This window comes from Caballeronia sp. 11_S32 (assembly GCF_056930355.1).
Map to the genome: position 1 here is coordinate 170,197 of NZ_JBXOWH010000004.1, position 57,671 is coordinate 227,867.

General features: G+C 57.2%; 47 protein-coding genes (1 of these 47 running past the window's edge). 26 read left to right on the forward strand and 21 right to left on the reverse strand.

From position 1 onward, the window contains the following. Window positions 1-226: 226 nt before the first annotated feature. Window positions 227-1,120: a LysR family transcriptional regulator gene (locus AC1Z32_RS26875; RefSeq protein WP_483481885.1), complete on the reverse strand. Its 894-nt coding sequence runs from the start codon at window positions 1,118-1,120 to the stop codon at window positions 227-229. Window positions 1,121-1,287: 167 nt separating this feature from the next. Here AC1Z32_RS26875 and AC1Z32_RS26880 point away from each other — a divergent pair, with 167 nt between their 5' ends. After that, on the forward strand, window positions 1,288-1,800 hold the full coding sequence (locus tag AC1Z32_RS26880) for an SRPBCC family protein (RefSeq protein ID WP_483481886.1): 513 nt from the start codon (window positions 1,288-1,290) through the stop codon (window positions 1,798-1,800). A gap of 131 nt (window positions 1,801-1,931) precedes the next feature. Here the strand turns inward: AC1Z32_RS26880 and AC1Z32_RS26885 are convergent, their stop codons facing one another. The 10 genes from AC1Z32_RS26885 to AC1Z32_RS26930 all read right to left on the reverse strand — a co-directional run bounded on the left by AC1Z32_RS26885 (window position 1,932) and on the right by AC1Z32_RS26930 (window position 11,940). Continuing rightward, window positions 1,932-2,630, reverse strand: coding sequence for an SDR family oxidoreductase (locus AC1Z32_RS26885; RefSeq protein WP_483481887.1), 699 nt, complete (start codon window positions 2,628-2,630; stop codon window positions 1,932-1,934). After that, window positions 2,627-3,088, reverse strand: a complete 462-nt coding sequence (locus tag AC1Z32_RS26890) for a PaaI family thioesterase (RefSeq protein ID WP_483481888.1) — start codon at window positions 3,086-3,088, stop codon at window positions 2,627-2,629. The genes AC1Z32_RS26885 and AC1Z32_RS26890 overlap by 4 nt, the downstream gene beginning before the upstream one ends. 39 nt (window positions 3,089-3,127) lie before the next feature. After that, a complete protein-coding gene (locus AC1Z32_RS26895) occupies window positions 3,128-4,309 on the reverse strand; it encodes an acetyl-CoA C-acyltransferase (protein ID WP_483481889.1) in 1,182 nt (393 codons plus the stop codon). 65 nt (window positions 4,310-4,374) lie between these two features. Continuing rightward, window positions 4,375-5,646 (reverse strand): MFS transporter, encoded by a 1,272-nt coding sequence (locus AC1Z32_RS26900; protein ID WP_483481890.1) that lies wholly within the window; start codon window positions 5,644-5,646, stop codon window positions 4,375-4,377. A gap of 49 nt (window positions 5,647-5,695) precedes the next feature. Continuing rightward, a complete protein-coding gene (locus AC1Z32_RS26905; RefSeq protein WP_483481891.1) occupies window positions 5,696-6,457 on the reverse strand; it encodes a maleate cis-trans isomerase family protein in 762 nt (253 codons plus the stop codon). Next, on the reverse strand, window positions 6,454-6,933 hold the full coding sequence (locus AC1Z32_RS26910; RefSeq protein WP_483481892.1) for an acyl-CoA thioesterase: 480 nt from the start codon (window positions 6,931-6,933) through the stop codon (window positions 6,454-6,456). The genes AC1Z32_RS26905 and AC1Z32_RS26910 overlap by 4 nt, the downstream gene beginning before the upstream one ends. Further along, entirely contained in the window at window positions 6,930-8,087 is a 1,158-nt protein-coding gene (locus AC1Z32_RS26915) for an FAD-dependent monooxygenase (RefSeq protein WP_483481893.1), read from the reverse strand. The genes AC1Z32_RS26910 and AC1Z32_RS26915 overlap by 4 nt, the downstream gene beginning before the upstream one ends. Further along, complete coding sequence (locus AC1Z32_RS26920; protein WP_483481894.1) at window positions 8,084-8,953, reverse strand: VOC family protein; 870 nt, start codon at window positions 8,951-8,953, stop codon at window positions 8,084-8,086. The genes AC1Z32_RS26915 and AC1Z32_RS26920 overlap by 4 nt, the downstream gene beginning before the upstream one ends. A 3-nt stretch (window positions 8,954-8,956) precedes the next feature. Then, window positions 8,957-10,651: an AMP-binding protein gene (locus AC1Z32_RS26925; RefSeq protein ID WP_483481895.1), complete on the reverse strand. Its 1,695-nt coding sequence runs from the start codon at window positions 10,649-10,651 to the stop codon at window positions 8,957-8,959. Window positions 10,652-10,683: 32 nt separating this feature from the next. Further along, window positions 10,684-11,940, reverse strand: a complete 1,257-nt coding sequence (locus tag AC1Z32_RS26930) for an alpha/beta hydrolase (protein ID WP_483481896.1) — start codon at window positions 11,938-11,940, stop codon at window positions 10,684-10,686. Between the two features lie 113 nt (window positions 11,941-12,053). On the opposite strand from AC1Z32_RS26930, the gene AC1Z32_RS26935 reads away from it, so the two are divergent. After that, window positions 12,054-12,875, forward strand: a complete 822-nt coding sequence (locus AC1Z32_RS26935; RefSeq protein ID WP_483481897.1) for a TetR/AcrR family transcriptional regulator — start codon at window positions 12,054-12,056, stop codon at window positions 12,873-12,875. Window positions 12,876-12,881: 6 nt separating this feature from the next. Here AC1Z32_RS26935 and AC1Z32_RS26940 read toward each other — a convergent pair whose 3' ends face one another. Beyond that, window positions 12,882-14,111: a porin gene (locus tag AC1Z32_RS26940; protein WP_483481898.1), complete on the reverse strand. Its 1,230-nt coding sequence runs from the start codon at window positions 14,109-14,111 to the stop codon at window positions 12,882-12,884. Between the two features lie 563 nt (window positions 14,112-14,674). Between AC1Z32_RS26940 and AC1Z32_RS26945 the strand changes: the two genes are divergently transcribed. Next, the gene (locus AC1Z32_RS26945; RefSeq protein ID WP_483481899.1) at window positions 14,675-15,214 is read left to right on the forward strand and encodes an H-NS family nucleoid-associated regulatory protein; all 540 of its coding nucleotides are present in this window, start codon (window positions 14,675-14,677) and stop codon (window positions 15,212-15,214) included. 468 nt (window positions 15,215-15,682) lie between these two features. Beyond that, complete coding sequence (locus AC1Z32_RS26950) at window positions 15,683-16,333, forward strand: hypothetical protein (RefSeq protein ID WP_483481900.1); 651 nt, start codon at window positions 15,683-15,685, stop codon at window positions 16,331-16,333. A gap of 327 nt (window positions 16,334-16,660) precedes the next feature. Here the strand turns inward: AC1Z32_RS26950 and AC1Z32_RS26955 are convergent, their stop codons facing one another. Further along, on the reverse strand, window positions 16,661-17,182 hold the full coding sequence (locus tag AC1Z32_RS26955; protein ID WP_483481901.1) for a hypothetical protein: 522 nt from the start codon (window positions 17,180-17,182) through the stop codon (window positions 16,661-16,663). Window positions 17,183-17,530: 348 nt separating this feature from the next. Between AC1Z32_RS26955 and AC1Z32_RS26960 the strand changes: the two genes are divergently transcribed. Then, window positions 17,531-19,225 (forward strand): hypothetical protein, encoded by a 1,695-nt coding sequence (locus AC1Z32_RS26960; protein ID WP_483481902.1) that lies wholly within the window; start codon window positions 17,531-17,533, stop codon window positions 19,223-19,225. Window positions 19,226-19,363: 138 nt separating this feature from the next. On the opposite strand, the gene AC1Z32_RS26965 is transcribed toward AC1Z32_RS26960, so the two are convergent. After that, window positions 19,364-19,594, reverse strand: coding sequence for a hypothetical protein (locus AC1Z32_RS26965; RefSeq protein WP_483481903.1), 231 nt, complete (start codon window positions 19,592-19,594; stop codon window positions 19,364-19,366). 143 nt (window positions 19,595-19,737) lie between these two features. Here AC1Z32_RS26965 and AC1Z32_RS26970 point away from each other — a divergent pair, with 143 nt between their 5' ends. Beyond that, complete coding sequence (locus AC1Z32_RS26970; RefSeq protein WP_483481904.1) at window positions 19,738-21,102, forward strand: DNA cytosine methyltransferase; 1,365 nt, start codon at window positions 19,738-19,740, stop codon at window positions 21,100-21,102. Window positions 21,103-21,347: 245 nt separating this feature from the next. Here the strand turns inward: AC1Z32_RS26970 and AC1Z32_RS26975 are convergent, their stop codons facing one another. From AC1Z32_RS26975 to acnA, 3 genes are read right to left on the reverse strand one after another with little or no spacing between them, the layout of a single operon-like run. Next, window positions 21,348-22,082, reverse strand: coding sequence for an ABC transporter substrate-binding protein (locus AC1Z32_RS26975; protein WP_483481905.1), 735 nt, complete (start codon window positions 22,080-22,082; stop codon window positions 21,348-21,350). Beyond that, window positions 22,079-23,014 (reverse strand): GntR family transcriptional regulator, encoded by a 936-nt coding sequence (locus tag AC1Z32_RS26980; protein WP_483483321.1) that lies wholly within the window; start codon window positions 23,012-23,014, stop codon window positions 22,079-22,081. Before AC1Z32_RS26980 ends, AC1Z32_RS26975 begins: the two co-directional genes overlap by 4 nt. A gap of 47 nt (window positions 23,015-23,061) precedes the next feature. Next, window positions 23,062-25,686, reverse strand: a complete 2,625-nt coding sequence (gene acnA / locus AC1Z32_RS26985) for an aconitate hydratase AcnA (RefSeq protein ID WP_483481906.1) — start codon at window positions 25,684-25,686, stop codon at window positions 23,062-23,064. A 382-nt stretch (window positions 25,687-26,068) separates the two neighbouring features. On the opposite strand from acnA, the gene AC1Z32_RS26990 reads away from it, so the two are divergent. The 12 genes from AC1Z32_RS26990 to acs all read left to right on the forward strand — a co-directional run bounded on the left by AC1Z32_RS26990 (window position 26,069) and on the right by acs (window position 42,521). After that, on the forward strand, window positions 26,069-27,130 hold the full coding sequence (locus AC1Z32_RS26990) for a lactonase family protein (protein WP_483483322.1): 1,062 nt from the start codon (window positions 26,069-26,071) through the stop codon (window positions 27,128-27,130). Window positions 27,131-27,186: 56 nt separating this feature from the next. Then, window positions 27,187-28,512 carry an MFS transporter gene (locus AC1Z32_RS26995; protein WP_483481907.1) on the forward strand — a complete coding sequence of 442 codons (1,326 nt, stop codon included), beginning with the start codon at window positions 27,187-27,189 and terminating at the stop codon, window positions 28,510-28,512. A 97-nt stretch (window positions 28,513-28,609) separates the two neighbouring features. Further along, window positions 28,610-29,836 carry a porin gene (locus AC1Z32_RS27000; RefSeq protein WP_483481908.1) on the forward strand — a complete coding sequence of 409 codons (1,227 nt, stop codon included), beginning with the start codon at window positions 28,610-28,612 and terminating at the stop codon, window positions 29,834-29,836. Window positions 29,837-29,940: 104 nt separating this feature from the next. After that, on the forward strand, window positions 29,941-31,605 hold the full coding sequence (locus AC1Z32_RS27005; protein ID WP_483481909.1) for an acetolactate synthase large subunit: 1,665 nt from the start codon (window positions 29,941-29,943) through the stop codon (window positions 31,603-31,605). After that, window positions 31,602-32,729 (forward strand): zinc-dependent alcohol dehydrogenase family protein, encoded by a 1,128-nt coding sequence (locus AC1Z32_RS27010; RefSeq protein ID WP_483481910.1) that lies wholly within the window; start codon window positions 31,602-31,604, stop codon window positions 32,727-32,729. Before AC1Z32_RS27005 ends, AC1Z32_RS27010 begins: the two co-directional genes overlap by 4 nt. Next, entirely contained in the window at window positions 32,726-33,559 is an 834-nt protein-coding gene (locus AC1Z32_RS27015) for a poly(R)-hydroxyalkanoic acid synthase subunit PhaE (protein WP_483481911.1), read from the forward strand. Before AC1Z32_RS27010 ends, AC1Z32_RS27015 begins: the two co-directional genes overlap by 4 nt. 10 nt (window positions 33,560-33,569) lie before the next feature. Continuing rightward, complete coding sequence (gene phaC / locus AC1Z32_RS27020; protein WP_483481912.1) at window positions 33,570-34,685, forward strand: class III poly(R)-hydroxyalkanoic acid synthase subunit PhaC; 1,116 nt, start codon at window positions 33,570-33,572, stop codon at window positions 34,683-34,685. A 15-nt stretch (window positions 34,686-34,700) separates the two neighbouring features. Next, window positions 34,701-35,570 (forward strand): alpha/beta fold hydrolase, encoded by an 870-nt coding sequence (locus AC1Z32_RS27025; protein WP_483481913.1) that lies wholly within the window; start codon window positions 34,701-34,703, stop codon window positions 35,568-35,570. A 32-nt stretch (window positions 35,571-35,602) separates the two neighbouring features. After that, complete coding sequence (locus AC1Z32_RS27030; RefSeq protein ID WP_483481914.1) at window positions 35,603-37,534, forward strand: acyl CoA:acetate/3-ketoacid CoA transferase; 1,932 nt, start codon at window positions 35,603-35,605, stop codon at window positions 37,532-37,534. A 59-nt stretch (window positions 37,535-37,593) separates the two neighbouring features. Beyond that, window positions 37,594-38,988, forward strand: a complete 1,395-nt coding sequence (locus AC1Z32_RS27035; protein WP_483481915.1) for an NAD-dependent succinate-semialdehyde dehydrogenase — start codon at window positions 37,594-37,596, stop codon at window positions 38,986-38,988. A gap of 1,209 nt (window positions 38,989-40,197) precedes the next feature. After that, complete coding sequence (locus tag AC1Z32_RS27040; RefSeq protein ID WP_483481916.1) at window positions 40,198-40,332, forward strand: hypothetical protein; 135 nt, start codon at window positions 40,198-40,200, stop codon at window positions 40,330-40,332. Window positions 40,333-40,538: 206 nt separating this feature from the next. Then, window positions 40,539-42,521 carry an acetate--CoA ligase gene (acs, locus tag AC1Z32_RS27045; protein WP_483481917.1) on the forward strand — a complete coding sequence of 661 codons (1,983 nt, stop codon included), beginning with the start codon at window positions 40,539-40,541 and terminating at the stop codon, window positions 42,519-42,521. Between the two features lie 291 nt (window positions 42,522-42,812). Here acs and AC1Z32_RS27050 read toward each other — a convergent pair whose 3' ends face one another. The 3 genes from AC1Z32_RS27050 to AC1Z32_RS27060 all read right to left on the reverse strand — a co-directional run bounded on the left by AC1Z32_RS27050 (window position 42,813) and on the right by AC1Z32_RS27060 (window position 46,976). Then, window positions 42,813-43,556, reverse strand: a complete 744-nt coding sequence (locus AC1Z32_RS27050) for an alpha/beta fold hydrolase (protein ID WP_483481918.1) — start codon at window positions 43,554-43,556, stop codon at window positions 42,813-42,815. After that, the gene (locus AC1Z32_RS27055) at window positions 43,556-45,004 is read right to left on the reverse strand and encodes a CitMHS family transporter (RefSeq protein WP_483481919.1); all 1,449 of its coding nucleotides are present in this window, start codon (window positions 45,002-45,004) and stop codon (window positions 43,556-43,558) included. The genes AC1Z32_RS27050 and AC1Z32_RS27055 overlap by 1 nt, the downstream gene beginning before the upstream one ends. A 664-nt stretch (window positions 45,005-45,668) precedes the next feature. Then, window positions 45,669-46,976 (reverse strand): MFS transporter, encoded by a 1,308-nt coding sequence (locus tag AC1Z32_RS27060; RefSeq protein ID WP_483481920.1) that lies wholly within the window; start codon window positions 46,974-46,976, stop codon window positions 45,669-45,671. Window positions 46,977-47,457: 481 nt separating this feature from the next. On the opposite strand from AC1Z32_RS27060, the gene AC1Z32_RS27065 reads away from it, so the two are divergent. Beyond that, window positions 47,458-49,170, forward strand: a complete 1,713-nt coding sequence (locus AC1Z32_RS27065; RefSeq protein ID WP_483481921.1) for a dihydroxy-acid dehydratase — start codon at window positions 47,458-47,460, stop codon at window positions 49,168-49,170. 50 nt (window positions 49,171-49,220) lie between these two features. Here AC1Z32_RS27065 and AC1Z32_RS27070 read toward each other — a convergent pair whose 3' ends face one another. Next, complete coding sequence (locus AC1Z32_RS27070; protein WP_483481922.1) at window positions 49,221-50,282, reverse strand: lactonase family protein; 1,062 nt, start codon at window positions 50,280-50,282, stop codon at window positions 49,221-49,223. 324 nt (window positions 50,283-50,606) lie between these two features. Here AC1Z32_RS27070 and AC1Z32_RS27075 point away from each other — a divergent pair, with 324 nt between their 5' ends. The 7 genes from AC1Z32_RS27075 to AC1Z32_RS27105 form a co-directional block, all read left to right on the forward strand. Next, window positions 50,607-51,488: a GntR family transcriptional regulator gene (locus AC1Z32_RS27075; RefSeq protein ID WP_483481923.1), complete on the forward strand. Its 882-nt coding sequence runs from the start codon at window positions 50,607-50,609 to the stop codon at window positions 51,486-51,488. 93 nt (window positions 51,489-51,581) lie between these two features. Beyond that, window positions 51,582-52,868, forward strand: coding sequence for an MFS transporter (locus tag AC1Z32_RS27080; RefSeq protein ID WP_483481924.1), 1,287 nt, complete (start codon window positions 51,582-51,584; stop codon window positions 52,866-52,868). 166 nt (window positions 52,869-53,034) lie between these two features. Continuing rightward, window positions 53,035-53,454: a cupin domain-containing protein gene (locus AC1Z32_RS27085; RefSeq protein ID WP_483481925.1), complete on the forward strand. Its 420-nt coding sequence runs from the start codon at window positions 53,035-53,037 to the stop codon at window positions 53,452-53,454. Between the two features lie 149 nt (window positions 53,455-53,603). After that, a complete protein-coding gene (locus tag AC1Z32_RS27090; protein ID WP_483481926.1) occupies window positions 53,604-54,659 on the forward strand; it encodes an Ldh family oxidoreductase in 1,056 nt (351 codons plus the stop codon). Window positions 54,660-54,673: 14 nt separating this feature from the next. Further along, a complete protein-coding gene (locus AC1Z32_RS27095) occupies window positions 54,674-54,976 on the forward strand; it encodes a putative quinol monooxygenase (protein WP_483481927.1) in 303 nt (100 codons plus the stop codon). A gap of 71 nt (window positions 54,977-55,047) precedes the next feature. Then, a complete protein-coding gene (locus AC1Z32_RS27100; protein ID WP_483481928.1) occupies window positions 55,048-56,442 on the forward strand; it encodes an aldehyde dehydrogenase family protein in 1,395 nt (464 codons plus the stop codon). 398 nt (window positions 56,443-56,840) lie between these two features. Then, window positions 56,841-57,671, forward strand: partial view of an NAD(P)/FAD-dependent oxidoreductase gene (locus tag AC1Z32_RS27105; RefSeq protein WP_483481929.1) — the 5' portion only. The gene runs 507 nt beyond the window's last position; the window shows 831 of its 1,338 coding nt (coding positions 1-831); its start codon is at window positions 56,841-56,843; the stop codon falls past the right edge of the window.

The window sequence follows — 57,671 nt, forward strand, 5'->3', positions numbered from 1 at the left end:
CAACCTCGGCTTTCTTGGTATGCGTTAAGCGTTTTCGAGCAAGCAATTGGCAATAACCCATTGATTTATAAGGTTTGGCCGCGTAAATTGCAAAAACGATATGCGGGCGGCCAATGGCCAATTGATGGCGACGTGGGAAGCGCGCTAGCAAACGTTAGAAACTTTCTCGTCGACCCGCTAAAGTCGCTGCACTCGGGATGTGATGTAAATAGCGAGCGTTGTGCGGTCAGTCAACTAGTGACCCACAAGTTTCCACCAAAAGCGAGCGTATCCATCGATGACTTGGCGCACGATGTGTACGCTCGTGCCACGCAACTGTCTTTTTGAAACCCGAAATCTCGACCGGCGGTTTGAAGACAACGAGGCCGGTTTGCCGCCTCGCTAGTCGCGAGGGCACCACAGCAATGAGATCGCTCGCGCGGAGTATTTCCGGCAACACTAGGAAACTTGTGACCGACACGGTCACGCGCCGGTTGCGTCCGATTTTTGCGAGCGCCTCGTCAGTGACGCCGGTCAGGCTGGCGCCGTGGTATGAAACCAGCGCATGATCAAGCTCGCAAAAGCGGTCGAGGGATAGCGATCTGCTACGCGAGTCTGGATGGCCTTCGCGCATAACGCAGACATAGCGTTCGTCGAAGAGACACCGCGAATGTAAGTCGGGCGGTGTCGTTTCCGGCGTAATTAGCGCGAGATCGATCACGCCGCGCTGAAGTTGCTCGTAGAGATGCTCGTGCTGTACCGGCAGAACGATCGTACGAACGCCGGGGGCGTTTCGTTTGAGCACCGACAAGAAGGGAACAACAACAGCCTGCAATGCGTAGTCAGTTGCGGCGATGGTCAGTGTCATATCCGCTACCGCCGGCTCGAACGATGGCGGCTGCAACAAGGTCTCAACGTCGGCCAAGATCTGCTTGAGCGGCCCTTCGAGTTCAAGCGCGCGGGCCGTCGGCACAATGCCGCGTTGCGTCCGCACGAACAGTGGATCATTAAAATCCTGGCGAAGTCGTGTCAGGATTGCGCTGACAGCAGGTTGGGTCAGCGACAGCCGCTGCGCTGCGCGCGTTACGTTGCGCTCGTCGAGCAATGCGTCGAGAGCTTTCAGAAGGTTCAGGTCAATCATCGCTGACATCATTCCTGTAAATAACAGAAATCATAATATTCGATTGGATTTATTTCAGGGGATTGCACATCATTCATTGTCCGCCGTGACGCGACGCGCGAAAGAGGCGAACGGCTGTAGATGCGCAGCTGAAGTGCTAAAACCACCGAAATCCTAGGAATACCGTTATGAATGAAATCCTCTGGCCCGAAGAATATCTCCCGGGCACGACCGACAATTTTGTGTCGAACGAAGTGATTGTCGGCGCACTGAGTGCGGCCGATGTTTGGCCGTTCCTTGCGAACGCGCCTTTATGGCCCACCTATTACGCAAACTCAGGTGATATCCGGTTCTATGAGAACAAGGGTCCGTATCTGGAAGCCGGACTGCGGTTCCACTTCAGCACCTTTGGCTTTCCCGTCGAAGCGCAGGTCACAGAATTTGTGGCGCCTGCCGAAGGTAGGCCAGGGCGAGTGGCCTGGCATGGTTGGGCAGGGGAAGACGATGCACGCCTCGACGTCCATCACGCATGGCTTGTTGAAGACCTGTCGGGCGGCCGCGTGCGGATCCTGACGCAAGAAACTCAAAAAGGAAAGCCAGCCATAGAATTATCCAAAACGCGCCCGAATCCGATGATCAACGGTCACCAGGACTGGCTGGACGGCCTTGTCGAGGCTGCGCGAACGGCGAAGCTTCGCTGAGGCTTGCACTGCACGTCGGATGTGCAGCGGCTCTATCGCAGCGCTTTCTATGAATGTGACGTCTTGTCCGTCTGGTATGCTCATTCGCGACGCCGGACGCTTCTTGATCCGCATGCACTTGATCGGGCCGTTCACAGGGGATTCACCCCTACGGTCGTGCCCCCGCATACGTATAAAGTCTGCCCCGTCACGAAGCCACTGCGCGAATCCAGGAAGAACGAGATGCTGGTTGCGACGTCTTCCGGAAGTCCGAGGCGTTTGATGGGTATTCTGGCAACGAGCGCCTGAGTGCGAGGCGAATCCGGCGGGTTTGCTGAGTAAAATAATTCGGTCTGGATTGGACCTGGACCGACCGCATTGACCGTGATCCCGAAAGTGCCCAGTTCCAGCGCCCACACGCGTGTCACGCCGAGAAGGGCCGCTTTCGTCGCCGCGTATCCGGTCCGCAACTCCTTTCCCAGAGCGGCGCGGGATGAGACATTTACGACCCGTCCGAACTTTGCCTGTTTCATACCAGGAAGAAGCGCCTGCATGCACTGATGCGCGCAACGTACATTAAGATTCCAGAGCCGCTCCAGTTCATTAAGCGTCTGGCTTGCTGCATCAGCGGGGAGTACTGTCCCCACATTGTTTACAAGCCGCGTTATCGGCCCGTCCGCCAAAGCGACATCCAGCGCGCGCGCCGTGTCGCTTGGATCGGAAAGGTCCGCAGTGATGCCGGCGCCGATTCGGTCAATTACTATCACGTCATACCCGTCGCTACGACAGCGACCAGCGGCAGCGGCGCCGATTCCGCTGGCCCCGCCGGTAATCAAAACGCGCTCTTTCATTGTTCGCCTGTTAGGTGATGAGCTTTTGATGCGACAGACCCCTCCACTAGGCGCTTCTCGACGTACTTGAACGTGCCAAGAGCCTTTGCGACCAAGTGTCCTTCTTTATCGACGATCTCCCCCTCGCAGTAAGCCATGTTCGCCGAACGGTGCAAGACCCGACCTCTTGAGCACAGCAATTCGCGACCGGGCTGAAGGAAACTTACTTTGAGTTCGATTGTAAGAACCCCGGTGCCGGAGTCCGTGGCGCTACGTGCTGCGAGCGCAAGGGCGACGTCTGAGAGGGTCATGCTGATTCCCCCATGCGCGACTCCCAACGTATTGAGATGCTCCCGCTTGAGTGGTAACACGACTTCGCAAGCACCTCGCGAGCACGTTACACGTTCGACTCCGAGGCCATCCACGAATGGGCTCTCGAAACGTGGCAGAAGTTCGCGTTCGTCGGATGCTGCGTCCATAGTCTCGTACCTGTCTGTTTCGTCGGAAGACGTCGGCATTCAGAAAACCTCAAATAGTCCTGCGGCGCCCATGCCGCCAGCGATGCACATCGTCACAACGACGTGCCGAACGCCTCGACGCCGACCTTCCAGCAATGCATGTCCGACCAAGCGCGCGCCGGTCATTCCGAACGGATGTCCCATTGAAATGGCTCCGCCGTTGACGTTCAGTCTTTCTGGGGGGATATCCAGCCGACGTTGGCAATAGAGCGACTGCGACGCAAACGCCTCATTGAGCTCCCACAACCCGATGTCATCTACGTTCAACCCATGGCGGGCGAGCAGCCGTGGCACCGCAAACACCGGCCCAATCCCCATCTCGTCCGGCTCACAACCGGATAGTGCAAGTCCACGGAAAGCACCGAGCGGCTTCAGTCCCGCCCGCTCGGCTTCGCGTGCTTCCATCAGCACACATGCCGATGCACCGTCCGAGAGTTGGGACGCGTTCCCTGCAGTGACGAAGCAGTCGGCCCCATTCACTGGAGCGAGCTTCGCCAGCGCATCTGCGGTGGTACCGGGTCGATTGCACATGTCCTTCGATACCGTCACTTCCTGCTTCTCGACAGCGCCTGTATCCTTATCAGTGTTCGCCATGGTTGTCGTGACCGATACGAGCTCTTCGTCAAAGCGCCCGGTAAGCTGCGCTTCTTCGGTACGCTTCTGACTTTGCGCGGCGAACGCATCCTGGTCCTCTCGGGAAATGCCATATCGCATCGCGACAATGTCCGCCGTCTCAATCATCGACATGTAGAGCGCAGGCTTGTGCGCCACTACCCACGGATCAAAGCCTGTCTCCCCATCATCGCGCGTGCGAATCGAGGAGATGCTTTCGAGGCCGCCGGCGATCATTGCAGGTGCACCGTCAACAACGATCCGGCCTGCCGCGATTGCTATCGCCTGGAGCCCGGAGCCGCAGAACCTATTCACAGTCGTCCCTGCGATGGACAGCGGCAACTCCGACCGGATTACGGCTTGGCGGGCGACGTTCCGCCCAGTCGACCCTTCTGGGTATCCGCATCCGAGAACCGCATCTTCAATCAGTGCCGGGTCGATCTGTGACCGTTCCACTGCGGCGCGCACGGCGAAGGATGCAAGCGTTGGTCCGGGCGTGATGTTGAATTCACCGCGATGAGCTTTTGTAATCGGTGTGCGTGCTGTTGAGACAATCACGGCTTCACGCATCGGCGTTTTCCTTACATATAACGGAGAGTCCGCCGAGGCAGAACTCCCCGGGCTTTGATGGAGGCTTACTTGCTGGTCGCAACAGCGATGCCGCTCAACGACTCGTTTCCGTGACTCCCCGGCTTCGAATAGCGTCCAAGGCTTAGCAGGAAGAGACACGACGCGAGCAGCAGGAATGGCGCAATTTGCATGGGCAGTACGTAGGACTTGGTCACGTCAAAATAATGTCCCGTAGCCATCGGTCCGAAAACTGCGCCAAGTGAATATCCGGAGAAGACGATTCCGTAGAAAAGACCGAACTTCTCCATACCCAAATAGGCTCGCGTCAGATAGGAGAGAAGGTCGCCCTCCGCTCCGATAGCAAGGCCAACGAGAATGGAAGCCAGCAGGGCGCCCTCATACGACTCAACCTGACGAAGCAGAATGAAGCCAACTGCACCTGACGCGAAATAGAGGCACGCAACCAGAGGCGCGTGAATGCGATCGACGAGAAGGCCTGATGAAAGTCGACCAATCAAAATGCCCAAACCAACCAGTGACGCGCAGCGTGCGGCCTCGGAAGCAGCGATTCCACGGTCCATCAGAAGTGCAGGTAGATGAGGGACAAGGGACAGGACGGCCGTCGACGCGCAAAGAGCGCCCGCAAAAATCAGGAAGACCTTCAATCCGCGACGACGGATCGGACCGGAGCCGAGCAGCTCCGTTTCGGAATCCGCGTTTCTGTGACGCTTGCGCTGGAGCCCCGGCTTCTCACGAAGCAGGAGGAATGCAAGCAGTGCGCCGGCAAACGAAATCGCGGCTAGTGCCTGATAAGCATGACGCCAACCGATATGGGCGATCAGCCACGCGGACAACGCTGGCATGACTACCGTTCCAATGCCGAAACCAACCATCGAAATCCCGATAGCGAGTCCGAGTCGACGATCAAACCACTGTGGCAGTACTGCCAAATAGCCGAGCACCGACGTAGCGGCGCCAGCCATGCCAATTACTAGTGACAGCGCGATCCAGTTAGCGGTACTGCCAGTCTGATACGCCATGCATGCCATCGAAACTGTGAAGACGATCGCCGAGACAAATACGACTTTCCTAACACCGAAGCGGTCCATCAATACTCCGACCAGCGGGCTGACCAACGAGAGACCCAGCATCGATGCAGAATACGACTGGGAAGCTTGAGCGCGTCCCCAATGAAACTCTCTCACGATCGATGGGATAAACACCCCGTTTGTCGCAATGAAGATGGCAGCGAAGCCCACTGCCATTCCCAAAGCAGCGCCGACAATGTTGCGGACGTGAATGCCCCTTGATTTGCTCGCGTCTTCTGCGGTTTCCATGCGTGTCTCCTTGAGTCTTTTGTATCGCTGTTTGCGCGGTTGCCTTTGACTAGGCCTGCAAACCGCGTCTGTCGCCCAGATATGCGCCGGCGCCGGGGGCTGATGGGTCGAGGTTTAGCAACTTCAACATTTGCCGCACGGTACAAACCGCCGTCGATGTGACCGGCATGCCAAGCATTTCCTGTGCTTTTTGAATGGCCGGCAACGACGGCATCTGTACGCAAGCAGAGAGCACCACTGTGTCGACGTCCTTCACGTTGAGCTTCTTGACGTCATCGAGTAGGAGCATCGGATCGCGTGCGCCGACGTCGAGATTGTCTTCGATGGAGAAGTTAATCGCATCGTGGACTTCGATGCCTTCTGCCTCGATGTAGTCAACTACACGCTTCGTAAGCGCGTTCGTGTATGGCGCCATCAGCGAGATGCGCTTGGCACCGAAGCTTTTCAGTTCGTCGACCAATGCTCCAGCCGAAGTCATCACACCCGGAGATGATGGCTGGTCCTTAATGGCCTCAGTGAGCGACTGCGCGGCCGAATGGTGGTATCCGGTTCCCATGCACATGATTGCGACCAGGCAGGCGGTGCTAAGTACGTCCACGCGTGCGTCGGTGAGCTCGACGGCGCAACGTCCCATATCGCGATTCATCCGCTCCAATTCCTCTGGAACGACGCGATGCATTCTGACGCGACTTGAATGGAAGGTGAACTGATGCTCCGGATGAGCTTGCATATAAGACGCGAACAACGCGGGAATCTCTTTCTCCATCGTGATGTTCGAACTGGGAACGATTTGCCCGATGCGGAAATTCATATCAACTCCGTTTGTTGAAGCGGCTTGCGCGTAAATTGTTCGAGAGTTCTTCTCATCGATTCCGGAATGTCAGTCCCAATTCGCGCGTCGGTGCGCACGCAGATAGGCGAGAATTTGGCTGTGAATATCTTCCGTCCGTCTGGCGAGGAGGCTTCAAGTAAGATGTCGAACGTGCGCGTACGGACCTCGCCAATGCTGCAACGAATGTCGACGACGTCGTTGGGCCAAAGTGTCCCGGTGAAGTCGAACGTCATGCCGCGACAAGGCAACCCGACGTTGAAGCGTTCACCTAGCGATTTCCCATCGCAGCCGGTGGCCTCTGCGATGTGGTCCTTGAATAAAGCCACGGCGCTTAAAACGTACGCGCTGAACTGTCCGGTGTAGACCACTCCAGCAGGGTCGCAATCGGCCCAGCGCACCGTACGGCGCACAGTGAATGAGTCTTCCCGTAAAACGTATTCGTAGCTGCGGATCATAAAAGTGCCTCGTTCGCGGGTATCGCACCAGCGCCTTCCAGTTCTCGAGCGAGCTCGGGATATTGCTCCCGCAGACGAGCAACATCTACACGTCCCGTCCTTGTCATGAACTGATAGACGAACTGATGCGGTGCGAAAGTCGTCATCCACTCGCGGATGCTTTCATACCAGAGATATGACGCTTCTGACGCATGAATCAGACGATCCTTGGACTCCCTTCGCAGTTCCACATAGTTAGCGAGGATTTGTTGAACGTCTTCGACGCCGGTGGAAATTGCTTGTGCAAGCGCAATCGAATCTTCCATCGCGATACGTGTGCCGGATCCGATGGAAAAGTGCGCGCTCGCCAGAGCGTCACCAACTAAAACGCGGTTGCCGCTTGCCCAATTAGCATTGCGGATGACAGGGAACTGCCGCCATACAGAGTTGTTTGAGATCAACCTGGAACCGCCGAGTTCTGGAGCGAAGACGGTCTCGAAAAGGTCTTGCCGTTCGTCAAGCGACATCTGTCCCAGACCGAGATCAATCCAAGTCTGATGATCGCACTCAGCGACGAAGGTACTCATGGTCTCAGAATAGGGGTAGTAGTGCGCCACGAAGTAGCCCCCTTGGTATTCACGGAAGACCAAAGCAGGGCATTCGAATGCCTTCCCGACGCCGTACCAAGCAAAATGATTTGTCAGTTCATGTTTAGTAGTACCAAATCCTTGTTCGTCGCTTGTACGCACTCGAGAGTTGACGCCATCGGCTCCCACGATGATGTCGCCGCCCAAGGAGTCAACATCGCAAATTCGCGACGAATACGTCACGGGAATCTTAAGACGCGCGGCATGGTCCTGCAGAATATTGAGCAACTTCAGCCTGGGAATGGCACCACCGCCTTGCCCTGGGCGTTTTACGGTAATAGCGGTACCCTGACTTACGATGGTTTGCTGAGTGCTGAACTTCATTGCTTTCATAAGGTCAGCACAGACCTCCGGCGCAGCGTCGTTCAGGCGCGAGAGGCCGGTGTCGGCGAGCACGACGCCGAAGCCAAATGTTGCGTCGGCCTCGTTCTGCTCAATCACTCGCGTCTTGACGTGCGGAGCCTGATAGGCAAGCAAAATAGCGAGGAAAAGTCCAGAAGGACCGCCTCCAACAATGTCAATTTTCATGATTGCACCGCAGGATTGATGACCAGTTTGTCGGTGTCGAACTGTTCGATGCATCCAACGAGTCCACCTGTCAGAGCGCCATACCAGACGGCTGGTTTGAAGCCCAGCGCCTTGCGTTCGAACGTGATGCTTGGCGCGCCGTCGATTCTGATGTAGCCGTCGTTAACCCGGGTCGCCTTGTAACCATCGGTACGGTGCGCCGCCTGCACGAGCGGGCTGAATTCCGGCACGTCCAGAACAAAAACAGAAGCGAAGGGCGCCGGCCCAGCGGAATTGAGGTGCTCGCCTTTGCGCTGCCAGACAGGTTCGATACTTTTGAACGGCTTACCGTCACGGCTTGCACGTTCGAGCTCGATGGCGGCCACGATAGTCCGCGTAGCATCGCCCTTGTCCATTTCGTCAAATGGACGTGTTTGATATGTGATCTCGATGGGATAGCCGTTCGGGTCATTGAAATAGATGGACTCGATTACTTCATGTCGCACCTGATAGCGCAGCGGAATGCCGGCTTGCTCGACTCGCGCGCGCCAGTCGGCCAGTTCGTCGGCGTCCGCCACCAGCCATGCGGTGTGAGTAGCGCGATCCTGATAGTGGTCGGTCGGCACAAGCTTGTCGGGCCGCTCGGTGCCGATGTAGTAGAAGAATGCGATCGTGCTGCCATTTCCGCTGTCAAAGAAAAAGTGCAGGAAGTCAGCATGGTCCGCAGGCCCCCAGCCACGCGCCGAAATCGCGTGGACGAGGGGAAGACCTAACAAGTCGCGATAAAAGTGGACCGTATCTTCGAGCTTCCAAGTGGGGCGAGCCGTGTGGTGCACACCGCGAAGCACAGGGTTGGCAAGGAAGGTTGCCTTTTCCGAAAGATTCATGACTTATCCTTGCGTGACAGTTCGTTGAGTTCGTTCTTCGTCAAGGCGCTCCATCACCTGTTTGCGAAGGAGGACCTTGCTCAGCTTGCCCGATGCAGTGACCGGAAACTCGGAGATGATTTCAACGCGCTCCGGCCATTTGAATTTCGCAAGCCCTTCAGCCTGAAGAAATTCCCTCAATTCGGGCAGCGTAATAGGAAGTTGCCCCGGCTTAGGGACGATGAATGCACAAACCTTCTCGCCGTAGACTGGGTCTGGCATGCCCACAATCGCTGACGCATGGATTCGCGGACAGGTATTGATTACGTTCTCAAGTTCTTCGGCGTTGATCTTCTCTCCCCCGCGATCCACGACATCCTTTGTTCTGCCACGGAAGTAGAAGTAACGTTTGCCGTCAATGACCTTTGCCATCATCAGGTCGCCAGAACGATAAAACCCGTCGGCAGTAAATCGGTGTACGTCCTCCTTTTCCGATCTGTAGTAGCCGCGAATCGTGTAAGGTCCTCGAAACAGCGCTTCGCCAACTTCTCCATCCGGCAAGTCTGTATCCGTGCCAGGCTCTACAATCCTTACTTCGTCATGTTCCGAGACGGGACGCCCGACGGATTCATCCAAGACCGACTGTGGGTCTGAGGGATGAGCGAACATAATCACCCCCTCGGTCATGCCAAAGATGTGATAGCAAGGGGAACCGAGCATATCTCGCAGGCGGGGCGCATTCTTGGGGCCGATCAACTTGCGGCGCTGCTTTTCCGCGTCCGAAGCCAGACGCATCCGCTCGGCGACGCGCGACAAGATCGGACCAGCAAGCCCAAACCACGTCGGCTTATAACGTTCAATGACCGCGCAAAGCGTTTCTTGCCGGATGTCCGGGCAGACCGTGATACTTGCGCCAACGAGCATCATCGGCCCGAAGAAGCAGACCATGTTCATGTTGTGCATGAACGGCGTCGGCATGAAGAGCACGTCGTCCGCTTGGTAAGCGTTCCACTTTGCGACTTCACGCATGTTGAGAAGATAGTCGTTCTGAAAGCGCGGGATGATCTTGGGAACGCCGGTCGTGCCTCCCGACAACTGAAAGATTGCAACCTGGAACGGGTCATCCGGAATAACGTCGAGCATGCGGCGCGCTTTTAGGCGGTCCATACTGTCCACCAGCGACCACAACGTCGCTCCCTGGCCGCGCTGCGTTCCTCTCGCCTGGACGATGACACGCAGCGACGGGACGGAAGCCTGCATTTCTTCCGCAAAGGCAACGTCGTCGAACTTTGGGTCGTCCCCCTGCACGACATGCACGACTGCTTGGCATAGATTGCCGAGATATGAGATTTCATGCTTGCGGAATGCCTGCAGCGCACACACTGGAATCAGTGCAGCCTTCAAACATCCAAGGAATGCAATCAGAAGCTCGTTGCAGTTTCCGCACTGAAGGATTACCGGATCGAGCGGGCGCGCTCCCCGCTGCAGCAACGCTGCTCCGAATCGGTCCGTGAGATCGTCCAACTGCGCGTACGTGAATTCACCCTCGGGTCCGACAAGCGCATTGCGGTCCGCGTTGTCGCGAAATGACTCGCGCAGCGCCGCACGTAACGATTGGCCCCCGAGTACACCATCTTCAATGTAGCGTGCAAGCCGATCTGCATCGGGGTATCGAACGCCCTGCAGGAGCTCCCTAGGCCTGAAGTTGCTCTCGTTCAACTGTGTCTCCATATTCATACGTATTTGCGCCGTCAGGATGCAAAGAACGTGTTTAGCCAGGCGCCGATATGTTGCCCCGCCACCTCTCGGCCTGATGGCTCATCGCGTGTCAAAGCCATACCATGGTGGTTGCCGCGAACCTTAATTCGCGACTTGTCTTTCGCAGTGATATCGCCGTAGATTCGGTCGAAATCTTCCGGATAGGCACATTGGTCCCCTGTATATTCGAGGAGCAGCGTCGGCACTTCGATGGACGACGCGCATTTCGCGAACGAAGCATTACTCGAAATTCCGGACCAGGTTGAGAGCCATGATTCCGGTGTAACAACTCGACCAAAAGCGACGCTTCCCCAGTTCGAAGTGAAAGGGTCGTTTCCCCACAGAGAGCCAACTTTGCGATCAGAAGGATCGATCGAGATATCCCACGCCCGCAAATCAGCATCGGTTCGCCAGACTTGAAATATTGGTGCATATCCGGCTACCCGGCGCTCAAGCGTACTGGCATTCCCGTTTTTCACTTGCTTGCGCGCCTCCTGCTTGCGGGCAATCAACTCGTGGGCATGCGCGTCCAGTTTTTCCGCGCGAGCGAACTGGGCAGCCTTGTACCGCTGGACGAATTCCTGTCTATATCGACCTTTGCGAGCTTCGATGTCGTACCCGTTCTCAGCACTGAACGGATCGAGGCTCTCGTCGACTGACATAGGATCGTTCTCGTCGGCCACACTTGGGTCTAGGCTGTTCAGAAGAATCGCGCCCTGACCGGGGTGGGGCGACACGAGAATGACGCCGTCAGCAGTAGGCATTAGGGCCTCGGTCAAGCCCGTTGGCCGACCACCCGGCGTGCGCCGGATGCGGCTCTCCGAAGGGAGATTGGACTGCTGGTTGTAGAACGCGTACAAGGCCCCGCCGCCAGAGTTTCCGAGCAGCACGATGTTCTGGAAGTCGAGGGAGCGCAAATGGGTCATGCCGGCCGCTACGTCAAGGAGCGCAACCTCATGTTCCAGACGAAGATCGTTGCCAATGGAGCGCGGGCCCTGAACCCAGCATGCGCAGCCCGCATCAAGCACCGATGGAACGAGATAGTGCGTCACGGACATCTCTCGCGGATGCATGATCGATACAACGGTCGTTTCGTTTCCGCTCCTAGTGAAGAGGAAGCCGAGCGTCTTCTGACCGTCTGCCGTTTGAAGCGCATACGGCACCACCTTGTAGGGGCGATGCATGAGCGCCGGGTCCCAGTTAGCTCCTCGAAGCCCCGCTGTCACCACCGCCTTCTCTATTTCAGCCACGCTGTCTCCTTGAATTTGAGATCCGTTAGCGGTAGGGTAGAAATATATTGAGATGGTGTCAATTAAATTTTGTAGGTAGACTGTCGGTACTTTCCCGAAACTGCTTGCCTACTATGACGGCCGCATCCCGAAAGACCAATGAAGTGAATGCTGAGGCTCCGCCGCGTCGGCGCGGCCGTCCGCCGAAGTCCGCATCGGCTATCGGCGCGGAGCCGATCCTGTCGCGGAACGTGATCATCGACCGTGCGAGCGAAATGGCACGCACGACGCCGCTCGACCAAGTTTCTATGGTTCAACTGGCCAAAGAATTCGGCGTGGCTCCTGGACTGATTCACTATTATCTGGGCAGCCGAGACGACCTCATCTCGGGCGTACTCAACAGCTATTACCGCCGACGACTGGAAGCGCTGCCCGCGCTAACCGGAGATTGGCGTCCAGACGTGGAGAAAATTGCGCGAATCTCTTATTCGCTCGCGCGCGACATGCCAGGCGTCAGCCTGTACATCGCGTCCCACAATCGATTCCGCCTGTTCCAGTCTGTTGGTCCTGGCGAGGTCGACTATGGTCTCGCGCTTTTCAATCACACTACCTCTTGTTTTCTGCAGGGTGGTTTTTCGGCAGACCAGACGGCTCTCGCCTATCACCTGCTTGCGCAATATCTCTTGTCATCCAGCGTTTCCGCCGCTGGTCGCCAGTCGCCGGCCGAGCATTCGGCCTACATTCGTGGCAAGTTCGATGCGGCCTCAGACGATAGATATCCGGCGGCAAAGCTCGTAGGGAGGGCGTTTTCGGAGCTTAGTGCTGACCGCGCCTTTGATGAAGGGCTGCGGCTGCTTCTGGACGGCTTCGAGCAGTGGCCGACTGCCCAGCGCGGCGGGCCTGGCACGGCTGCGCCGCGCGCTTCAAAGCGCAAGCGCGCGTCCACAACTCAATAAATTACTTTAGAACTTATGACGGATGCCTAGTCGCACACCGACCTGCTTGTCCGTCGACGAGGGGCTGAAGCCGGCGATAGATGCGACAGCCGGTTGCCCAAGGGAGTCGCGACCCATTGCACGTTGAAGCACCGTCAGGGCATAGACGTCCGTGCGCTTCGAAAGATTGTAGTCAGCGCCAAGGTCGAGCTGAAGGTACTTGGCACCTTCGTCACCCTTAACGGAGTTTCGGTGGGTGTAGTCGATTCCGGCCCCGAATTGAAGCGATGGCGTCAACCAATACCTAGCGTTAAGATCGACGCTTGTGAAAATCGCGTCTCCCGTGTATGCCAATGGGTTGGGGCCGGACGATGAACCCATTGAATTGAACCGCACATTCGTCCCGACGAGCGAGACGGTGGCGCTTCCAAGAGTATATGACGCGCCGCCACCGATGATCTGCAAGGTCTTTGCAGACGCGTAGCCCGCATAAACGGGATTTGATTCCGGCGAGGTGGCACTCCCGGCCGAGCCGAGATTGTTCGCAGTCGATGTTCCCTTGTTCGGTGTGTTCCCGTAGAAGGACACGTTCGGATCCCGCGCATTCAAATATCCCACTCCCGCTGCGAAACTTGCCCCGGTATAGCCGGCACCTAGCCCCCAGATTTGGTTCTGGGTCACGCTGCCTGCGGCGCCGCCAAAGCTATAAAGTGCGCTAGTTTTGAACCCGCCGTACGTCGCCGACTCGAACTTCACCGAATTATTGATTCGGTTCGTGTTCGTCAGGTTATCGAGGTCATCGGGATGCGAACCCATGTATCCGGCGAACGCGCCAGACGCTGCGAATTGCTGCACATAGTTGACCAGCGGATCATATTGGCGGCCAGCCGTCACCGTCCCCCATGGACTGGAAAGGCCAACCCATGCTTGCCGGCCGAATTCTGCCCCCCCTTGTGCGAGCACGCCGGTATTTGCGAAGAAACCATTTTCTAGGGCGAAGATTGCCTTTACGCCACCACCGAGATCCTCCGCCCCTCGTAAGCCCCAGCGGCTTCCGCTCAATCCCGTGCTGTGAGCATCAGTCATCGCGAACTGCGATGCGCCTTGCGGCACTCCGCCAACTCGCGAAGTTTGTGCGCTGTTCGCATACTGCAGGCCGAGATCAATGATGCCATAGAGGGTAACAGTGCTCTGGGCATGCGCTTGCACCGCCATCATTGCAGCAGCCGAAACGGCTGCGACATATCTCCCCTTCATTTCTTGTCTCCATAGGTAGTTGTACTAATTTGATATTGGGCTTTACACTTTGCTTGCACTCATTCCAGTCCTCGCAGAAATTGATATGCCATCAATTATCACAAACTTAATGATATTTGCGAGGGGTGTCAATAATTGGCGAGCAGGGCGCGGCTAGGCGTTTACCCGCGCGAGAGATAGCAGGGGATCGGTTCGCGCGTGATGAAACGAGGCGTTGATTGCTTGCTCCGAGGAAGCGTTTGACATCATTCGTCCCGAAAGAGCCTGTGACAGAACTATCCAGGCACCTTCAGTTCACGACCGAAGTAGAGGTCGTTCGAGAAGCAGATTCGCGCAACGGAATTTCAAGACGCTCCTTGCACCGTTGGTGGGAGGCAAGCTGGTAGCAGCAAATGAACTAGGTCGATCCTAGCGTTTCCAGAGACTTCGCTACTGCTGTCTCATACGGCCTTCTTTCGAACTCTTTACATATCGTTATGACGTTTACTTTGGACGCTAAACATGCATCGGCTACTGCTCATATGGCATATTGGGTCGATCGCAACCACGAAAGGGGGATAGTCATGGCTACGCTGCAATCAATTCAATCGAAGATTGCCAAACTGCAAGCGCAAGCGGAGGGAATCACCAAGAAGAAGTCCGCGAGCGTCATTGCCGAGATTCATGCTCTGATGGCAGAGCACGGAATAACGGTGGATGATCTTGGCGCGGTTTCTGTAGGCAAAAAGCGCGGCGGCAGGACGGCGACGAAAACAGCTTTGGTCAAGGGAGCTTCGGGCGCGAAATATCAAGACCCGAAGTCCGGCGCAACTTGGAGTGGACATGGAAGGGCGCCTGGGTGGATCGCGGGTGCAAAGAACCGCGACAAATTTTTGATCGATGGCAGCTCGACTAGGGCAGCAACTACCTTCATGAAGACCGCGAAGTCCGGAAATTATGTTCGCGGTCCACAACCTCCTCTCTATCGCGACCCGAAGTCCGGAGCTGAATGGAGCGGACGCGGAAGAGCTCCTGCGTGGCTCGCTGGTGCCAAAGACCGGACGAGATTTTTGATTGACAGCGCCGTGTCCGCACATGCTAACGTGAAGAAAAACCTCCGCTAAAAAGGCTATGGGCAAGAAAGTTGCCGCCAAGAACGTCGCATCGAACAAGACAGGGCGCAGTTCGACAGCAGAAATTGCCTCAGACTCTGCAACGGTGCCTCCAGCGAGCGCGAACGAGGCGAACACCGTTACTTCTGCGGCATAAGTCCGATTGGCACAGCGGCTATCCGGGACGTGGTACCGAAGCGAACGAATGCCGATCTCTTGTGTCTTTACGCTGCTCATCGCACGTCCCCGCTGCCGAGTGATTTGACGCGAAGGAGTTTGCGCGGCTGGTGGCCACCGGTCCCCAGACTTTGCTGTCACGTTCTCTGTTGGTCTTGAAGCTGCGATACAACGCGTGTAAGGTAGGCGCGCTACGGGCGACATGGCTCGATTTTCGAGCATTTGTGACGGTCTACGTTATGGTGGGCTGCCGAGAGCGCAGGAAACGTCGAGCCGAAGGGTATTGAGGAGGGGCATAGCGGTATGGAAGACAAGGCAATAGCGCGCTATCTGATTTCTTCGGAGGTCGCGCAGGAGAAAGCTGAGCTTCTGCAGCAACTCGCCGGCGGTAGGAACGCGTTGCGCATGAACCAAGCGCTCGAAGCGGTGGCATTCGGATGCGGATTCGAAAACTCGCGAGACCTGATCGCCACGGCTGCGCGATTGGCTGCAGGCGAAGCAAATTCTCTCAATATCACTCCGCACATGTTGGCAGATGACCAGCATGTTGACCAGGAGACTGTCACAGCTCGACGCGCGTTGCAGTTGGAAGCCGTTCGAGGCGTCGTCACATGTTCGCATGTCCGAGCACAAGAGCTTGTGGCGCTGTGGGCCCTTACCGGCACGCCGCAGGACCTTGCAGCGAGGCCAGCAGAACCTGTCTTAGCTGCCGACCGACAGGGCGGTAATCAAACCGCAATTTCTCGCGACCACGGCCGGCTCGACGACCAGACTGCCGGTCCAGTTGTCGGTGCGGAATCGGAGGAGATGCTTCAGGAAGTTCTCAACGATGCCTTCTTTGCGGCGACGCAGGAATCGGCACCTGATGAACCTCTGTACGTGCCGCCTACCAAGCCTGATACGCCGGTGTCCGTGAGCTACAAGAAGCGACGAGTCACAACCGGTGATAGATAGGTCGCGGTGCCTACTGGCTTTATTTCGCTGGTTCACGCGTGACCAACCAGGTCGAAAGCGGGAAAGCCAGGGGAACCCGGCGCAGAATGAGGACTACGCTGATTTAACGATGACTCGATGTGGGGGTCCGCAATGGGCTTGGAAGCCCCCACAAATGAGCGGCGAAGGACGCAAGCGAGGCGCAAGGTCTGATCCGTGGGCGTATGTCACCACGATGCAACTTCGATCGATATCGAATTAGCCTTCGCGACGTATGTAAGTTAGAAGCTGTTCCCAAAACGCGCACATATCGCAAGCGTCGGCTTCTTGGCGTCATGAATTCGGGCCTCAGCCCGACAGAAGATTCGTGAACACACCTACAGCTTCGGGTCTGTATTCGAAGCCGACCTCACGGAACGAGTAGCACTCGACGCCTTCGAAAACGCGAATACGATTTGCTTCGCCGACGAAAAGACCCGCTCGAGTTTCGAGTTGGAACCGGACAATTCTCTGACTTCCCGGCATGTTTTTGACAGCGCCATACTTCTTGCGGAGAGCAGCGCCTTCGGCGAGAGTATCGGGACAGATCATCCAGTACTCGCTCACGAGGAAAACGAAGTCGGCGTTTACTTCCCTCGCCCTCGCGACGATGCGAGCGGTAGCCTCAGCCTCCGATACCTTCCCCAACTCGGGAGCAAAATTTTCGACTGACCTTGCTTTACCCACATGCAGATAAAACGGGACTTCGCCGTCTCGCTCAATTTGTTGGTGCGTCAAGTCGACGACTGCAGCGACGAAAGCGCGCGTCCATGTGTCTACTCTGACCTCATACTCGCTTCGATGCGCTTCGGCTCCTCTTATTTCAGTCATGTACACCCTCTAGCACCATTGGCTGTGTTCGTCGAGCTTGGTTATCGGCAGCAAAAGTCAAAACCTTGAGACATAGCGTTGTCGTGGGTGAGCACCTGACGGGCCATCCTGATTGGAATTTTTAAGAACTTCGCCGGGGTTGCGCTCCTGAAGTTCCGCTTCCTCCGGGCAGCAATAACGCGAGCGCAACGGGAGACTTGTCGCCACCGCTTTCCATGGAGCGCTGAAACGCCAGGCGACAGCAGCTCAAGAGAGATTTTCCGCCTAAACGGAGTGAGAGGTAGCTGAACGCGAGGGCGATAAAAACATTGTCTACATGAGGACCTAGAACTTCAAAAAGGATTACTCATGTCGACACCTCAGCTCGTTCGCTTCACACCTTCCACGCAATTATCAACCCATTTCGAACAGGTATTTCTTTACACCATCGAGCTCCTTCAGCAATTGGACCAGGGGATAGCGTATGGAATCGTTCCGACAGCGCCTGAGGTCCTGCTCTGGATGATTCAAAAATGTGAGCCGGAAGTATTCGCTGAACTTCAATCTGGCGGACGAGTAAGTGAATTCATTACGGTATTAGAGCATTACCGCTGGATTCGAGACGAGGCCACAGACGTTGAGATGGAGCGGCTGCTGCAATTCGAGGCGGAAACGAATTGCGATGGCAACAACTGGGGGCATATCTCGCTCGATGACGTCGCAGAGGCCTTGAGCCGCAGTGCACTACGGCAAGAGCATCCTGAAGTTGCCAGTTTTCTGGAGCGCGTCCTGAGTGCTGCACGCGAGCGCTCTGAATGGTTCTGGCGCTGCTTTGACGAACTACGTCGAGCAGACGCGGAGCTGCCCCAAGAGGCTGGGAAGCCGTGCACTTCAATTGTGGTGGGCACGGTCATATCCACCTCATCTGTCGAAGATTCAAGCTACGAGACCGAGCCGCTACAAGTTGCTGTAGCACATGCTCGCAACCTTCTGCTCCGCGCAGATACCGGGCAGTGCGACGACTATTGGATGAAGGTCTATTCTGAAGCCGTCGGACATTGGGTGGAGTGCGACCTTCCGTTGGTCGCTGCTGCCGTGCTCCAACGCGCGGAAGCTTCGCAATTCTTTGACTTTATCGGCCGATTCATTGATGAGATGCGGGAGGTTGAACGGCTCTGGGACATGCTGAGCCCGCAATTGCGAGGCTTGTTGCTGAGTCAGGCCGGCTCGTCGGAGGCCTTGAGCCTCGTTAGACATGTCGTTCAGGCCGGATTTTCAAGGGAGGTCAATAAGCCTGTGAATCGATTGGCGGCGCTGGTTGTCGAGATGCTTTTTCGCCGAACGATTTCTTTTGAACCATCCGACTCGTTGCCGGTTTTGCAGACGACGCAGAACTCGCCGCTGGTTCAGCGCATTCGCGAGGAAGCTTCATGCGAAACGGTGGGATATGTCGTTTCAACCGCCGAACTACCGAACGAGCTTAGAGCCCGAACGACCGAACGATATGCTTTGGTGGTTAAAGTTGACTCGAGCCAAGAAAGAGATTTTCCGGGCCAAATTTCGTGGGTTCGGGACGGCTTCGACGCCTTCACAGCCGAGCAATCGGGCGGCGGCGCTGTGCGGATGCTGGCGTTTAGCTCTTACTTTTGGTGCAGAGAAGATGATTTGCTGGCGATACTGGGGCGCTTTCGCCTAGCGATTCCCGTTTTGTATGTTGGTGAGCGAGCGACATGCTTCGTACAGTATCCCTGTTCCTACTTCCCGATACACTCGAGCATCCGCGACGGCAAACTCACGAGAGACTTCTTCTTTAAGCGAATGCCAAAAGCCATCGGCGGTGGTTTTTATTCTTCGACGCGGTCCGTTCTTCACGTCATCGTCCCGTTGCTTGTTGATTCGTTCACGGATTGGACTCGTCAACAGCCAAGCTCGGAGCTATCGGACGCGTATAAAGAATTGAGGAGAACACGCGTCGCCCTCGGAACTGACCGACTACAGATTTCCCCAGTCGCAGCAGCGTTTGCGGAACTGTACACGAGCGCGACCTTGGCCAGAAGACTGTGACGCAGGTGCGTTGGCTGACCGGTCGTCATGTGTTTTCGATGGACCGCTCGCATTCTTTTTCTGAGGAATCGCGACTAACGCCTCGCGTCATGATTGGAAGGGAAGGCTTCGTTTGTAGCCGGATGTTGCGCGAATCGGCTAGGCGCGCCGGACCCTCCCGAGGCATCCGTGCGCCTCCGATAACAAGCTGGGACGCTCCTCAGGCACGCCTCCAGCGGTCGAAACGGCGAACGGCAATATCCATTCATGCGTGAGGCGCTGGATTAAACGCATCTCTTTTTCTTTGACCGTTAGCTCGTTGGCATCCTCTTTCGCTTTTTCCACATCGCTGGATTTCGAAAAGATACGCGGTAAGAAAAAAATCTGCATTTCGCTAAGCCATTGAAACTTAGTGAAGTTGTGGGGACTGTCTCGTCTTTCAAATATTTAAGACTCGATTTTTCCGGCTTTTTCAGCAAAAAGGCTAAAACCAATCGCAACACGTGCTTCCTGTACCTCACGAAGGAAGCAACGTGTCGCACCAGCAACAACAAGAGAATGAAAGCTCACTTACCGCAGAACAACTTAACGTCGTCGAACTCTTTGCAGGCGTCGGCGGCTTTAGGCTCGGCTTGGAGCGAGTTCATGGCAACCCCTATCGCGTAACCCTCAGCAATCAGTTTGAGCCAGCGAGGAAGCCTCAACACGCTTCGAATGTGTACGAGGCCCGCTGGGGAAGCGAAGGGCATGTGAACCAGGACATCTTTGCCTTCCTGGAATCAGAAACAGGCCGGCAGGCGGTGCGCAATGCAGCACCGGACGTCTTGGTGGGCGGATTCCCCTGTCAGGATTATTCTGTGGCGAAGCCCCTCAACCAGTCAAAGGGACTCGCCGGCAAGAAAGGAGTTCTTTGGTGGTCGATTGCTCAACTGTTGCAGCAACGTTTGGATGAAAATCGGCCTGTCCGCTATGTCGTCCTTGAAAACGTCGACAGAATTTTATCCTCGCCGGCGCAATGTCGCGGCGCGGACTTTGCAACGATTTTGAGCACGCTTCGAGGACTTGGATACGCGGCAGAATGGCGCGTGATTAACGCCGCTGACTATGGGTTCCCGCAGAAGAGAAAGCGCGTGTTCATCGTTGGGTACCATGAATCAACCCCGGTTTATCAGTCGATGAGGCGCTCTCTTGAGACTGACGGACTCGCGTGGCACCGTGAAGGCGTACTGCCGAGAGCGCTTCCTTGTGAGCTTGTCCAGCCGCTGGACGGCTCCTCTCCAGCACTTTCCATTGCGGAGGAGCCGCTCGCGGCACAGGTCAACTACAGACCGCTTTCGAATGGCGCGTCGCGCTTCTCAAACAGTGGTTTAATGCTTGGAGGGCAGGTATGGACCGCAAAGTCGAAGGCGGTTGAAATTGACGATTACCGCTCCTTCACCGGACAACTTGCGCCGATGACACTGGGAGACGTTACACGCGAGACCGTTGGTGTTCCCAAGGCATTCTTCGTGGAAAGCGACTCTGAAGAACGATGGAAGCTCGCGAAGGGGGGGAAAAAGGTGCCGCGTGTGAAAAACGGTTTTGCGTATCAATATTCAGAAGGGGCAATGGCGTTTCCTGACCGGCTTGATGCTCCATCCAGAACGATTATTACCTCCGAGGGTGGCGCGGCACCAACTCGAACGAAACATGTCATCGCCTCTTCGAACGGTCGCCTTCGTCGACTCCTTCCTGAGGAATTGGAGCAGTTGAATGGTTTTCCGAGAGGCTTTACTGCGCATCCTGGAGTCTCAGATTCCATGCGAGCGTTCCTTATGGGCAACGCGCTCGTTGTGGGAATTGTGACGAAAATTGGCGAGGCGCTAATCGACCGACATCGCAGGACCGTTAAAGCCTGAGCGCTCGAGAACTCGTTCACGAGTTCAAGGAGCGGCGGACAACTCTTCGGCCAGACGCCTCGTTGCACGAATCCACCGAACCCGGCTGGCGGTCAGGGATTCACTTCAACAGTGGCCTGGAATACGGTGTAATCAACAAGCACGCTCCGCGAGTCGCAGTCAAACCGAGCACCAGTTCCGGGGAGCGCGGACTCATGAAACATTGTGTTCTGGATGCGGCGACTGCTGTATGACACAGATGGAACTCAAGCCATAGGTGCCACGGATGCGCCGGCGACGCAATGTCGGGCGAGTGCATCCTCAACGAATCCCGACGCTTTCACTTCTTCGACGAAGGCAGCGAGAACATGCGCGGCGGCCGGGCCGCGACTCTTCGGCAGACCCATTGCTTGCCGGATGACCATGAAGCGTTCGTCGAGGAGGCGCAGGCCCGGGATTTCGCGAGCGTCGGCTTCGAGCTGCTGCTTAACTCCTGCCGCGACTTCGAGATTTTCGTTGATGAACGTTCGCACCACGGCTGGCGATGTCGGCGCGCGTACAATCTGCGCCGTCTTCAACTCGCGCGTTAGGAAGAGGTCGTATGCGCTGCCTTTGCCGACCGCGACGCGGTTATTTGCGTTGTCGACGTCTGAGTTCGTCCTGATCGACGAATCTTCGCGCACGAGGTAGAAGCCTTCGATGAGCACATACGGCTCAGTAAATGCGATCGTTTCACCGCGCAACGGATCGATTGCGAAGAAACCGAAGTCCGCGCGCTCTTCGCTCACGGCCTGCACGGACTTGCCCGCAGCGTCGAAGACGACTAGTTCCAACTCTACTCCAAGGCGCTTCGCGAACGCGCGCGCGAGATCAACAGAGACGCCAAACGGCTCGCCTGTAACGGCGTTACGGTTGGCAAGAATTGGATTGCCTAAGTTAATCGATGCGCGCACCTTGCCGGCAGGCGCAATGGCCGCAACGATTGAAGGGTTGATGTTCATTGGCCCACTGAAGAACTTTTGACGCTTGGAGAGCGTTCGGAGTTTAGGATGTCGCTGATCCTCGACAAGGCATCAAGCGTATGCTGGAGATGCTCACGCAGCGCGATCGAGGCTTCCTCATTACGTTCTCGTTCGAGTAGATCCAAGATGTGCAGGTGCTGCTTGCAGTGCGCCGTGTAGCGCTCTCGATGCTGCATCGAGCGATACGATAGCAGCCGGCGCACGCGATTTACTCTTTTGATTGTATCGATGAAGAACGCGTTGCCGGATGCCTCGACCAGTGATTCGTGAAATCGCACGCCGCGATCGTGTAGCTGATCGGCGGTGTCCGTTTCGATGCCGCCGTTGAGCAGATGCATTTCCGCAGCGCGACAACGCTCAAGCACCTTTTGTTCGAGTCGGTAGCCGGGCTCAAGGAGGGCTGCCGGCTCCAACGCGTATCTCAGGCGATATGATTGTAAAAGGCTATCCGGAGTCGTCAACATGCTCGAAAACTGCCATCCGTATCCTGGCTTTCTCTCGGCCCATCCCTCTTGGCTGATTCGGGTCAGCACCGCAACGAGCTGAGTGTTGGTCAGTCCGTACCGCGTTCGAATCATCTGCTCGGAGAACTCGTCGGGTATCAAGCCCTTGAGACGGTCGTCCGCGATCCGGAAGTATACGCTCGTAACAATGTCGGACTCTTGTAGCCCAAGCTGCTCAACGACATCGGAAAGTCTCTCATCGACTGGTCGAGCAAGGAAGAACCCACGATTTCGCTCGCGCCGCAGCATGCCTTTCTCATGCAAGAAAGACAGTGCTTCGTTGACCGGCGAACGAGACACCCGGAGGCGATCAGCCAACATTTGGGCGGGCAGGTGACTACCGACCTCCATTTGCTCGTTCTGGATGAGCTCGACAATTTGGGTCGCTATCGAATTCTCAGAGTTCATGAGGTTCATCACTCTTGTCGCATTCGCACCGTCCGATCTTTGTTGCCTCAGGCCGACTGTGCTGCGATGGTTTTCTGCAAAATATGAGGGATCACCCCACCTGAGCGGAGCAATCTGGTTTCAAGCTGAGTCTCTACTGCGGCAGTCGCAGTCAGTGACTCAACGCCCCCTTGGGCCCGTACGATGCGAATCGGAATTTGGCAGCGGGGCGAGACCGCATCGGCGGGAGCGTCAACCTCAATTCTATCGCCTGGCTGAATGTTAAGAGTCGCGGGACTTACGTCCTTGGGCAACCGCACTGGCAATATTCCCATGCCAATCAAATTCGAGCGATGGATACGTTCAAAACTTACCGCGAGGACCGCACGAATACCGAGAAGCCGCTGACCCTTAGCTGCCCAGTCCCGTGAAGATCCAGTCCCGTATCGCTCTCCTGCGAGCAGCACGACCGAGTTGCCCTCGTCCTTATAGCGTTTCGCGGCCTCGAATATCGGCAGCACATCGCCGCTTGGGACGTGAATCGTATGTGCAACAGGCGCGTCGGGTTTCAAGAGATTGACGAGTGTCTTATTGAAGAATGCTGCGCGGACCATGACTTCCCAGTTTCCGCGCCGGGAAGCGAATACGTTTAGATCGTCGCGGCTGTCGCCCCGTTCGACGAGAAAATCTGCGACATAGCTGTCCTTCGGGATGGCGCTTGCCGGTGAAATATGGTCAGTCGTTATGTCATCGCCCAACACGAGCAACGGGTATGCGCTGTATTGTCCCAACTGACTGCCTTGGGTCACGGACGCGAAAGGCGGGCGACGCAACGCGGTCGATTTTGAATCCCACGGGAATCGTGCGGTTTCTGGGGACTGCAGGCCGTGCCACAGCGGGTTTTCGCTCGCGATGGCGAATGCTCGCGAATAATCGGCAGGTTCCGCAGCCTGCGCTACAAGCGTTGCAACTTCCTCACGCGAGGGCCAGATATCTTTGAGATACACAGGCGTTCCATCTGACCCCGTTTGAAGCGCGTCACGACTCAAGTCTACCTCCGCATCACCAGCGAGCGCGAACGCAATCACGAGCGGCGGCGACATGATGAAGCCCAGGTCCAAGTCGGGATGAATACGACCCGGAAAATTCCGGTTACCGGAAAGCATGGCAACCGGATAAACCGACTTGTTGGCAAGCCCTGCACGAATGGAATCGGTCAAGGGTCCAGAATTGCCGATACAAGTCGTACACCCGTAACCAACAATGTCGAAGCCGACAGCAGACAGGTCATCGATGAGATTAGCGCGTTCAAGATACGCAGCGGCAGCCGGCGAGCCGGGGCCGAGCGATGTCTTAATCCACTCGGGCACTTTCAGCCCGCGCTCGCGAGCCTTTCGAGCCAGCAACCCAGCGGTAATTAAAAGGGCCGGGTCAGAAGTATTGGTGCAACTTGTAATCGCCGCAATCGCGATAGGGTGCTTGGGCATCTGACTTGATTCAATCGCCGGCTCGAATGCGAACTGTTGCAGTGCGGCCGCCGTTTGCGAGTAGGCAAGCAGATCCTGTGGACGGCGTGGTCCTGCGATGTGCATGCCAATCGTGCCGAGATCGATTTCGATGGTACGGGTATACACAGGGTTCGCTGCTGGGTCGAACCATAATCCCGCCCGCTTGGAGAAGGCCTCGACCAGCGCGATGGATTCGGCAGTCCGATTGGTCGTACGCAGGTAATCCAATGTGTGGTCGTCGACGGGAAAGAATCCGGTCGATGCGCCGTACTCCGGCGCCATGTTTGCCACGACGGACCGATCACCTGCCGTCAACGTCGAGACGCCGGGACCGAAATATTCAACGAATTCGCCCGAGACGCCGATCTCTCGCAACCGCTGGGTCACCGTAAGAGCCAAGTCGGTAGCTAACGTGCCGGGGTTCAGGGCGCCTATGAGCCGTACACCGATGACATCCGGAATTCGTTGCATCACCGGCATGCCGAACATTACCGTTTGCGCTTCGAGCCCGCCTACGCCCCAACCAAGCACACCGATACCGTTGATCATCGGCGTGTGGCTGTCCGTGCCAATCAAGGTGTCAGGCACTGCCCAGTGCTCACCCTCTCGCTCCTGGACGGAGACTACCGTCGCGAGCTGTTCCAGATTGATGGTGTGCATGATGCCCGTACCGGGCGGATGAATGCGCACTCCTCGCAGCGCCTTCGATGCCCAACGCAAGAAGCTATATCGCTCGTTATTTCGGCGAAGCTCAAGCTGCAAGTTCAACGGCGCGGCATCGGGGCGGGCGAAGTATTCGACCGCAAGCGAGTGGTCGACAGAAGAGTCAACCGGAAGCACCGGGTTAAGCGCTGTGGGATCCGCGCCCGTCTCCGCAAGCGCATCACGCATTGCGGCGATATCGACCAGCGCAGGCGTGCTAGTCGTGTCGTGCATCAGGACACGATTTGGCTGGAAGGCGATCTCAACTTCGCTCGTGCCACGCTCAATCCACTGAAGAATCCCTTCCGCCGCCCGGCGACGCTCGTCGCCCTCGGTATTTCGCAGAACATTTTCTAGTAACAAGCGCATCACAACTGGCAAGCGCTCAAGCGTCGCGCCGAACATGTTCGGCAGGTCGACAAAGCGATAGTCGGACCCGTTAGCGGTCAACGTCGCGGCGGAGGGGGTGTAGGTGTTTTCCATGGAACGCATCTTTGCACGTATACGCGTAAAAATGCAATGTAGTGAAAACCCCAGCAAAAAGCAAGGTTCACGTTCATCGCGTTGCGCTACAAGCGATCCCAGCGTTGCGGCCCCACTTTATAGGCGCAGTAGGTAGTTTCCATGAGTTTTCATTTGCACTTTATTGTGTGAAAGTGCAATCAATCCGAGCGCCATACAAAGGAGACAGCGCGTGAGAGAAGAAGAATTCGAAGATGTCGTCAAGTTGGCAGTGGGCCCTCGGCGGCGTCTGCTGCAAGCCGCTCTCTCGTTGGGTGCAGTTGGACTTTTCGAGATGACGCTACCGTCGGCTTTCGCTGCAGACAGCGGAGCCGCCATTCACAGGAAGCAGAAAGGACAGAATATGTTTGCCTACGTCGGCTGTCGTACGACTCGTGAACGAAACGCCCGAGGCGATGGCATCAGTGTCTTCAAGGTCGATTCGAACACTGGCTCTCTGGAGTTGGTAGAGCTCGTCAAGGATTTGGTGAACCCGTCTTTCCTCGCGCTGAGCCAAAACGGCGAGCGTCTGTATACCGTGCACGGCGATCTGAGCGACATCAGCGCGTTCGCGGTGGACAAAAGCACGGGAAAGCTCACATTCATCAACAAGCAGAGCACCCAGGGAAAGAATCCGGTTCACTTGGCTATCGATCCGAGCGGGCGCTACATCGTTGTCTCAAACCACATAGGGTCGAGCCTTGCGGTTCTGCCTATTGCGGACGACGGCTCGCTGAAGGAACTGACTCAGCTTGTCACGCTTGAAGGTCCTATCGGCCCCCATCGAACTGAGCAAAAGCAAGCGAAACCGCACTTCAATCCGTTTGATCCGACCGGTCAGTTCGTAATCGTGCCCGACAAGGGACTTGACCGGATATTCACGTTCAAATTCAGTGACGGTCATCTCACGGCGGCCGATCCGGCGTTCGTTGTCAGCCGTGAGACTTCGGGGCCTCGCCACATTGCCTTTCACCCCAACGAGAGCTTCGCCTACTGCGTCAACGAGCTCGATTCAACCGTAGCAACTTACCAATACTCGCCGAGCAACGGCGCGCTGAAGCCGCTTCAGATCCTTTCGACCCTTCCCGATACCTTCACCGGAAACAGCCGCGCCTCCGAGATTGAAGTCGATCGCACGGGTCGTTTTGTGTATGCCTCTAATCGTGGCTGCGACAGCATCGCCGTTTTCAAGATCGATCAGAAGTCCGGTCGACTTAACTTCGTTGAAGCTAAGGCGTCGCAAGGTAAAACGCCCCGATTCATGACCGCCAGCCCTGACGGCCGCTTCATGTACGCGTTGAACGAGGACAGCGACACCATCGTAGCTTTCGCCGTGGATCCGTCGTCGGGTCGCCTGAGCCCTACAGGCTTCTCAGTCCATTCAGGAAGTCCTGTATGCATGGTGTTCTCTCACAATCAAGCGTAGGCCCGCACATTTTGACCCTTCATGGACATCGAGCGGGTCACCGCTGATGAAATGATATGCAAACATCACAGCCAATCGACGAAAAGGCAATGGTCAGGAAAGTCACCTGGCGAATCATTCCCTTTGTGTTCATTCTTTACATCATCTCCTACCTCGACCGCGCAAACATCGGCTATGCGGCGCTTCAAATGAACAAGGAACTCGCGCTCAGCAGCGAGGCCTTCGGTTTCGTATCAGGGATTTTCTTCATTGGATATTTCCTGTTTGAAGTACCCAGCAACGTGATGCTGAATAAGTTTGGAGCGCGGGTCTGGATCGCGAGAATTCTCCTGACTTGGGGCGCAGTTGCCGTAGTCTCGGCCTTTGTTCAGAACGCCACCCAACTTTATGTGTTGCGATTCCTTCTTGGCGTCGCGGAAGCAGGCTTCTTTCCCGGCATCATTGTGTACTTGACTTACTGGTTCCGTGCAAAGGAATTGGCCACCACAGTAGCTCTCTTTACTGCAGCGATTCCGGTGTCTTACATCATCGGTGCGCCATTGAGCACCTGGATCATGGACAACGTCCACTGGTTCCAATGGAGCGGTTGGCGCTGGATGTTGGTCCTCGAAGGCGCACCGGCGCTTGTCGGCGGCATTCTTTGCTTCGTTTATCTCACCGATCGCCCGGCCGACGCGAAGTGGCTTAAACCAGAAGAGCGCGATTGGTTGCTGGCCGAGCTCGAGAACGACAAGAAGGTGCGTCCCAACGTCAAGCACATCGGTTCGCTCAAGACGATCACGAACCCCAAAGTGCTCTACCTTTCGTTCATCTATTTTGTCTACCAGTGCGGCAGCCTTGGGGTTGGATATTGGATGCCACAAATTATCAAGGGATTTTCGGCATCGCTGAGCCATACTCAGGTTGGTCTTATCGCAATGATTCCCTACATCTTCGCGACACTCATGATGATCGCATGGTCGCGGAGTTCAGATCGCCGAAGCGAGCGCCGACTCCATTCCGCGATTCCCCTTGCGGTTGCCGCGCTGGCGTTGCTGGGTGCAGGGATGACGACCAACCCGTATGTGTCGATCGCAATGATCAGTCTGAGCCTTGGCGGACTCTATGCGTTCAAGTCGCCGTTTTGGGCACTTCCTACTCTGTTCCTGAGTCGTTCGAGCGCGGCGGTTTCGATTGCCGTAATCAATTCGATTGGTAATCTGGGCGGGTTCGTTGGTCCGTTCGCGATTGGCTACATCAAAGGTGACGGAAAGAGCGCGACTGCTGGTCTTTTGTTCCTGTCAGCGCTGCTCGTTATTTCCTTCCTGATGACTTTCTTCATCCGAATTCAAGAGCACAAGTTGCCCGCCGATGCATCGGGTGGTACGCCGCAGCACACCTAAGACGATAGCAGGCGGGTTCACGACATGAACCGGCCATAACGAGCGACTTTGGGTGCCCAAAGCGCGAAAATACACGGAACCTGGAGATTCTCACGAAATGAAAAAGAAACTTATATCATCGGTAGTACTTACGGCTATCGGGCAGTGCGCCTACGCGCAGAGCAATGTCACGCTGTACGGAATCATCGACAGTGGCCTGAACTATACGAATAATGTACAAACGGCGCGCACGGCAACAGGTTTTACCGGTGGTCACCAGTTTGCGATGATCGAAGGCGGATCAGCTGGTTTGCAAGGCAGCCGCTGGGGTTTGAAGGGGACGGAAGATCTTGGTGGCGGCTTGAAAGCCCTCTTCGTATTGGAAAACGGTTTCTTCAGTAACAACGGCGCTCTGAACCAAGGTGGGGCTGAGTTTGGGCGGCAGGCATTCGTCGGCCTCTCGAGCCCATATGGTACCGTCACCCTCGGCCGCCAGTACGACCCGGTGGTGGACTTCTTCGGTCCCTTCCTCGCCGCACCGCAGTGGGGCGGATATATGGCCTCGCATCCGAGCGATCTGGATAACGCGCTGAACAGCCGCCGAATCAACAATTCGATCAAATACAAGAGCCCTACCTACAGTGGCTTCACCTTCGAAGCTTTGATGAACCTCGGTGGCACGCCCGGTTCGTTTTCCAGCAATTGGATATGGGGTGCCGGTGCAGGCTACACATACGGCCCGTTCTCTGTCGGTACTGGGTACCTGAACATTCGAAATCCCAACACGTCATTTTTCGGCGCCAATCCGAACGCGGGGCCGGCGACCTCGAACAATCTGGGCAGCTTCGGCTCTCCCACGGCTCCCCAAAGCAACCCGGTATTCGCGGGGTACGCGTCGGCAAATCAGATGGAGATCATCGGCGTTGGCACTGGAGTCGCGCTCGGTGCGCTAAACATTAATCTTGCGTATTCGAATACGCGCTTTGAAGACCTGGGTTCGCCATCGGGTCCGAATCCGCTTCGCTATCAAGGTACCGCGAGCTTCAACAACGCTGAAATCAATGCGAAGTATCAGCTCACCCCAGCGTTGCTGGTCGGTACCGCCTATGACTACACGCGCGGCGGTGGGGCAGGTGGAAGAGACGGAGCGACGTACCACCTGATCAGCGCTGGACTCGATTATTTCCTCTCTAAGCGCACGGATGTCTACACCGTTGCCGTTTTCGAGAAGGCAAGCGGTACCGATTCAGTCGGACAGCCCGCCGTGGCACAGATCACCGGACTGACCCCATCGACCACTGACAAACAGGTAGCGGTGCGCGTAGGTATTCGTCACAAATTCTAGATTGCGTCCGACGAGATTGACCTGCCGGAAGCAGCCTCGGGCGGCAAGTGAAATTGACGCGCAGACCAACACCATTGCGAAGTATAGAGAATAGGAGTTCCTCCGTGAAAGCATCTGATCTTTTTGTGAAAGCCCTCGAAAACGAGGGTGTTGATCGCATCTTCGCCGTGCCAGGCGAGGAGAACCTCGATGTCGTCGAATCCCTGCGTCGTTCGAGCATCGAACTCGTCTTGACGCGCCATGAACAGACGGCAGCCTTCATGGCTGCAACTCACGGGCGACTCACCGGGAAGCCCGGCGTCTGTATGGCAACGCTCGGACCCGGCGCATTAAATCTGGTGACGGGTGCGGCCTACGCTCACCTGGGCGCCATGCCGATGATTTTGATCACGGGGCAGAAGCCGATCAAGACGGCACGTCAAGCCCGCTTCCAAATCGTCGATATCGTCGCCACGATGAAGCCTCTCACTAAGGCATCGCGTCAGATCATCAGTGGTGTCAGCATTCCCACCGTAGTCCGCGAAGCCTTTCGTCTTGCGCAGGACGAGCGGCCAGGCCCTGTGCATCTCGAGTTGCCTGAGGATGTTGCGGGCGAAGAAGTGAGTGACGAGTTAACGGCAATCCCGTTGCACCCGGTTGAGTTGCCGGTTGCTCAGTTCGCCGCGATTGAGCGTGCTGCGGCGATGTTGAAAAGCGCGGAGCGACCGCTAGTCATGTTCGGGGCAGCCAGCAATCGTCCGAGACTGGTGGGTCAGCTGACGGACTTCATTCGGCGTACCAAAATCCCATTTTTCAATACTCAAATGGGAAAGGGCACGGTCTCGGCCATCGGCAACGATGAAGCCACCCAATTGTGGATGGGCACCGCTGCTCTGAGCGAGCGCGACTATTTGCACGAGGCAATCGACCGCGCCGACGTTATTCTTTCGATTGGCCACGATACCGTCGAAAAGCCGCCGTTTATCATGGGACCCAAGGGCCCTAAGGTTATCCACGTCGGTTACACGCCGGCCAATGTTGAACAGGTCTTCTTCCCCAACGCGCAGGTAGTTGGTGACTTGGGCTTGAGCCTGACGCGTCTTGCTGACCTCGTTGAAGGTCAACTTCCGAACGCAGGCACATTGGCCTCTTTGCGGGAAGGCATTCTCAAGCGCACCATGGATAGAGCCACCGAGTCGCGCTTTCCGTTGACGCCTCAACGCATTGTCCATGATGTGCGTCAGGTCATGCCAGCGGATGGCATTGTGGCGCTTGACAACGGCATGTACAAGATCTGGTTCGCACGGTGCTACCGCACGCGTAATGCCAACACGCTCCTGCTCGACAATGCCCTCGCCACGATGGGCGCCGGACTGCCATCGGCAATGATGGCCTCGATTCTTCACCCCAAACGCCGCGTAATGGCGGTATGTGGAGATGGCGGGTTCATGATGAACTCGCAGGAACTCGAAACCGCCGTTCGCATGAAGCTCAATCTCGTCGTATTGATCATCCAGGACGACGCCTACGGGATGATCCGCTGGAAGCAAGCGGTCGACGATTTCGCCGACTGGGGACTGAATTTCGGCAACCCTGACTTCGTGAAATACGCGGAGGCATACGGCGCCAAAGGACGGCGAGTCGAGTCAGCGGAAGGGTTGGTTCCGACGCTGGAAGCAGCGTTCGAGGAAGGTGGGGTACAGCTTGTCGTCGTACCGGTCGACTATTCGGAAAACAGCCGTGTGCTCGTCGATGAACTCAAGAATCGGGTGATGGAGGTGTCGCAATGAAGATCAGAGCTGCTGTCCTCCAGGCAATGGGCGCGACCTCGCCATACGCCGATTCTCGTCCGCTGCAAATTGAAGAGATCGACTTGGCGCCGCCGGGACCCGATGAAGTGCTGATCAAGATAGCGGCAGCGGGTCTCTGCCACTCTGATTTGTCGGTTATCAACGGTGATCGGCCAAGGCCGATGCCGATGGCGCTCGGTCACGAAGCTGCTGGCGTCGTGCAGGAACTCGGGGCTGGCGTCACAGACCTTCAGGTGGGCGACCACGTCGTTGTTGTGTTTGTTCCGAGCTGCGGACACTGCGCGCCTTGCGCCGAGGGCAGGCCGGCCCTGTGTGAGCCGGGCGCTGCGGCTAATGGAGCGGGTACTTTGCTCTCGGGCGAGCGTCGTCTCACCCGTGGCGGTGAGGTCGTCAATCATCACCTTGGATGTTCAGTTTTTGCGGAATATGCGACGGTGTCCCGCCGCTCCGTCATCAAGATAGATCCCACCGTACCGCTCGACGAAGCGGCGTTATTCGGATGCGCAGTACTCACGGGCGTGGGCGCCGTGGTTAATACGGCGCAGGTTCGGGCCGGCGCGTCGGTGGCGGTCATCGGTCTGGGTGGCGTTGGCTTGGCAGCTCTCATTGGCGCGCACGCTGCTGGCGCACGGCAAATCATCGCGGTCGATCTGTCGGACGACAAGCTGGAACAAGCCAAGAGTCTCGGTGCGACGCACACGGTAAATGCTGGTCGTGAGGATGCGCTAGAACAAATCCGCAAGCTGAGTTCAGGCGGCGTCGAGTTCGCGTTCGAGTTCGCCGGATCTATACGGGCGCTAGACCTCGCATACAGCATCACGCGGCGCGGCGGATCAACTGTCACCGCTGGTTTGCCGCCCTCGACTGCTCGCTGGCCGCTCCCCGCAGTGAGTCTCGTCGCGGAGGAACGTACGGTGAAGGGCAGCTATATCGGAACCTGCGTACCGTCACGCGACATCCCGCGCTTCATCGACCTCTATAAGCAAGGTCGTTTGCCGGTGGACAAACTCCTCACGGGTCGATTGAAGCTGGAGGAGATCAATCAAGGGTTTGACTTGTTGCACGAAGGAAAGGCAATCCGCCAAGTGGTGGTGTTCGAATGAGCCACGATAACTCCAACTGGGCGGACGGATGGGTGGCGATGCAGCAAGCTTTCCTGAGGTCAATGGGTCCCTTTTTCTCACGGGCCACATCGGACATCAAACCGGACGATGTCAAGCCACCGATGCAGGAACAGTTCGCCGACTTGCAGGAAACCTGGAAGGAGTCCATTGAGAAATGGGCCGCGTTTGTCAAGGACGGCGCGGGCCCCGACGCGTGGACATCAGGGGCGGTCCGGGAAATGTTCTCTCCCGCGCGATGGAGCGGTCGCGGCGCAGGAGCGTTTGACGTTGGTCTGCAGCAGGTTATCGAAGGACCCAAATACGCGACGCTTTGGGACTTGGACAGGAAGGTGGCCGAACTGCAGCAAATGGCAAATGCACGTGACAAGGCCGTGTTGGCGTATCAGGCAATCGTCCAGCGCGCCTGGAACAAGGCGCTTGAGCGTTTCATGGAAACAATGTCGACGGGCAAGGGAGAGGTGCCGACAACTTGGCGCGGAATGACCGACCGATGGTTGAAAGTGGCCAATGAGACGTTGATTGAGGCACATCGCTCCGAGGAATTCGTAGAAGCCCAAACGCGGATGTTGCGTGCGGCATCCGACTATCGGTTAAAAGAACGTGCTATCGCCGAATCCTGGTGTGACGCCTATCACGTCCCGACAAGAACCGAAGTCGACGAGATTCAGCGCACGGTGACGGAATTGCGGCGGCAGGTTCGGCTGCTCCAGCGGCAAATCGGCTTCATGCAGCAAGCACCTGCGACGGCTGCGCCCACCCGCCCGCCTCGTGCAACTGCCCCAAAAGCCTCCCGCCCAATTCATTCCTGAGAGGAACTCTATGGCAGCCGCCAAGAAATCGAACGCCGCGAAAGCGCTCGCTGAATTCAGCGACTTCAACCTGAAGCTTGCTCGGGGACAGCAGATGCTGGACCGGATTAAGGATGAGCACGTCGAGATCGCCACCGCCGATAAGGAAGTGGTGTTCCGTGAAGACAAGACGACGTTGTATCGTTACAAGCCGACGACTGAGCGCAGGCTAGGCATTCCCGTGCTCGTGGCGTACGGCCAGATTGGCCGCTACACAATGACCGATCTGCAGGAAGACCGCTCGATGCTGCGCAATCTGCTGGCGCTTGGCGTCGACGTCTACGCGGTGGATTGGGGCAGCCCAACTCGCAGTGATCGTTGGCTCACCTTCGAAGACTATGTCGACGTCTATCTGAACGATTGCGTCGAGTTTATCTGCCGAGAGCATGGGATTCCCGCGATCAATCTGCTCGGGATCTGTGAGGGTGGTGTCTTCTCGCTGTGCTATGCGGCGCTTTACCCCGAGCGCGTGAAGAACCTCATTCTTACCATCACGCCGGTTGACTTCCATCAGGACCAGGCTGAGGGCCGAATCAACCACGGATTGCTGAATCTCTGGACGCGCGGCATGAGCGAGGAAGATGTCGACCATTTGATTGAGGCGTATGGCAATTTACCGGGCGAGCTCACGGGCTACGTCTTCTCGCAAATGACGCCGGGCGCAACGCTTTCGAAGTACAACGTTGGTCTGCTCGACACTTTCGATGACGAAAAGAAGCTCCTGAATTTCCTGCGCATGGAAAAGTGGCTCGCCGACCGACCGCACCATCCCGGCGAAGCCGCGAAGCAACTGCTGGTCAATCTATACAAGAACAACGAGTTAATTCGCGGCGAGTTCCGTTTGGGTGAGCGGAAAGTCAATTTAACAGACATTCGGATGCCCGTGCTGAACGTCTATGCGAAAGACGATCACATCATCCCGCCGAAGACGACCCAAGCGCTGCGCGACGCCGTCGGCACCGGAGACTATCAAGAGATTGGGCTAGATGGTGGCCACGTTGGCGTGTTCGTAAGTGGAAAATCGCAGGGTGTCCTTGGTAAAGGCATCGTTGAATGGCTGCAAGAGCGCGACGACGCGGTCGTCTGACCTGGACTTTATGCGATGCAACCACAGTTCAAACATGTCTCTGTAATAGGACGAGGCGGATTTCGCAAACTCGCTTATGCAGAGTGGGGCCCGCCGACGGCCGAACAAACCGTGGTTTGCGTTCACGGGGTATCGCGCACTGGTCGAGACTTTGACTCGTTGGCGGCGGCGCTAGCCGCGAATGGGATGCGCGTTGTCGTACCGGACCTTCCTGGACGCGGACGCAGCGAATGGCTGGCGTCGCCTACGCACTACACGGACCGCGCGTATGTGCGCGCGATTTCAACACTGATTGCTCGACTCGATGTCGATCAAGTTGATTGGGTGGGAACGTCCCTTGGTGGCCATATCGGAATGTTGGTGGCCGCCGAACCGGGAACACCTGTACGACGGTTGGTACTTAATGATTTCGGCGCGCGTGTGTCGGCTGCTGCACTTCGCAGAATCGGCAGCTATCTGACGCGTTCTTGGCGGTTTGCCTCAGTCGACGAGGTCGAAGTCCATCTTCGTGACGTTCACGCGCCGTTCGGCAAGCTCACCGATGCCCAATGGCGTCACTTAGCTCAGCACAGCGCCGTATCAGATGGTGCAGGCGGTTACCGCTTTCATTTCGACCCGGGCATCGGAATGCGCTTCTCAATTCCGATCTTGCTTGACGTGATCCTATGGCACACCTGGGACAAGATCGATTGCCCCGTGCTCGTTTTGCGCGGCGAAAACTCCGATTTGTTGGCCCGCAGTACGGTGGAGGCCATGCTCAAACGTGGTCGCGCTGCGGCCGATGGCCGAGTGACCGCGTTCGAGTTTCCCGATTGCGGTCACGCGCCCGCATTGATGGATGAAGCGCAAATCGCCGTCATCAGAAACTACCTTTTAGCAGACTAGCCGAAAGCCCGATTAGTAATGATGAGACTGCCATGATTCAAGATAAGGTCGTTACCGCCGATGAGGCTATCGCGTTGATACGGGATGGCGATGTCGTGAGTTGTTCTGGGTTTGTCGGCATCGGCACGCCCGAGGAATTGATTGCGGCGCTCGAACGGCGCTTCGTCGAGACAGAGGGGCCACGTGATCTCACGCTCGTATTCGCTGCGGCGCCCGGTGACGGCAAAGAGCGAGGACTCAATCGGCTTGCCCATGAGGGACTCGTCCAACGGGCGATTGGAGGTCATTGGTCGCTCGTTCCCAAACTCGGGAAACTTGCAACGGACAACCGTATCCAGGCTTACAACCTTCCGCTTGGGACGATTTCACACCTCTATCGCGACTCGGCTGCGCACCGAGCCGGCACGCTCACAAAAGTTGGGCTCGGTACGTTTGTTGATCCGAGGCAGAACGGCGGAAAAATCAACGCCCGCACGACAGAAGATCTTGTACGGGTAATGGAAATTGACGGCGAGGAATGGCTCTTCTATAAGGCGTTCCCAATCAACGTCGCTTTGATTCGAGGCACGACGGCCGACGCCGAGGGGAACATCACGATGGAGCGCGAGGCGCTAATGCTCGACGCACAGGCCGCTGCCATGGCTGCACGAAACGCGAACGGCCTCGTAATCGCGCAGGTGGAACGCATTGCATCGAGCGGTTCGCTTGACGCACGCAGTGTCGTCGTGCCCGGTGTTTTGGTCGATTGCGTGGTTGTGGCGCCCCAAGGTGCTCACAAGCAAACCTACGCGACGGATTACAACGCGGCTTACTCGGGAGAGATCCGCGTGCCCGTAAACAAGATTCCGGTATTAGCACTCGACGAGAGAAAGTTAATCGCTCGGCGCTGTGCTTTCGAGTTGCCGCTGGGCGGGGTCATTAACTTGGGAATCGGGATGCCGGAGGCGGTGGCGGCCGTCGCGGCCGAAGAGCGCGTACTCGATCACCTAACATTAACCGCCGAACCCGGTGTGATTGGCGGAATGCCGCAGGGCGGGTTGGACTTCGGTGCCGGCATCAACACCCAGGCACTGTTGCATCAGAACCAGCAATTCGACTTCTATGACGGTGGCGGACTCGACTTGGCTTGTCTCGGAATGGCAGAAATTGATCGCTGCGGTAACGTCAATGTCAGCCGGTTCGGTTCTCGTCTCGCGGGCTCAGGCGGGTTCATCAACATCAGCCAGAACGCCCGCCGACTTGTATTTGCGGGAACGTTCACCGCAGGCGGGATTGCCACAGCAGTCGAGGGCGGTCAGATGCGTATCGTCAGCGAAGGGCGAACGCGGAAGTTCGTCGAATCAGTCGAACAGGTCACCTTTAGCGGTCCACTTGCGGCGGCGAAGGGGCAGTCGGTGCATTACGTCACGGAGCGATGCGTATTCAGGCTTCAACCCGAAGGCTTGCAACTGATCGAGGTTGCGCCCGGCATCGATATCGAGCGGGACGTGCTTGCACACATGGCGTTTCGACCGATCATAGGCGAGGTCGCGCTGATGGACCCGCGCATCTATCGAGCCAAGCCGATGGGTCTCGCAGGCGTACTGCAGGACTTGCAACTCACTGATCGCCTCAGCTACGACGAGGACCGTAATATCCTTTTCGCAAACTTTGAAGGAATGGCTATCCGCAGCACCGATGATGTCGAATGCGTGCGTCGCGTGTTTGATGCGTTGTGTACCAAGGTTGGTCGAAGGGTCGCGCTGATAGTCAACTACGACGGTTTCCGACTCGACGATACGCAAGCCGACGCGTACTTCGAGATGGTAGCCGACTTGCAGGCTCGCCATTACTCGACAACTACGCGCTATACCACCAGTGCCTTTATGCGTGCGAAGTTGGGTGAAGCGCTGTTCTCGCGTCACGCGGCGGCGCATGTCTTTGAAACACACGCCGAAGCTACTGAATTCCTCCGCACACGATGACTCCTCGCTGAGATCTCAGCGAGGAGTGCAGCCTGCTTTTTACGCATTGGAGTTTCGATATGTCTCAAGCCGTCAGTCAGCAAGAGGTAGCGGTTTCGTTGAACCCGGCGACGGGCGAAGAGATTTGCCGCTACCCTTACGAAAATGAGGCGGAATTGAATCGCTCGTTGAGATTGATGGAGGCGGGTTTCGAGCATTGGCGTGATAGTTCGATAGATACCCGTGCGCAGGCCTTGTCGAATATGGCCGGCGCTCTTCGTCGCAACGTCGAGCCACTTGCGCTCATCGCAACTCGGGAAATGGGCAAGCCAATCTCACAGTCACGCGCGGAAGTGGAAAAGTGTGCGGCCGTTTGCGATTGGTACGCAGAGCACGGCCCGGCGATGCTCGTTGACGAATGGACATCAGTGGCAGACGATAAAGCGTATGTCTCATACCTTCCGATAGGGGGCGTTCTTGCTGTAATGCCGTGGAACTTTCCATACTGGCAGGTCATGCGGGGAGCAATCCCTATCATCTTGGCTGGAAACGCGTATGTGCTCAAACATGCTCCCAACGTGATGGGCTGCGCGTATGCGCTCAAGGAGATGTGGTCGGAGGCGGGCCTACCTGATGGCGTGTTTTCTGTAGTGAACGTGTCGAATGACCTTGTTTCGAAAGCGATTTTGGATCGGCGAGTTGCGGCTGTGACGGTTACCGGCAGCGTTCGTGCGGGATCCGCGATCGCGGCGCAGGCCGGCGCGGCGCTCAAGAAATCGGTTCTAGAACTGGGTGGTTCCGATCCGTTCATTGTCTTGGCCGACGCCGATTTGGAGGGCGCCGTTCATGCAGCGGTGGTCGGTCGGTTCCAAAACACCGGCCAAGTGTGCATCGCGGCCAAACGCATCATCCTTGAGCGGTCGATACAGCAAGACTTCACCGAGCGTTTCGTGGCCGCAGTTCAGGAACTAAAGGTGGGCAACCCAGAGGACGCGAATAGCTACTTCGGTCCCATGGCGAGGTATGACCTGCGAGACGAGCTAGACGGTCAGGTGGGGGCCACGATTGAAGGTGGCGCGAAAGTCTTGATGGGTGGCAACAAGCTCAATGGGCCCGGAAATTTTTATGCTCCCACGGTTTTGTCCGACGTCGCGCCTGGCATGGTTGCTTTTGACCAAGAAATCTTCGGACCGGTAGCCTCCCTGGTTTCCGCCAACAGTGCCGAACACGCTATCGAGCTCGCGAACGCAAGCGAGTTCGGCTTGAGCGGCGCCATCTGGACAGCCAATGAGAGCAAGGCGAAGGCTTTTGCCCGTGAGATTCAATCCGGTGGCGTTTTCGTGAATGGATTCTCGGCGTCCGATCCTCGTGTGCCGATTGGCGGGGTTAAGAAAAGTGGCTACGGCCGGGAACTATCGCATTTTGGGATGCGTGAATTCATGAATGCGCAAACCGTGTGGTTCGACCGAGTCTAGGCCTCGCCCAGAAAATAGAATTAAACACCAACCAATCGAAACAAATTGAGGGAAAGATGAAAGCACATACCTATCCGGTTGCTGATGCAGCAGTCGCCTCATCCGTCCCAAAAGCACAAAGGCTTGCCACCTTGTCCGCTGGCGTTCCCCTTGTAAGCGCCTATGCCAAGTTGCTTGAGGGCCCGTTGGGATCATTGGCCGGCCAGGCAATGGACCGACCCGACGTGCAGTCGGTTGCTATCCTCGGATATAACTGACTGGCCACACGCGCTTCGACACGCTACCGATTGTCGCCAGTGCGGTCAGCAAGACTTAGCGCGTGTCGTGACTAACCAGAAGCGCATTGTAGGGCGTGAGCAGGCGCGTCCGATCTTTTAGTCTTCGGCTCTGCTTCACAGCCGTCACCGATTTGCCTTTACGAGAAGCAAGCCGACGTTGTCGTCTTCTGTGCGGCTTCGAGTGTCATTCAGGTGGGAACGATTTTTCTAAGACAATCAACGAATGCCAATCATGTCCTGCCCCGGCATTTTTTCGCCGTATCGCGCGGGAGAACTGTATCTAAGAACCCGCTTGGTCATCGAACTGGACGGGGTCTTTGACGCTGAGCTGCATCGTCGCGTGCGACAAGGCCATCTCACACCTGTGGGCATGTTTATCACTGACAGGATACTCGCGCCTCGCCGCCAAGAAGTGACCCAAATTGAACAGGCACGTCGAGGGTGCTTTAACCTCGATGAATGGCGGTCGGTGACTCAGGCAGTTCGCACGAGCGGTGGAGTAATTGTGTGTCAGCTCGGTGTCGGCGTTTTAGCAGGTGGTTCCGGGCGGAGGAATGAGGCGGCGCAATGCAGAACCGAGTGTTTCCGGCGCGCCGCACGACAAGCTATCGAAGCTGGTTTCGATGGAATGGAATTGGCTGTATTGAATACAGCCTCCGCCTCACGAGCGATTTGCGTTCGTCCTCCCCAAGGTGGGCCGACAACTCTTGGCATAGAGGCAAGAGAGACTATTGGGTTGGTCGACATCGCGCGGCAGGTTTGTCTCGAGTGGAGGGGCAGCGGTCGTGTGGGATTGCATACCCAAGCGTGACTGAGTCTGCGATCGCTTATGCGGCGCGCATGGACAGAGCGTGGGCGAGGGACTTGCTCTCTGAGATTGAGGACTTGAGATTGATGTATGTCAGGGTCGGAGACCCTCTGGGCGACGCACATGACGAAGCTTTCTGGGGACGCCGCCGGCGGCTCGTACGTGCTCTTCGCGCGCGTTTTGGCGGAGCCTACATCGCGAATACAGAGCGTGTCGACGCTTTACGCGTCGGAAGTGCTGGGTTTCAAGATCTCGTGACAGTCAAGTCGGCACTACTCAAAGAAACTCAATTCAAGGAGTGGATCGCTAAAGGCGCGGCGGCAACGAATGACTCGCAATCTTTGGCGCGTGTAGGCTCGCCCTTTGAGGAAGGTTAGAAGGCTTCCGAACGATTGCACGATCAGCATCGTGGCGCAGGCGTTATTTAGAAGGTCCGGTTTTTCATTTCGAATCCAGGGAAGAGCATGTCTACAACCGAAGCAATGCAGCGCGAAAAGCGTTTTTTCTCGCCATCCGACAAAACGGTGGCGGATGCCGCGATTTCTGGCATGGAAGCCTACAAGGCGCTTGTCGCGGAAGCCGAAAGCGACTACGAAGGTTTCTGGGCGCGCATCGCCCGGGAAATGCTCTCCTGGCACATGCCATTTACCAAGGTGCTGGATGAATCGAGGGCGCCGTTCTATACGTGGTTCGAAGACGGCGAGCTCAATGCCTCGTACAACTGTCTCGATCGTCACGTCGAAGCGGGCCGGGGCAACGACAATGCGATCATCTTCGAAGCCGACGACGGCACCGTCACCAATGTCACCTATCAAGATCTGCTTGAGCGCGTCAGCCGTCTCGCCAACGCGCTCAAGAAGCGCGGCGTGAAGAAGGGCGATCGCGTCGTGATCTATCTGCCGATGTCGGTGGAAGGCGTGGTGGCGATGCAGGCCTGCGTGCGCATCGGCGCGACGCACTCGGTCGTGTTCGGCGGCTTTTCGTCGAAGTCGCTCAACGAACGTCTGGTCGATGTCGGCGCGGTCGCGCTCATCACCGCCGACGAGCAGATGCGCGGCGGCAAGGCGCTGCCGCTGAAAAGCATCGCTGACGAAGCGCTGGCGGCGGGCGGCTGCGAGAAGGTCAAGGACGTCATCGTGTACAAGCGCACGGGCGGCAAGGTCGAGTGGACCGAAGGCCGCGACGCGTGGCTGCATGAGATCGTCGAGAACGAATCGAACAAGTGCGAGCCGGAATGGGTAAGCGCGGAGCATCCGCTGTTCATTCTGTATACGTCCGGGTCGACGGGCAAGCCGAAGGGCGTGCAGCACAGCACGGCAGGCACGCTGCTGTGGGCCGCGCAGACCATGAAGTGGACCTTCGACATGAAGCCGGGCGATATCTTCTGGTGCACGGCGGATATCGGCTGGATCACGGGGCATAGCTATATCGCGTATGGTCCGCTTGCGATCGGCGCGACGCAGGTGATGTTCGAAGGCGTGCCCACGTATCCGCACGCGGGCCGCTTCTGGGAGATGATCGCGCGCCACAAGGTCACGATCTTCTACACGGCGCCGACCGCCATCCGCTCGCTCATCAAGGCATCGGAAGCGGACGCGAAGGTGCATCCGAAGAGCTTCGACCTCTCGACGCTGCGCATCCTCGGCACGGTCGGCGAGCCGATCAATCCGGAAGCGTGGATGTGGTATCACGAGAACGTCGGCGGCGGGCAATGTCCAATCGTCGATACGTGGTGGCAGACCGAAACCGGCGGGCACATGATCACACCGCTGCCGGGCGCGACACCGCTCGTGCCGGGCTCCTGCACGCTGCCGCTGCCGGGCATCATGGCGGCGGTCGTCGATGAAACCGGTCAGGACGTGCCGAGCGGGCAGGGTGGAATTCTGGTCGTCAAGCGCCCGTGGCCGTCGATGCTGCGCAACATCTGGGGTGACCCAACGCGTTATCAGACGAGCTACTTCCCCGAAGAACTTGGCGGCGAGCTGTATCTTGCCGGCGACGGCGCCGTCCGCGACAAGGAAACGGGTTATTTTACGATTACAGGCCGAATCGACGACGTGTTGAACGTATCGGGTCACCGCCTCGGCACGATGGAGATCGAGTCGGCGCTGGTCGCCCATCCGCTGGTCGCCGAAGCGGCGGTCGTCGGCCGCCCGGACGACACGACAGGTGAAGCTGTAGTCGCGTTCGTCGTGCTGAAACGCGCACGTCCGGAAGGCGATGAAGCGAAGCAGATAGCCACCGAGCTGCGCAACTGGGTTGGAAAGGAAATAGGCCCGATCGCGAAGCCGAAGGACATCCGATTTGGCGAGAATCTGCCGAAGACGCGTTCAGGCAAGATCATGCGGCGCCTTTTGCGTTCGCTCGCAAAGGGCGAGGAGATCACGCAGGACGTCTCGACGCTGGAAAATCCCGCGATTCTCGATCAGCTCGGTGCAACGGAGTAAGTTTCAGTCAGGCGTCTTATCCTGGAACCTTAGCTTGTCGCAGTCCAGTGAGCACAAACTTGATTGTGTTGTGCTCACTGGAAGCGCATTTTTGGCACGCTAAATACTCGTAAAAGCCTCGGACGAGGTACAGGCTCGCTCCGAGGAAGCCGAAACCCTTCGACGTTCTCGATGGGCGTCACGTGGGCTATGGCACAGAGCGATTCTCGCTTCCGGCAATTTCACTGGTTGCTTTCGCAGACTGGCGTGTGCGGTAAGATTGAATTCCGGGTGCTGAATTGCGCGCCGTACTCACGTACTTGAAGCGATCCAGCTATTGACCTCGGTTGTCCACGTTTCGGCTGCCTCGAGCATCGGAGTGTGGCCGGCGTCAAGATAGGCGATCTTGACAGAGGGCAAACCTTTCTCCAGCACCGCTACATCTGCGGCCGTTCTGACGGTGTCTTTCCTTCCGAACGCAAGCAGAACAGGACATTGGATATCTTTTAGCACTGGCGAAAAATCGATGCCACGCAAGCTAGTTGCCGCCGCGTAGACCGAATCTCGACTGCAGTCGTCTGCGTATTGGTCTATCGAATTGAGAACGTCCGGGTCTGGCAACGAGGCAAAGCACCGCCGGACTTGTGACCTCCGAAGCTCAACTCCCCAGGAATTTAGAATTTTCTTGGGATATTCAGGGTCGCCGTGAGTCGCGGTATTTGCTCCGGTGTTTGAAAGCACCAGTCCCGATAGCTTGCAGCGTGACGCAACGCTCAGCGCAATCGCTCCGCCTGCCGAGTGTCCGATAAGAATCAGAGCTGTTGGCGAGAGGCGCTCGATCAGAGAAATAAACCGGCTTGCAACAGCAGAGATGTCGCAAGAATCGTTTTGGGTCAGCCATGATGCGGATGACCACTGGAAGGATTGGGGAGGCTCATAGGCACCGTAGATGCTCGGTGGCAGTAATGTTCCCGGAATGCAAATAATTGTTCTTCGATTGGGGGCAAGTGGTCGGGTTAGTCCGATTCCTTCGGGCGTGTCAAAGTATGTCGTCATCAGATTCGCACCACCCCAAACACTACAGCGGCGACAAGCATGACCAAGCTCACGAGCCAGAACGTCAGCAAGGAGCGACGCATAAATTCGCCAATCTCGCACCCGGCAAGGCCCGCCGCCAAATAGGCCGTTGGTACTGCGGGGCTTATGGAAAATCCGATGCTTTCTCCTATCATCATGGCGCGGGCCACCGAGTCGGGAGGGATACCATGTGTGCGGGCGACACCGTCCACCATGGGCATCAGGCCGAGGTAAAACGGATCTGGACTGAAAAGAGCACCGATAAACATGGAAACTGAGCCCACAAGGACATGAATGTACTGACCAACAACCTGCGGCGTCATCTCGGTGATGGCCGCCGAGATGCGGGGTAGCATTTCTGTGCCGTCCATAATTCCAAGAAACGAACCAGCTGCGAACATCAGCGCGCCCATCGTCAATGCTTCTGCAGCATGGCCCTTTATTTGTGCGAGCTGGGCTTTTGAAGTCCTAAAGTTGACGAGTAGCGAAAGCGATAATGCAACGAGGAAGACGATGGCAGGCGATAACTTCGTGAACACGAGACCGGCGATGGCGGAGACCGTCAGCGCCACATTGAACCAGTAAAATCCACGTCCGCTTCGCATGTCCGAGTCGGCTGGGCGCGACTCAGGATACGCATGCATCGGCTCATTGAGACTTTGCTCAACCGCTTGTACTTTACCTGCGCGTTCGGCTCGCTTTCCGACCAAAACGGCAACGACAAGTGCGCATGCCACTCCAACCAGCTCAACAGGGATTAGGCCTGTCCAAAGCGAGACAGGTTCAAGGTGCATCGCCAGCGCAGCGCGCCCAACAGGTCCGCCCCACGGTGCGAAATTCACGACGCCAGCAGAAAGCCCTGTGATAAGTAGGAGGTCGTACGGGCTTATCCCTAGTCGACGATAGACCGGCAAGAACGTGGGAATTGTAATGAGGAAGGTGGCGGCACCAATGCCCTCTAAGTGCGCCAGCATTGCAACGAGCGAAGTCGCAACGGTCACTCTTACAACGCTGTCGCCGGCGAAGCGCAACAGGGCTCGAACCAAGGGCTCAAATATCCCTGCTTGGCGTACCGTCGAGAAGAACAAAATCGCAAAGATAAAAAGAGTTGCAATCGGAGCGACCGATAGAACACCTTTATAGGAAAAGCTGCTTATTTGCTGAGGTTCGAACCCGGCCAGGACAGCGGCAAGAATCGGGATAAGTGTCAAGACAATCAGCGGCGCCGCTTTGTTTTTGATTAGCGTGAGGACGACGGCGACCATGGTCCCAACGCCTGTGAGCGTAAGTAGCAATTTGATGTCCCTTTTTAGAAAATAACTTTTTGCTTCTTGAAGCCGACCTGTGCGCGGAAAGCTGCCGCGAAGCTCGTCGCGTAGTAGCAAAACGATAACGTTAGTTATGCAGCATTTGGGGGGATGCTCCATCTAGCGTCGGCGACAACGAGAACGACCAAAGCGCGCATCCCGGAGCGCGCCGTTCTTGGCAAGGTACGCTATACCGTCGCTTGAACTCGCCACGATTTCGCTTCGGCCAAAATCGGGCGGTCGCGTCATAGCGCGATGGGGGTAAACATGCCGAAGTTGTTGACATCAAGGAGTCGACGGTCGCAACTGTCGAGCAGCCAAAAACCCTATTCAGTTATAGCCAAGAATAGCGTTCGATTTAACGTCGGCCCGATTTGCCTCGCTCCCGGCCAGCGACGCCGAGGGTTCTTGAAGAAGCATGACATACGCATTCATCCGGGAAGCTGACGCTGACTCTACAGAGACGTCGCCGCAAATGGTCGACTGCAAGTCATTTACTCGGGAGCAGGTTTTTTTCGAAGTGTTCATATTAAGCAAGGCCTTGAGGTCCGACGGCGTTCAAAGAACTGCTGTCAGTCTCGCTGAGTGCCGGACGACATGCGGAACTCGCGAACCCGCTCTGAACGATGAGGGTGTGGAGGCAATCTGGTACTGGCTGACAAGGACGGAGGGGTTTTCTACCTTTGGCACCGTCATAGCCCATGGGCGGATCTTCGGGTTTTCACCCCCGCTGAGGCGACGAGCGGCGGAGTCGCTCGTCGCTGCGCTGTATCCGCCCTGACGGTTATGCGGCTGCTTGTACTCGGGAAGATTTCGTCTCAGCCAGAATCGGCCGACGCGTCATGGTCAATACGATTACCGCGCCGATAACCAGAAGAGCGCCTGCGATTACGAACGCAAAATCGTAGCTGCCTGTCGCATCGATGACGTAGCCGGTCGCGATCGGAGCAATCATGCCGAAGATGTTTCCGCCGACAACCACGAATGCCATCGCCTTAGCGACATCTTTTGAACTCGGGAGCAGATCGTTCAACAGCGCAAAATTCAGCGATGTCGTCGACGCGATGCCGGTAAGCGTCACCGAGAATACGAGCAGCAGGGTAGCGAGGTTTGTCGTGAGGGGTACACACAGGATCGCGGAGCCGGTGAGCATTGCCAGCGCAACTGCATTCCGACGGCGGCCGGTACCCACGCCGCTCTTTTTGAGGTAATGGTCGCTGATACGTCCAACCAAGATGCAGAGAATGACTGCGGCTGCGTAAGGGACCGCAGCGAAGACACCGGTCTTCGAGATACTCATGTGACGGCTCGCCTGGAGATAACTCGGCAGCCAGGTGAGGAACAGATACTGGGTGTAGACGTTGCAACCTTGCGTCAGCGCAAGACCCCACAGCGTCGGCGAACGCAGTAGCGACAGCAAACCTGATGCGGTCTGGCCAGCATCTGCAGTCTCCGACGTATTGCGTGCAGCGGGTTTCGAGTCACGTTCGAGCAAAATTTTCTCGCGTTCGCCAGCGGACAGCCACTTTGCCTTATCCGGCGAGTTGAAGAAGATGACCCATGCTGCCAGCCAGAGAAAACCGATGCCGCCTGCAACGACGAACGAGAATCGCCATCCGTACACGGCAACCAAGGCGCCCAAGAAGACCGAACAAATCGCCGGGCCTGCATACGAGCCGCTGTTGAACATCGACGTGACCATCCCGCGCTCAGAGGCCGGAATCCACTGGCGGATTACCTTCGCGCCCACCGGATTGCTCACCGATTCGCCGCCGCCCATCACCAAACGGGCGAGTAAAAGGCTCGTGAAGTTGCCCGCCGCACCGGTCAAGGCCGTGGCGGCCGACCAAATGAAAATGCCCACGCCTGCCATGCGCTTTGCGCCAAAGCGGTCGATGAGGATGCCCATCGGGATCAGGAAGAGCGCATAGCTCCAGATGAATGAAGAGAACAAGTAGCCCATGCCCACGGCAGAGAGCTTGAACTCTGCGGCAATCGGCTTGGCCGCAATCGACAGCGCGATGCGGTCCATGTAGTTGATCATCGCCAGGGAAAACAAGAAGACTGCAATCCAGCCTCGTCGATACGACATGGTTGTCTCCGAAATCAGGGTGCCTGTGTTGACACCCGTGGTGTTTCTACAAAGTCGGTTGATAACTAGCGGGCAATGAAGTACGCCCCGCGATGCTTTGTCGGTCGGCCATTGACTGCAAAGCGTTTTGTTTGTTAAAAAAGCACTTTAGTTTTCGATTCTACCGGTGCATCCCGAGGCGCAAGCTCGGAAGCTACTTTAGGTCCGGCGCCTTGGCGGTATCTCCAACAGGCGCTTCAGCGCGAAGGCCTTGTAACTACAGGGCGAAAGCTGCGCAGAACGGCCGGACTTCGGTCGTCGCCTGTCGAGGCAGTCAGCCAGAGCTTACGAAAACATCAACTGCTTTTTATAATCATAGAACGCAAAAAGCCCCGCATGCAACAACGTCCTGCTCTGCTCGGTGAAAACACCTACGAGGATGCGAGGCGAGTCCGCAGTAGCTTTGGTGCGTGCGGTCACTTGAGAACGACTGGAGCAAAGGATGAGCGAACACGATCGACCCGTCGGACTTGCCCGTGGGCTAACCAATTACGGGGACAGGGAGTTCAGCGTCTATTTACGTAGGACGTTTGCCAGCTCGATGGGTTACAGCCGTGAGATGCTGGACAGGCCCATTGTGGGCATTGCGCATTCGGCGAGCGGCTTCAACAACTGCCACCGCCATTTCCCCGAGATGATTGAAGCGGTGAAGCGCGGCGTGCTGGCGGCCGGAGGGCTGCCCATTGAGTTCCCGACAATTTCGTTGGGCGAGACGTTCCTGAGCCCGACGAGCCTGAAGTTCAGAAACCTCATGTCAATGGATGTGGAGGAGATGGTTCGCGCTCAGCCGATGGACTCGGTAGTCTTGCTCGGCGGCTGCGACAAGACCGTCCCCGCTCAGTTGATGGGCGCCGTCTCGGCGAACATTCCAGCGGTTCAACTCGTCGCTGGACCGATGTCCACGAGCAGGCATCGCGGCGAGCGACTCGGCGCGTGCACAGACTGCCGCCGTTTCTGGGCCAAGTTTCGTGCGACAGAAATCGACAGCCAGGAGATCAACGCGGTCGAACGCCGTCTTGCATCGACTGCTGGGACATGCGCCGTCATGGGGACCGCCAGTACGATGGCCATCATTGCGGAGACACTCGGGATGATGCCGGCCAACAGCGCGGCTTGCCCGGCGGTGGATGCTGACCGTCTGCGCATTGCGGAAGAAACGGGGCGCATCGCATACCAGTTGATTGGTAAGCCAATCCGGCCGCGCGAAGTCATCACCGGCGAATCGGTGGAGAACGCTTTGCGGGTCCTCCTCGCTATCGGGGGCTCGACGAACGCCATCATCCACCTTACGGCAATCGCAGGGCGCGCTGGTATCAAGATTGGCTTGCAACGGCTGAACGAATTGAGCGATTCGACGCCCGTTTTGGTCAATCTCAAACCGACCGGAACGCACTACATGGAGGACCTGTATGCGGCGGGCGGTGTGCCTTCAATCCTGAAGGAGATCCGGCACCTTTTGAATCTTGGTTGTTTGACGGTCAGCGGCGAGACGCTCGGCGAGCGGCTTGAGGCGGCGACGTGGACGGACCATGAAGTAATTCAGCCCGTTTCCAAGCCGGTTCGAGACACCGGGGGGCTTGTTGCACTTTTCGGCAATCTAGCTCCGCGCGGAGCAATCCTCAAGCGCTCAGCCGCAGACTCTTCGTTGTTCGAGCGCGAGGGGCGCGCCGTCGTGTTCGATTCGTTAGAGGACCTCGCCGACAGAATCGACAGTGATGAGCTCGATGTCACCCCGCAAGACTTCCTCGTTCTGCGCAACGCGGGGCCGACTAGCGAGTCTGCCATGCCCGAGGCCGGCTACATCCCGATTCCCGCGAAGCTTGCCCGGGCAGGAGTCAAGGACATGGTGCGTCTGTCCGATGCCCGAATGAGTGGCACGGCCTATGGAACCATCGTCCTGCATATCACACCGGATGCGGCGTCAGGTGGTTTGCTGAGCCTCGTGCAGACGGGTGACGTCATCAAGTTGAGTGTTAAGAATCGGACCCTCGATGTGCTTGTCTCTGAAGAAGAACTCGCGAAGCGCCGCTCCGCGCTGCCGCCCAGACAAGCTAGGCCGCACAAGCGGGGATACGCGAATCTGTACGCGCGCGAGATTCTCCAAGCCGACGAAGGATGTGATTTCCAGTTTCTGACTGCGGACGGCGCACGGTAGGCCAGCCGGCATGGTCAGGCGACGAGCATCGCCCGACCATGCACTCGCGGTTATCGCTCGCTGAAGATGATGCAGACTGGGCTTCCGGTTTCGATGACCTTTCCCGTCGGCCTCAAGCCGTCGGGAGTCACGTCGAATTCGATGATGGTATCGGTCCGTTCGTTGGCGACGAAGAGGTGTTTGTTCTCGGGGTCCAATCCAATGAAACGTGGGAAGTCACCGAAGCAGGACGTCCAACCGACATATCTCGGCATCCCGGAGTCGTTCAGCGCAATTGACGCCACGGTGTTGCTGCCGCGATTCGAGACGAAGAGTTGCTTCGCGTCTGCCGTAACCACAATTCCTGCAGCGCTCGACTCGCCGTCGAACTCCGGAGGCAGGACGGAGACCGTGTCCAGCGGTGTAAGCCGTCCGGACTCAACGTCGAACTTCCACACCGTCATTGTGGAATTCAGCTCGTTCGCGACATACACAAGAGGCAAGGTAGGGTGATACGCCGCGTGGCGCGGTCCGGAGCCGGCGTCCCAATGTTGGCTTACCACCTCACACGTGCCGTTCGCCAGCCACCGCACTGCGGATACACAGTCAATGCCCTTGTCCGGCACGATATGCCAATCCGTATTGGCGAACGATGTCTGGTATCGCGAGATGTGGTGCGGATGCGAGCCCTTCTGTTCCTTCGAGTGAGGTCCCGGAATTCCGGTGAACGTCGTGACGTCATTCGACGTGCCGAGACTTCCGTCTGCGTTCACTGGAATCCTAGAAACGTTCCCCGTCGCGTAGTTCGCGATGTTGAGCCAGCGTTCATCTGCAGACAATGCCAGGTGCACGGGATTTCTACCGTTACTCGAGACCGTGTTCACGTGGGTCAGACGGCCCGATGCGGGGTCGATCTTGAAGCTGCTCGCTTGTTCGCCATCTCCATGCACGGTGTACAAAAAGGTCTGAGCTCGATTCAGCGCGAGAAACGAGGGGTTATCCAGCGTCGGGAATACGTCAACGAACGTCCACTCTGCGCTACGAGGGCAGATTTTGTAGAGCGCAATGCCCTTACCACGGGCGTTGCGCTCGCGGGTGGTCCGGCATCCGACATAGGCGAATTTCTGAGACATGCTTCGTCAACCTCACACAGACTAAAAAAAGACAGCACGGATGTCTCTGCCTTGGTCGGCCACCGCCGCACATGCGAGCAAACTTGCTTTTCGATAAAGTGCATTCTATGATTATAAAATGCGTTAGGTAAAGCCGTTGCACGCGAAAAGTTCGTGGGCATTTACCCTGAGCACATAGAATCTGAAAGGGAGACAGCCGTGGATGTGGCAAAATTGATAGCGGACCCTACGGGGCACGAAAGTGCACTAGATGCCCCTGTGGAGGCACTTTCCGCCGCAGTTTGCCCACCTCAAACGATGTCACTCACTCCACTGCAGACCCGCGTGACGCGGGAAATCATTTCCCTCGCCCGGCGGGATGACATGTCCGAGGGCGAGCGCTTAGCCGAATCTGTGCTCGCCGAGCGCATTGGCACGTCCCGCACGCCCGTCAATGTCGCTCTGAGGTACCTTGCCGACATGGGTGTTCTTGTTCATGACCACAATCGCGGGTACTTTCTCGCCAAGCCGGCTCGTGAGCTGAACGACCTCGCCAAGCAATTCTTTGAAGAACCCGACGAACCACTCTATCTGCAGATTGCAGAAGACCGTCTCGCGCGCCGTTTGCCCGACGTTGTCTCTGAAGCGGACCTGATGCGCCAATATGGCGTGGCTCGAAGCGTCCTTCGTAAGGTGCTGTCTCATATGCAGGAAGAGGGATGGCTGGAGCGCCAAGTCGGACATGGCTGGCAGTTCCTTCCCATGATTGATTCGGTTGAGGCTTACGAAGAAAGCTACTTTTTCCGTGCTGCCATCGAGCCGGTCGGCGTGCTCGCGCCTTCCTTCAAGTGCAACACCGTTGAGTTGGCTCTGTTGCGACGGCGCCAGCAGAACATCGTTGATGGCGGCTACCTCACGATGACCTCGATTGAGCTTTTCGAGGCGAACAGTGAATTTCACGAAACGATTGCAAAGTGGTCAGGCAACCGATTCATAATGCAATCGGTGCGACGCACGGACCGCCTCAGACGATTGGTCGAGTATCGACAGGCTAGAGCCCGGAAGCCGAGGCAGCAGCAGGCAATTGAGCACCTGGCAATCCTCGACGCTATTGGCGCCCAGGATTTGTTGAAGGCCGCTAGTCTTCTTCGGGAGCATATCGAGGGAGCGCGCCGTGCGAAGGCGAGGTCGGTCGAGATGTTTATGACAGACGCAGAGCAGGCCTGAAAGAGAAAAGGGGCGAATCCGCCCCTTTTTTTTGTCTTTTTATGCTTTTTGTGGTCACAAAACGCTATAGAAATTTGTAGGAGAGACGCAGCAATGTCGTATCGCCGTGGCTGGATCGCAGTTTTCTTGTTTTCGCTCGCGATGGTCAACTACATGGACCGAATCGCGCTGTCCATCGCAGCATCCTCAATCACGTCTGAGTTCGGGCTGTCGACGGTCGAGATGGGGTACCTCTTCTCGTCCTTCATTTGGGGATACGTTCTCTGCCTGATGCCCATGGGGATTCTGCTGGACCGATTCGGCACCAAAAAAATCGCCGCTGCCGGCATTTTCATATGGTCGACGGCTACGGTCTTTACCGGCATGGCTTCAACTTTCGCTTCGCTACTGGTGTCTCGACTGACGATGGGCGGGGCCGAATCCTGCAGCAATCCGGTTGGCGCCAAGGTCATCCGCCAGTGGATTCCCGCCTCTGAACGAGGCTTCGTCACAGCACTCTTTAACAGCGGCTCTTACGCAGGCCCTGCAATCTGCTCGGTTGTCTTGGCGTACCTTGTCGGCATCTTCGGGTGGAGAGCATCGTTCTTCATCGCTGGTGCGCTTGGGTTTCTCTGGCTCGCGGCTTGGTTGATGTTCTTTGGGGACCCTGAAAAAGTCTCCTGGCTCAGTCCGAAGGAGCGAGCGCTCATCACTCAGGGACGAGAGTCAGCGAAGCCAACCGACGAGAAGCCCGAGGCTGCGGAACCGCAGGGCACTCTCGCTCTGCTCAAGCGCGGGACCATCTGGGGCCTTGCACTTACTCAGGGTTGTACCGTCTACACGCAATATCTGCTGCTTACTTGGTTACCAAGCTATCTGCAGACAAGTCGGCATCTTTCCGTCACGGCCACTGGAATGTTCGCGGCCGTTCCCTACGCGGTCGCAGTTGTTCTTTGCATTGCTGCAGGTCGGCTGAGCGACGTCTACGTCAAAAGGGGCGGGGGCACGACAGGGAAACGACGAAACGCAGTCGCGCTCGCAATGGTGGTCGGCTCCATCATCCTCGCCGTGCCCTTTATAGATAGCCTCCCACTGCTTCTGGCGGTGTTCGCATTGGCCTTCACTGGCATCGCATCAACCACCTCGTTGAACTTCGCCCTGCTCAATGACCTTGTTCCGAGCGCCAGCGACGTCGGAAAGGCGATGGCGCTCGTCGTAATCGGCGGAAATGCATTTGGACTTTTGGCACCGATTGCGACCGGATACGTAATCGAGCGCACCGGCGGCTACAGCTGGGCGTTCGGAATCGCCGGCGTACTCCTGCTGATTGGGGCCGCCATCATGATGACGATGACGCGGCGCCCGATCGAACCGCTGCGCGCAAGCTGCTTTCGTACCTAGGGAAAACGCGAGGGCGTATTGCATTCTGTGGTCATAAAAAGCTATACTGATTTCCATGATGTGGTCGCGAAGGCCATCACTTGATGCTCGAAGCGCCGGTCGCAGAGTTCGAGCAATCCCCACTGATGGCTGGACCGCCATCAAGCAAACTTTGGAGGCATCCCCCATGATTCCGCGTACTCCTTCTGGCGCAGCACTTCTCCAGCCCGAAAACCTCACGACTTACGAACGGGGCGGCGGTGCACGCACGACCCCGCTGGTGAATCACGACATCGGCACGTCGAGTTTCATCACGGGCTACACCTCGTTCGACCCGGGAGTCGAAATTCCTTTTCATAGTCACAATGTGCAGGAAAGCGTCGTGCTGATGGAAGGCAACGCGATTCTCGACATTGATGGCCTCGAGTACGAACTGAAGCCGCACGATGTGACCTTCATTCCCCCGAACGTCAATCACCGCTTCCGCAATCTGTCGAAGACGGAAGGCATGAAAATCCTGTGGATTTACGCCACTCAGGATGCAACTCGCACATTGACGGAATCGGGTGCGACCGCGCCGGTTTCGGCCGAACACATCAAGCGTTAAGCCTCAGCGCGGGTCGCGATAGCGAGAGCGATTCGACCACCCGCAATCTTTTTCATTGCCAAGTCGTGTCACGAGGGCGTTCAGTTCGCTTCTTAGCTCAGGTCGCACGAGGCAGTCTTAAACAAGTATCTGTTTGACCGGGAGATTTCATGCCATACCTCGTTCAGGCGGACGGGTTGAGCCGATTCGGCGAAGCCGTTCTCGAATCTTTGGGCGTCCCCGCCACCGACGCACATCTACTGGCCGATAGCCTGGTCGTAGCAGAACTGTGGGGCCATTCTTCGCACGGAATGCTCCGGCTGCCTTGGTACGTCGACCGCCTGCGCACCGGCGTGATGTCCGCGCAGACGAAGCCGGAACTGGTCGTCGACAACGGGGCGATTGCCGTGATGGACGGTCACCACGGCATCGGTCAGGTTCTTACGGCGAAAGCAGTCGACCTCGGTGTCGCACGAGCGCGCGAGTTCGGCGTCAGCGCGATTGGTGTGCGTAACTCGAACCACTTCGGCACCGCAGCGTATTTCACGCGCAAAGCGGCGGAGCAAGGCTGTGTCGCCATTCTCGCGACGAACGCAAGTCCCGCGATGGCGCCTTGGGGCGGCCGCGAGAAAGCTGTAGGCACGAACCCGTGGTCGATTGCCGCTCCCTGCGGTGACCGTGGCGTCGCTGTTTTGGACATCGCGAACACCGCTGTCGCTCGCGGCAAGATTTATTTGGCGGCTGAGCGCGGTCAGCCTATTCCGGAAGGTTGGGCGGCCGACGAAAACGGCGTGCCGACGACCGATTCGGCGAAGGCAATTCACGGGATTATCCTGCCGATGGCCGGCCACAAGGGCTACATCATCTCTTTCATGATGGACGTGCTCGCGGGCGTTCTCACCGGAAGCAATTTCGGTTCGAAGGTTGTCGGTCCGTACGAAGCAGACAAGGTCTCGGGTGCTGGCCACATGCTCCTCACGATTGACGTGAAGTCGATGATGCCTGCGGATGAATTCGAGCAGCGCATGAAAGACCTTATCGATGACGTCAAATCGGTGCCCACGGCTCACGGTGTGGACGAAATCTTCTTCCCCGGCGAAATCGAAGACCGCAGCACTGCTCGCCTGCTCAAGTCGGGCATCACGCTCGCGGACAACACGTGGCACAGCATGCAGAAGCTGGCTACCGAGTCCGGCGTCTCCCTTCCCGAAAACAACGCTGCTTAACCAGGACCGACAGAATGCTCGCTTTGCATGTTTCGCTGAAAGTGCATGAAGACAAACTCGAGAAGTTCCTCGCCGCTATCAAGGAAAACTCGACGCGTACCTTCAACGACGAAGTTGGCTGCAAATACTTCGACGTGTTGCAGGACACGAAGGACCCGCTGCACTTCCACTTCTATGAGCTGTACGACGACGAAGCTGCCATCGATGCGCACCGAGCCGCGCCGCACTTTGCCAAGTGGCGTGAAGCTGCTGGCGAATGCGTGGTTCCTGGCAGCCAGGTGAACACCATCTCGAAGCAGCTCATGCACCACGCGTGATTCCCCAGGCGGCTTTGTGTCCAGCGACGGACGCCGCCTTCAAACACCTCAGTAACGTTTAAGTGATTGCCATGACCAACCAGATTGCCACCATTTGCCCTATTAACGGTGAACAGCTCACGACCTACGCATCGATGACCGATGCTCAAATCGAAAGCGCCGTTAGCAAGGGCTATGCTGCTGCAAAGGCGTGGGGTACGCGTCCGCTCGAAGAGCGTGTTGCAGCGGTCAGAAAGCTTGCCGAAGAGCTCCGGAAGCAGGCGCCCGCGTTTGCCGCGCTCATGACCTCCGAGATGGGCAAAGTTACCGCAGAAGCCGCCGGCGAAATGGAGAAGTCTGCAGTTACTGCTCTCTACTACGCGGACAACGCTGAACGCATCCTCGGCGACGAACAGGTCTCAATTGACGGCGTCAATGCTTGGGTTGCCTATGAGCCAATCGGCTTGGTTCTGGCAGTGATGCCGTGGAACTTCCCGGTGTGGCAAGTGATGCGTTTCGCTATTCCGTCCATCACGGCGGGCAACGGCGTTCTGCTCAAGCACTCGCCAAACGTAACGGGTTGTGCGCTCGCTCTTGAGCAGCTCTGTAAGGACGCAGGTCTTCCGGAGAATCTCGTCACGACGCTGGTCGTGGCCGAGCCGGAAGTTCCGAATGTTATCGAGCGCCTTATCGCCGACGACCGCATCGCGGCAACCACGCTGACCGGTTCGAATCGGGCCGGCGCAGCCGTCGGCGCTGCGGCCGGTCGTGCATCGAAGAAATCCGTCCTCGAACTGGGCGGTTCGGACGCATTCGTCGTTCTCGACGACGCAGACCTTTCGACGGCCGTTGCTGCAGCGGTCAAGGCCCGCTTTAACAACGCTGGCCAGAGCTGCGTTTGCGCGAAGCGCTTCATCGTTTCCGAGTCGATCGCTCAGGCATTCACCGAGCAATTCGTCGCGCTGACCAAAGCTCTGGTCGTAGGTGACCCGCGCGAAGCTGGTACGCAAGTCGGCCCGCTCGCTCGTGGCGACCTGCGCGACGCGCTGGACCGCCAAGTCAAGCAATCGGTCGAAGCCGGTGCGAAGCTGCTGGCTGGCGGCAAGGCGGTCGACGGCCCGGGCTATTACTACGAGCCGACCGTTCTCGGTTCGACCGGCCCAGGCATTGTCGCATTTGACGAAGAGACTTTCGGTCCTCTCGCCGCGATAGCGGTCGCGAAGAACGACGAAGACGCCGTTCGTCTGGCCAACGCTACTCCGTTCGGTCTCTCGATCAGCGTGTGGTCGAAGTCGAAGGACCGGGCACTCGCCGTTGCACGGGGTGTTACGACCGGCGCTGCATTCGTCAACGCTGTAACGGCGTCGGATGCACGCATCCCGTTCGGCGGCACGAAGAAGTCGGGCTATGGCCGTGAGTTAGCTGCCGCAGGTATTCGCGAATTCACGAACGCGCGTACCTACTGGACGGTCGAGCAAAAGGCGTAAGCTTGAAATTCGGTCGCTTCGAGAAGGACCTGGGCGGTCTTCTCGAAGCGACTCTCAGGCACTCAAGCGGTCTTCTCGGTAAGTCATCTCGGCGTTCATTCGCCTCTTCCTTTGCTCTCTCGGGCCTGTCGAATCTCTGACAGTCGCTGCCGCTTTGCCATTTGTTTTGGTAAGCCCGAAACATCCAATTGGGCTGGTGACGCAACGTCAACAGTGGCGCGAGCCGTGCAATTAAATTTTCGCTGCGGTCTTCCTGCACAGGGAACGACTGCGCCGTTCTATTGACCAGCGAACGAACTTGAAGCTTTTCACGTTCTTCCGCGCGATATCTGTCGCCTCGCGTTTCACCTCAACACCAGGTCGACTCGTTCCGTCAGCGGCAGCTTTGGAGATTGGTAATGCATCGGATTATTGTCGTGGGGGGCGGTGCGGGTGGCCTGGAGCTAGCAACGCGACTGGGTGACCGCTATGCGTCGAAAAAGCGAAGGACCAGCAATAGCGTGCAAGTAACGCTGGTCGACCGCAATCCCACGCACATCTGGAAACCCCTTCTGCACGAAGTTGCGGCGGGAAGCATGGACCCGTTCACGCAGGAACTCTCGTATGCGGCGCAGGCACGCTGGCACAATTTCGAATTCCAGCTTGGCGAGCTGGTTGGTCTCCATCGGGAGAACCGCCGGATAACGCTCGGTGCAATTGCTGACGAGGACGGCGTCGAACTTCTTCCGCGTCGAGAGCTTGAATACGACACGCTCGTTGTTGCAATCGGGAGTACCACTCACTTCTTTGGCGTCAAGGGCGCTCAAGAGCATTCCATCGCACTCGACACGGTGGGACAGGCGGAGCGCTTCCGTAAGCGTCTGATTTCTGCCTGTGTTCGCGCCGAATTTCAGTCGACTGCGTATCCGACGAAGACGAACGGCGAGGCGAAGGTCCAGGTCGCAATCGTCGGGGCTGGCGCGACCGGCGTTGAGCTTTCCGCCGAGTTGCGCAATACCGCGCAAGTCTTGTCGGCCTACGGATTGCACAAACTCGACCCTCGCCACGATATCGGCATCGTTCTCATCGAGGCGGGACCGCGAATCCTTCCGGCGCTATCGGAGCGGGTGTCGCGAACGACGACCGAACTCCTCATGCAGCTCGGCGTGAACGTGATGACCGGCGAAGCGGTCGCCGAGATAGCGCCTGGCTGTGTTCACACTGCAAGCGGAAACACGATTTGGGCGGAC

Excerpts from the sequence above, each read along its gene's own strand:
- AC1Z32_RS26875 (WP_483481885.1), bottom strand. The coding sequence starts at position 1,120 with ATGATTGACCTGAACCTTCTGAAAGCTCTCGACGCATTGCTCGACGAG.
- AC1Z32_RS26880 (WP_483481886.1), top strand. The coding sequence starts at position 1,288 with ATGAATGAAATCCTCTGGCCCGAAGAATATCTCCCGGGCACGACCGAC.
- AC1Z32_RS26885 (WP_483481887.1), bottom strand. The coding sequence starts at position 2,630 with ATGAAAGAGCGCGTTTTGATTACCGGCGGGGCCAGCGGAATCGGCGCC.
- AC1Z32_RS26890 (WP_483481888.1), bottom strand. The coding sequence starts at position 3,088 with ATGGACGCAGCATCCGACGAACGCGAACTTCTGCCACGTTTCGAGAGC.
- AC1Z32_RS26895 (WP_483481889.1), bottom strand. The coding sequence starts at position 4,309 with ATGCGTGAAGCCGTGATTGTCTCAACAGCACGCACACCGATTACAAAA.
- AC1Z32_RS26900 (WP_483481890.1), bottom strand. The coding sequence starts at position 5,646 with ATGGAAACCGCAGAAGACGCGAGCAAATCAAGGGGCATTCACGTCCGC.
- AC1Z32_RS26905 (WP_483481891.1), bottom strand. The coding sequence starts at position 6,457 with ATGAATTTCCGCATCGGGCAAATCGTTCCCAGTTCGAACATCACGATG.
- AC1Z32_RS26910 (WP_483481892.1), bottom strand. The coding sequence starts at position 6,933 with ATGATCCGCAGCTACGAATACGTTTTACGGGAAGACTCATTCACTGTG.
- AC1Z32_RS26915 (WP_483481893.1), bottom strand. The coding sequence starts at position 8,087 with ATGAAAATTGACATTGTTGGAGGCGGTCCTTCTGGACTTTTCCTCGCT.
- AC1Z32_RS26920 (WP_483481894.1), bottom strand. The coding sequence starts at position 8,953 with ATGAATCTTTCGGAAAAGGCAACCTTCCTTGCCAACCCTGTGCTTCGC.
- AC1Z32_RS26935 (WP_483481897.1), top strand. The coding sequence starts at position 12,054 with ATGACGGCCGCATCCCGAAAGACCAATGAAGTGAATGCTGAGGCTCCG.
- AC1Z32_RS26940 (WP_483481898.1), bottom strand. The coding sequence starts at position 14,111 with ATGAAGGGGAGATATGTCGCAGCCGTTTCGGCTGCTGCAATGATGGCG.
- AC1Z32_RS26945 (WP_483481899.1), top strand. The coding sequence starts at position 14,675 with ATGGCTACGCTGCAATCAATTCAATCGAAGATTGCCAAACTGCAAGCG.
- AC1Z32_RS26950 (WP_483481900.1), top strand. The coding sequence starts at position 15,683 with ATGGAAGACAAGGCAATAGCGCGCTATCTGATTTCTTCGGAGGTCGCG.
- AC1Z32_RS26955 (WP_483481901.1), bottom strand. The coding sequence starts at position 17,182 with ATGACTGAAATAAGAGGAGCCGAAGCGCATCGAAGCGAGTATGAGGTC.
- AC1Z32_RS26960 (WP_483481902.1), top strand. The coding sequence starts at position 17,531 with ATGTCGACACCTCAGCTCGTTCGCTTCACACCTTCCACGCAATTATCA.
- AC1Z32_RS26965 (WP_483481903.1), bottom strand. The coding sequence starts at position 19,594 with ATGCAGATTTTTTTCTTACCGCGTATCTTTTCGAAATCCAGCGATGTG.
- AC1Z32_RS26975 (WP_483481905.1), bottom strand. The coding sequence starts at position 22,082 with ATGAACATCAACCCTTCAATCGTTGCGGCCATTGCGCCTGCCGGCAAG.
- AC1Z32_RS26980 (WP_483483321.1), bottom strand. The coding sequence starts at position 23,014 with ATGAACTCTGAGAATTCGATAGCGACCCAAATTGTCGAGCTCATCCAG.
- acnA (WP_483481906.1), bottom strand. The coding sequence starts at position 25,686 with ATGGAAAACACCTACACCCCCTCCGCCGCGACGTTGACCGCTAACGGG.
- AC1Z32_RS26990 (WP_483483322.1), top strand. The coding sequence starts at position 26,069 with ATGTTTGCCTACGTCGGCTGTCGTACGACTCGTGAACGAAACGCCCGA.
- AC1Z32_RS26995 (WP_483481907.1), top strand. The coding sequence starts at position 27,187 with ATGCAAACATCACAGCCAATCGACGAAAAGGCAATGGTCAGGAAAGTC.
- AC1Z32_RS27000 (WP_483481908.1), top strand. The coding sequence starts at position 28,610 with ATGAAAAAGAAACTTATATCATCGGTAGTACTTACGGCTATCGGGCAG.
- AC1Z32_RS27010 (WP_483481910.1), top strand. The coding sequence starts at position 31,602 with ATGAAGATCAGAGCTGCTGTCCTCCAGGCAATGGGCGCGACCTCGCCA.
- AC1Z32_RS27015 (WP_483481911.1), top strand. The coding sequence starts at position 32,726 with ATGAGCCACGATAACTCCAACTGGGCGGACGGATGGGTGGCGATGCAG.
- phaC (WP_483481912.1), top strand. The coding sequence starts at position 33,570 with ATGGCAGCCGCCAAGAAATCGAACGCCGCGAAAGCGCTCGCTGAATTC.
- AC1Z32_RS27025 (WP_483481913.1), top strand. The coding sequence starts at position 34,701 with ATGCAACCACAGTTCAAACATGTCTCTGTAATAGGACGAGGCGGATTT.
- AC1Z32_RS27030 (WP_483481914.1), top strand. The coding sequence starts at position 35,603 with ATGATTCAAGATAAGGTCGTTACCGCCGATGAGGCTATCGCGTTGATA.
- AC1Z32_RS27035 (WP_483481915.1), top strand. The coding sequence starts at position 37,594 with ATGTCTCAAGCCGTCAGTCAGCAAGAGGTAGCGGTTTCGTTGAACCCG.
- AC1Z32_RS27040 (WP_483481916.1), top strand. The coding sequence starts at position 40,198 with ATGACGAAGCTTTCTGGGGACGCCGCCGGCGGCTCGTACGTGCTCTTC.
- acs (WP_483481917.1), top strand. The coding sequence starts at position 40,539 with ATGTCTACAACCGAAGCAATGCAGCGCGAAAAGCGTTTTTTCTCGCCA.
- AC1Z32_RS27050 (WP_483481918.1), bottom strand. The coding sequence starts at position 43,556 with ATGACGACATACTTTGACACGCCCGAAGGAATCGGACTAACCCGACCA.
- AC1Z32_RS27055 (WP_483481919.1), bottom strand. The coding sequence starts at position 45,004 with ATGGAGCATCCCCCCAAATGCTGCATAACTAACGTTATCGTTTTGCTA.
- AC1Z32_RS27060 (WP_483481920.1), bottom strand. The coding sequence starts at position 46,976 with ATGTCGTATCGACGAGGCTGGATTGCAGTCTTCTTGTTTTCCCTGGCG.
- AC1Z32_RS27065 (WP_483481921.1), top strand. The coding sequence starts at position 47,458 with ATGAGCGAACACGATCGACCCGTCGGACTTGCCCGTGGGCTAACCAAT.
- AC1Z32_RS27070 (WP_483481922.1), bottom strand. The coding sequence starts at position 50,282 with ATGTCTCAGAAATTCGCCTATGTCGGATGCCGGACCACCCGCGAGCGC.
- AC1Z32_RS27080 (WP_483481924.1), top strand. The coding sequence starts at position 51,582 with ATGTCGTATCGCCGTGGCTGGATCGCAGTTTTCTTGTTTTCGCTCGCG.
- AC1Z32_RS27085 (WP_483481925.1), top strand. The coding sequence starts at position 53,035 with ATGATTCCGCGTACTCCTTCTGGCGCAGCACTTCTCCAGCCCGAAAAC.
- AC1Z32_RS27090 (WP_483481926.1), top strand. The coding sequence starts at position 53,604 with ATGCCATACCTCGTTCAGGCGGACGGGTTGAGCCGATTCGGCGAAGCC.
- AC1Z32_RS27095 (WP_483481927.1), top strand. The coding sequence starts at position 54,674 with ATGCTCGCTTTGCATGTTTCGCTGAAAGTGCATGAAGACAAACTCGAG.
- AC1Z32_RS27100 (WP_483481928.1), top strand. The coding sequence starts at position 55,048 with ATGACCAACCAGATTGCCACCATTTGCCCTATTAACGGTGAACAGCTC.